The organism is Pseudomonas sp. CC11G (genome assembly GCF_056174845.1).
Genome location: NZ_JBWBZC010000006.1, coordinates 228,383 through 283,283, shown reverse-complemented (window position 1 = coordinate 283,283; position 54,901 = coordinate 228,383). Strand labels below are relative to the sequence as shown.

Here is a 54,901-nt window from a genome sequence, read left to right as displayed (position 1 = left end):
GTTCATGGTTCAGCCAGTAGGCGCCAAGACCTTCGCCGACGGCCTGCGCATGGGCACCGAAATTTTCCACCACCTCAAAGCCGTGCTGAAAGCTCGCGGCCTGAGCACCTCGGTGGGTGACGAAGGTGGTTTCGCGCCGAACCTCGCTTCCAACGAAGACGCCCTGGCCGCTATCGCCGAAGCCGTTGCTAACGCTGGCTACAAGCTGGGCACCGACGTGACCCTGGCCCTGGACTGCGCTTCCAGCGAATTCTTCGAAGGCGGCAAGTACGACCTGGCCGGCGAAGGCAAAGTGTTCGATGCTGCCGGTTTTGCTGACTACCTGGCTGGCCTGACCGAGCGGTACCCGATCATCTCCATCGAAGACGGCATGGACGAATCGGACTGGGACGGCTGGAAAGTGCTGACCGATAAAATCGGCAGCAAGGTGCAACTGGTCGGCGACGACTTGTTCGTTACAAACACCAAGATCCTCAAGGAAGGCATCGACAAGTCGATCGCCAACTCCATCCTGATCAAGTTCAACCAGATCGGCACCCTGACCGAAACCCTGGAAGCCATCCAGATGGCTAAGGCCGCTGGTTACACCGCCGTGATCTCGCACCGTTCGGGCGAAACCGAAGACAGCACCATCGCCGACCTGGCTGTGGGCACTGCCGCCGGTCAGATCAAAACCGGTTCGCTGTGCCGTTCCGACCGCGTTTCCAAGTACAACCAACTGCTGCGTATCGAAGAGCAGTTGGGTGCAAAAGCACCGTACCGTGGTCGCGACGAGTTCCGCGGCTAAGCTGCCGGTGGTAAAAAGGGCACCGGAAGGTGCCCTTTTCATATGAGAAAAACCGATTTTGCGTAGCCCTTACTGGTTATTCGTCGTTCTGATCTTAGTGCTGGCAGGCCTGCAGTACCGCCTTTGGGTGGGCGAGGGTAGCTTTGCGCAGGTCACCGACTTGCAGCGGCAGATTGCCGAGCAGAAGGGCGAAAACGAAAACCTGCTGGAACGTAACCGTATCCTCGAAGCGGAAGTCAGTGAGCTGAAGAAGGGTATGGAAACCGTCGAAGAGCGTGCCCGTCATGAACTGGGCATGGTCAAAGACGGCGAAACCCTCTATCAGTTGAACGAATGACGACTCCCGTTTTGCCTGCCTTCTGGGCCTTGATCCCAGCCGCAGGCGTCGGCGCCCGAATGCTCGCCGACCGGCCCAAGCAATACCTGCAACTGGCCGGCAAAACCATTCTCGAACATACCCTCGACTGCTTCCTCGACCACCCGCAATTGCGCGGTTTGGTGGTGAGCTTGTCGGTGGACGATGCCTATTGGCCAACGTTGCCGTATGCCCGCAACGAACGTATCGAGCGCGCCGATGGCGGAGCTGAGCGTGCTGATTCGGTGCTCAATGGCCTGATCCGTCTGGCTGAACTCGGCGCCGGTGAAAACGACTGGGTGCTGGTGCACGATGCGGCGCGGCCGAATTTGTCGCGGTATGACCTGGATTTGTTGTTGGCTGAGTTGGCCAACGATGAGATCGGCGGTTTGCTGGCCGTGCCGGCTCGCGACACGTTGAAGCGTGCCGGGCCTGATGGCCGGGTGCAGGAAACGGTCGATCGGTCGGTGATCTGGCAGGCGTATACGCCGCAGATGTTTCGTCTCGGTGCGCTGCATCGGGTGTTGGCGGATGCGTTGGTGTCGGGTGTGCAGATTACCGACGAAGCCTCGGCCATCGAATGGGCCGGGCAGGCGCCGCGGTTGATTGAGGGGCGGGCGGATAATTTGAAGGTGACTCGGCCAGAAGACTTGGAGTGGTTGCGGCTGCGTTGGGCCCACAAAAGCTAAGGCCCCTCACCCCCCGGCCCCTCTCCCGCAAGCGGGCGAGGGGAGCCTGATCGCGTTATCACCCTGATCGGTTATCTAGCCCCCTCTCCCGCGTGCGGGAGAGGGTTGGGGTGAGGGGCTCTTTGCCCGCGTCAACCCAAATGCGCCAACCCCGCCTTCAAATGATCCACCAACTGCCGAACCTTCGGCGACAAATGCCGTTGCTGTGGATAAAGCGCCCACACCGCCGTATTCGGCGCCTGATGCTTCTCCAGCAAGCTCACCAGCGCGCCACTGTGCAAATGCTCCTGCACGTAATAGTCCGGCAACTGACACAACCCCAACCCCTGCAACGCAGCATCCAGCACCGCCTGCCCGCTGTTGCAGCGCCAGTTGCCGTGCACCCGTTGCGACAGTTCGCGCCCATCCTGCTGAAAATCCCAGTGGTCGCTGCTGCCAATTAGGCAGTTGTGCTGGCTGAGTTCCGACAAGCTGTGCGGCCGCCCATACCGCTGCAAATAGCCCGGTGCCGCACACAGGTACATGCGCCGCGGCGCCAGACGGGTTGCCACCAGTCGTGAGTCCTGCAAACGCCCCAGGCGAATGGCCAGGTCGATGCCGTCCTGCACCAGATCGAGGGTGCGGTTGCTCAGTTCGATATCGACTTTCAGCAGCGGATGGCGGCTCATAAATTGGGTAACCAGCGGCACGATAAACCGTTCGCCGTACGCCACTGCGCAGGTCATCCGTAGCAGCCCCTTGGGTTCGCTGCCCAGGTCGCCGACCGCCCGCAATGCTTCTTCGCGAGCATCCTGTAAGCGCTGGCAATGCTGCAAAAACGTTTGCCCGGCTTCAGTAAGCGCTACGCGCCGGGTGCTGCGGTAGAACAAACGGGTTTGCAGGTTTTCTTCCAGGCGAGCGATCTGCCGGCTCACCTGGGAAGACGACAACCCCAGCCGCTGCGCCGCCGCCGTGAACTGGCCGCATTCGGCCACGGCCACAAACTCATCTAGCCCATCCCAACTGCTCATGCGCGCTCCTCCAGCAAGGCGGCGATTATCCCTCAATAGCAATAATGTTTTGCTATTTGCCGGATTATTTACGCAAACGTGGTTGGACTACACTCTGCGCCACTGTTTTAACCCGCTGGAGAGCGACCATGATCAAGTCCCGTGCTGCCGTAGCCTTTGCCCCGAACGAACCGCTGAAAATCGTCGAAGTGGATGTGGAAGCCCCGAAGGCCGGTGAAGTGCTGGTGCGCATCGTCGCCACCGGCGTTTGCCACACCGACGCCTACACCCTGTCCGGCGCGGATTCGGAAGGCGTGTTCCCCTCGATTCTTGGCCATGAAGGCGGCGGTATCGTGGAAGCCGTAGGCGAGGGCGTGACCTCGGTGAAGATCGGCGACCACGTCATTCCGCTGTACACCGCCGAATGCCGCGAGTGCAAATTCTGCAAATCCGGCAAAACCAACCTGTGCAGCTCAGTGCGCGCCACCCAGGGCAAAGGCCTGATGCCCGACGGCACCAGCCGTTTCTCCTACCAGGGTCAGCCGATTTACCACTACATGGGCTGCTCGACCTTCTCCGAATACACCGTCCTGCCGGAAGTGTCCCTGGCCGTGATTCCCAAAGAAGCGCCGCTGGAAAAAGTCTGCCTGCTGGGCTGCGGCGTCACCACCGGCATTGGCGCCGTGTTGAACACTGCGAAAGTGGAAGAGGGCGCCACCGTGGCCATCTTCGGTTTGGGCGGCATCGGCCTGGCCGCGATCATCGGCGCGAAAATGGCCAAGGCCTCGCGCATCATCGCCATCGACATCAACCCGGCCAAGTTCGACGTGGCTCGCGAGTTGGGTGCCACCGACTTCGTTAACCCGAAGGACTACGACAAGCCGATTCAAGACGTGATCATCGAGCTCACCGACGGCGGTGTGGACTACAGCTTCGAATGTGTCGGCAACGTGCAATTGATGCGCGCCGCCCTGGAATGCGCCCATAAAGGTTGGGGCGAGTCGGTGATCATCGGCGTAGCCGGTGCCGGTCAGGAAATCAGCACCCGTCCGTTCCAGCTGGTGACCGGCCGCGTCTGGCGCGGTTCGGCCTTCGGCGGCGTCAAAGGCCGCACCGAGCTGCCGAGCTATGTGGAAAAAGCGCAGAAAGGCGAAATCCCGTTGGACACCTTCATCACCCACACCATGGGCCTGGAGCAGATCAACGAGGCGTTCGACCTGATGCATGAAGGCAAGAGCATCCGCACTGTCATCCACTACTGATCCGGGGCGGGCCTTTCCATGACCCTTGAAATCGTATCGAGCAACAAAGCGTTCGGCGGCTGGCATAAACGCTACCGCCACCGCTCAAGCTCCTTGAATTGCGACATGGTGTTCGCCGTGTACCTGCCTCCGCAGGCCGAGCAGGGCGCCAAGTTGCCGGTGCTGTACTGGCTGAGCGGCCTGACCTGCACCGACGAGAACTTTATGCAGAAAGCCGGCGCCCAGCGCCTGGCCGCCGAGCTGGGCCTGATCATCGTTGCGCCGGATACCAGTCCGCGCGGCGAAGGCGTGCCGGACGATGCCAATGGCGCCTACGACTTCGGTCTGGGTGCCGGCTTCTACGTCAACGCCACTCAGGAGCCCTGGGCGCGGCATTACCGCATGTACGACTACGTGGTTTCGGAGTTGCCAGCGCTGATCGAAGCCAATTTCCCGGTCTCGGGCAAGCGCGGCATCAGCGGCCACTCCATGGGCGGCCACGGCGCGTTGATTTGCGCGCTGAAAAATCCGGGGCGTTATCAGTCGGTGTCGGCCTTTGCGCCGATTGCCAACCCGCTGAATTGCCCGTGGGGCGAGAAAGCGCTGGGCAACTACCTGGGCGCCGACCGCTCGCGCTGGCGTGAGTGGGATGCCAGTGTGCTGATCGCCGAAGCCAGCGAAAAGCTGCCGTTGCTGGTGGACCAAGGCGATCGCGATGACTTCCTTGAAGGCCAGCTGAAACCGCAGGCGCTGGAAGCGGCGGCCAAGGCGGCCGGGCATCGGCTGACCCTGCGGATGCAGCCGGGGTATGACCATAGCTATTACTTTATCGCCAGCTTTATTGATGACCACTTGCGGCATCACGCCGAGGCTCTGAAAGGCTGACGTCCCCTGGCAGGGTGTTGTGCTCGAAGCACACCCTGCAAGAGCGGCTCAGCGCAGCGGCAGATGCCGACTCAACAACGCCCGTAACGCCGCCGGCTTCACCGGCTTGGGCAAGTACTCAAGCCCCGCCGCGTGCACCTGGGCAATCAGCTCCGGCCGTCCATCGGCACTGATCACCACACCCGGCACCGGCTCGCCCAATCGTGTGCGCAGCCAGGCCATCAGTTCGGTGCCGGTTTCGCCTTCGTCCAGGTGGTAGTCCACTAGCGCCAGTTGTGGGCGGACGTCCTCGGCCAGCAAGTGCTCGCATTCCAGGCGATTGCGTGCCGTCCACACCTGACAACCCCAGCGCGACAGCAAGCTGTGCATGCCCACCAGAATGCTGTCTTCGTTGTCGATGCACAGCACGTGCGCGCCACTCAGGTGATGGCCGTTGGCGTCGCTGCCGGTGCCATTTACGGCGACTGGCGACGGTGCCTTGGCCAGCGGCACGGTCACGCTGAATACGCTGCCTTTGCCCGGCCATGAGCGCACTTCCAGCTTGTGCCCGAGCACCCGGCACAGGCCGTCGGCAATCGCCAGGCCCAGGCCCAAGCCTTTTTCGGCGCGGGTCTGGTGGCTGTCCAGGCGTTTGAATTCCTCGAAGATCACCGCGCGCTTGTCGTCGGGAATACCCGGGCCACGGTCCCACACCTCCAGACGCAAGCCTTCGTTGCAACGGCGCACGCCGAGCAGCACATGGCCGCTGGCGTAGCGGAAGGCGTTGGTGAGGAAGTTTTGCAGTACGCGGCGCAGCAGTTTGATATCGCTGTCGACGCGCAACTTGCTGCCGCGCAAATGGAAGCTCACGCCTTGTTCTTGGGCCTGCGCTTTGAACTCGGCGCCGAGGGTGTCGAACAAGGTGTTGAGTTCGAAGGCGTGACGGTCGGGCGTGATGCGGCCGTTTTCCAGGCGGGAAATATCCAGCAGGTCGCTGATCAAGTCTTCGGCTGAACGCAGCGAGCTATCCAGATGGCGGATCAGTTGCTGCGCCTCGGCCGGCAGCGCGTCTGGCTGGTGGGCGAGGGCGGCGGAGAACAGCCGCGCGGCGTTCAACGGCTGCATCAGGTCGTGGCTGACGGCAGCGAGGAAACGGGTTTTGGACTGGTTGGCGCTTTCCGCCACACCCTTGGCTTCGCTTAACGCCAGGTTCAGCTGCGACAGCTCATGGGTACGCGCCGCCACCCGTTGCTCCAGGCCTTCGTTGGCTTCTTTCAGTCCTTGCTCGGCCTCGCGGAACGCGGTGATGTCGGTGAAGCTCATTACAAAGCCGCCGCCCGGCATCGGGTTGCCGATCAGTTCGATCACCCGGCCATTGGGGAACAGTCGTTCGGACGTGTGCGCGCGCCCCTGGCGCATCCAGTACAGGCGCCGCTCTACGTGGGCATCCGCCTCGCCTGGCCCGCACAGGCCGCGCTCGGCGTTATGGCGAATGATGTCGGCAATCGGCCGGCCCACGCTGATCAAACCATCCGGGTAGTCGAACAGTTCCAAGTAGCGGTGGTTCCAGGCCACCAGGCGCAGCGAGGGGTCGACCACGCTGATGCCCTGGGTGATGTTCTCGATGGCGCCTTGCAGCAAGGTGCGGTTGAACTGCAGCACCTCGGAGGCTTCGTCGACGATGCGCACCACATCTTCGACCTGCATATCGCGACCTTCGATGGCGGCCTTTACCACCGCGCGGGTGGACGAGGCGCCGAGCACGCCGGCCAGCAGGCGTTCGGTGTGGGCAATCCAGTCGCCGTTGGCTGGCTGGTCGGGGTTGAAGCTTTTGCCCTGGCGGTAGGCGAAGCGGATAAAGCTTTGCTGCGCGCGTTCTTCGCCGACAAAGCGGCTGGCCAGGTTCAGCAGGTCATCCACCTGCACGGCGAGCTGGTTGCGGCTGCTGGGCTTGTTGCCGAATTCCTGGCTGATAAAACGCCCGGCCTGCCAGTGCTCGGCCACCCTCGTGCGGGAAAAATACGACACCCAGACAAACAACGTGCAGTTGCTGGCCAACGACAGCACCACCCCACGGGTAAGCGGGTCTACCTGAAAGCCGATGGGTTGATACAGCAGAAACTCCAGCCCCGGAAACTTCGCCAGCGACCAACCCAGGCTATGGGCCACCACCGGCACCACCAAGGTGTAGAGCCACACCAGGCAGCCGGCGGTAAGACCGGCGAATACGCCGCGGCGGTTGGCCTGCTTCCACAGCAACGCGCCGAACATGGCCGGCGCCAACTGGGTAATGGCGGCAAAGGAAATCTGCCCGATGGTCGCCAGGCTGGCGTTGGAGCCGAGCAAGCGATAGCACACGTAGGCCAGCAGCAAAATGACCACGATGCTCACGCGGCGCACCGAGAGCATCCAGTGGCGGAAGACTTCGAAGGGCCGTTCCGCATTTTGCCGGCGCAATAGCCACGGCAGCAGCATGTCGTTCGACACCATGGTCGACAGTGCCACGGCCTCGACGATCACCATGCCGGTCGCGGCGGAGGCGCCGCCGATAAACGCCAGCATCGCCAGCGCCGGGTGGGCATGGGCCAGCGGCAAGCTGATGACGAAGGAGTCGGGAATCACGCCAGCGGGCAGCAGCATCTTGCCGGCCAAGGCGATAGGGATAACGAAGAGGGCGGCCAGCGCCAGGTAGGCGGGAAACACCCAGCGCGCCAGACGGGTGTTTTTCGGCTCGATGTTTTCCACCACCGTGACGTGAAACTGCCGTGGCAGGCAGACGATGGCCATCATCGCCACACCGGTCTGTACGATCAGCGACGGCCAGTTGATGGTCTCGGCCCAGAAGCTTTCCAGCTGTGGCGCGGCGGAGGCCTGGTCGAGCAAATCGCCAAAGCCATTGAAAACGCCCCAGGTGACATAGGCGCCGACCGCCAGAAATGCCAGAAGCTTCACCAGCGATTCAAAGGCGATGGCCAGTACCATGCCGCGGTGGTGCTCGGTAGCATCGAGGTTTCGCGTGCCGAACAGAATCGAGAAGAGCGCCAATACCAGCGATACCACCAGAGCGGTGTCTTGCGAGCGGGTGCCGGTGGTGTCTTGCACATGGCCGGTGCCGATCAGCATGTTTACGCCGAGCACGATCCCTTTGAGCTGCAGAGCAATATACGGCAGTACGCCGACCAGGCAGATAAGCGCCACCACCACGGCCAGCAACTGCGATTTGCCGTAACGGGCGGCGATAAAGTCGGCGATGGAGGTGATGTTTTCCTGCTTGCTGATCATCACCATCTTCTGCAGCACCCAGGGGGCGAACAGCATCAGCAGAATGGGGCCGAGGTAAATCGGCAGAAACGCCCAGAGTTGCCCGGCGGCCTGGCCTACGCCGCCGAAGAAAGTCCAGCTGGTGCAGTACACGGCAAGCGAAAGGCTATAGACCCAGGCCTGCACATTGGGCGGCATGGGTGTGCGGCGCCGGTCGCCGTAGAAGGCGATGGCGAACATGATGGCCATGTAGCACAGGGCGACCGTGGCGATCAGCCCGCTGGACAACGACATGGATGCTCCGAAAATTCTGGGTTTTATTTGTACTGCCGGCACCTCGAGGCGGAACGCCGAGGTGCTGGTGAGTGTCGCATCAAAGTGTCATTCAGTCAGGCGCGACTAAGGTCGCACGCCCTGATTGCTACTGCCGGGAAGCCGCGCTTTTAAAGGAAGTCAGTCATGTTCAAACCCCAACTCATCACCTTGCAACGGGGTGCGTTACGCCTTGAGCCCATGCTCGATGCGGATATTCCGGCGCTGGTGACGCTGGCCGAAGCCAACCGCGACCAGCTGATTTATATGAGCGGGCCGCTGCGTCTGGATTGGTACCGCAATGCCCTGAGCCAGCAGCGCGAAGACCAGGCTCTGCCGCTGGTGGTGCGGCTGGGCGAGCGGCTGGTGGGTACCACGCGGTTTTTCGATTTTCAGCCGCCGCTGCCATCTTGCGAAATCGGCGGCACCTGGCTGGATGCCAGCCAGCACGGCACCGGCCTTAACAGCATGATCAAGTACCTGATGCTGCGTCACGCCTTCGAAAGCTGGCGCATGGTGCGCGTGCAACTGCGCACGGCCGGCAGCAACCTGCGCTCGCAAGTGGCCATCGACAAGCTCGGCGCGGTGCGCGAAGGGCTGTTGCGCAACCACCGGCGCCTGGCCGATGGGCGTCTGGACGACAGCGTGCTATATAGCCTCACCGACCGCGAATGGCCGGCGGTTAAACAGCAGTTGGAGGCGCGTTTCAGCGGGTAGCTTGGCGGGTGAGTGAACAGGCAACGTTGAGGCGCGACCGTCAGGCGTGTGCAAGATTGTTCAAGACCGCGAGCGAGGTCTGACTTACGCTAGTGGGTCAGGAGGAGCATCAATGACCCGCTCGCAGTTGTTTGTTTATGGTTTGCGCGACAGCGTGCCGATGATCGTCGGCATCGCCCCCTTTGGGATTATCTACGGCACCCTGGCCAGCGTGGCCGGCCTTAGCCTTTGGCAGGCGTTGGGCATGTCGATGTTGGTGTATGCCGGTTCCGCGCAATTTATTGCCATCAGTTTGCTGACCGCCGGCACCGGCGGCGCGGTGATTCTGTTTACCACCCTGATCGTCAACCTGCGGCATGTGCTCTATAGCGCATCGCTGCAGCCCTATATCGCCCACTTGCCGCAGACCTGGCGTGTTCCGCTGGCCTTCGGCCTGACCGACGAAACCTTCGCCGTGGTGCAGCGCCGTTATCTGGCCCATGGCGCTGGCGACCATGGCCAGTGGTACCACGCGGGCGTGGCGCTGGCCTTGTACCTGTGCTGGGTCAGCTCATCTTTGCTCGGCGTGTTGTTTGGTCAGGCCATGCCGAGCCTGGCGGGTTGGGGTCTGGACTTCGCCATGTTGGCGACCTTTATCGGCATCGTCGTGCCCCTGCTGCGTAATTTTCCGCAGGTTGCCGCCGCGCTGGTGGCCGGTGCGGTGGCGGTGGTGTGCCACGGCTTACCGTACAAGCTCGGGCTATTGGCGGCGGCGATGGCCGGGATTGTGGTGGGCGTGGTGTTGGAGCGTCGGGCGCAACCTGCACTGGCCGGGGAGGGCGTGTGATGCAGACCTGGTTACTGATTCTGGGAATGGCGCTGATCACTTTTGCCGTGCGCTACAGCCTGTTCGCCTGGCCCAATCTGCGCTTTCCGCCGTTGGTGCTGCAGGGGCTGCATTACGTGCCAACCGCCGTGTTGACCGCGATTGTGGTGCCGGGGATGTTGCTGCCCGATGGTGAGCACCTGGCGCTGCGGCTGGATAATGCCTACCTGTTGGCGGGGCTGGGGGCGATTGTGATTGCGGCCGTTACCCGGCATCTGCTTGCCACCATCGGCGGTGGATTTGTGTTGTTCTTTTTGCTGCGCTGGGTGTTCGGGCAGTTGCCGTTGTAGGGCACGTAACCGCGTCAACGTTGTGGAACACGTAATCGGCGGATACTCCTGGCGGGGTATTCGCCCTACATATTTTCGTATTTCTCTGCACAAAATCCGTTTCGCCCTGTGGCTTTGTGCCATGCACATGCAGTCCAATGCTGGACGGCCGGCGTGGCCTCATACAGGTACACAGGGATCATGACCACACACTCGCAGTTTGCCTTGCTGGGTAAAAAACGCTTTTTGCCTTTCTTCGTGACGCAATTGCTCGGCGCCTTCAACGACAACATCTTCAAGCAGTCGCTGATTCTGGCCATTCTCTTCAAGCTCACTATTTCCGGCGACCGCACGGTGCTGGTGAATCTGTGTGCGCTGTTGTTCATCCTGCCGTTCTTTTTGTTCTCGGCCCTGGGCGGCCAGTTCGGTGAGAAGTTCGACAAGCACAAGCTGATTCGCGCCATCAAGCTGGCGGAAATCTTGATCATGTCGATCGGGGCCGCCGGCTTCCTGTTGAATAACCTGACGCTGATGTTTCTCGCCCTGTTCGGCATGGGTACGCATTCGGCGCTGTTCGGTCCGGTGAAGTATTCGATTCTTCCGGCCGCGTTGCAGGAAGACGAACTGGTGGGCGGCAACGCCTTGGTGGAAATGGGCACCTTTCTGGCGATTCTGGCCGGCACCATTGGTGCCGGCGTGATGATGTCGGAGCACATTTACGCGCCGCTGGTGGCCACCGCTATCGTGGCCATCGCCGTTGCCGGTTACCTCGCCAGCCGTGGCATTCCACCCGCCGCGGCGGCGCTGCCGACGCTGGTGCTGGACTGGAATATTTTCCGCCAGTCGTGGGCCATTCTGCGCATGGGCCTCGGCCAACGCCCGGCGGTGTCGCGCTCCATTGTGGGTAACTCGTGGTTCTGGTTTCTCGGCGCCATTTATCTCACCCAGATTCCGGCCTACGCCAAAGAGTGGCTGTTTGGCGACGAGACCGTGGTCACCCTGATTCTTACCGTGTTCTCGGTGGGCATCGCCCTTGGCTCGATGCTCTGCGAGCGTCTGTCGGGCCGTAAGGTAGAGATCGGTCTGGTGCCGTTTGGCTCCATCGGTCTTACCGTCTTCGGTATTTTGCTCTGGTGGCATTCGGGCAGTTTCCCGCAGACCGCCGAGGCGCATACCTGGCTGCAAGTGCTGAGCTACGGCCAGGCATGGTGGGTGCTGGGTGACATTCTCGGCATCGGTATTTTCGGCGGCTTTTACATCGTGCCGCTGTACGCGCTGATTCAGTCGCGCACCGCCGAGAACGAGCGGGCGCGGGTGATTGCCGCCAACAACATTCTCAATGCGTTGTTTATGGTGGTGTCGGCGATTGCCTCGATTCTGTTTCTGACCGTCGCCAAGCTGAGCATTCCGCAGCTGTTCCTGGTGGTGTCGCTGATGAACATCGCGGTGAACAGCTACATCTTCAAGATCGTGCCCGAGTTCACCATGCGTTTCATGATCTGGCTGCTCAGCCATTCCATGTACCGCGTGGAGCACCGTGACCTGGAGCAGATTCCCGACGAAGGTGCGGCCGTGTTGGTGTGCAACCACGTGTCGTTTGTGGATGCGCTGCTGATTGGTGGCGCGGTGCGCCGGCCGATTCGCTTTGTCATGTACTACAAAATCTACAACTTGCCGGTGCTCAACTTTATCTTCCGCACCGCCGGCACCGTGCCGATTGCCGGGCGCAGTGAAGACCTGCTGATCTACGACCAGGCGTTCAAGAAGATTGGCGAGTACCTGAAAAACGGCGAGCTGGTGCTGATCTTCCCCGAGGGCAAGTTGACCACCGATGGTGAGATCAATGAGTTCAAGGCCGGGGTGACGCGCATTCTCGAAGAGAACCCGGTGCCGGTGATTCCGCTGGCGCTGCAGGGGTTGTGGGGCAGCTTCTTTAGCAAAGACCCGGGCAAGGGGCTGTTCCGTCGGTTGTGGTCGCGTATCACGTTGGTAGCGGGTGCGCCCCTGGCGCCGGAAGCGGCTACGCCGGCGGTGTTGCAGGCGCAGGTTGGGGAGTTACGTGGGGCTGTTAAGTAAGTTTTCGCCATTCCCCGTCGTCCCCGCGCAGGCGGGGACCCAGAATCTCGAGTCTTATCAAGCCAGGTGCACGACGCAGGATTCTGGATTCCCGCCTGCGCGGGAATGACGGAGTTGGGTTGAAGGTCAGTGACTGAGCTTGAGCCCAACCAACCCACAGATAATCAACGCCACACTGCCCAAGCGAATCAGGGTAATGGCTTCGCCAAACAGCATGATGCCGGCGATGACCGTACCCACGGCACCCACACCCGTCCAGATCGCATAGGCGGTGCCCAGCGGCAGCTCTTTCATGGCCAGGCCCAGCAAGCCCAGGCTGATCAGCATGGCGCCAACGGTAAGGGCAGTGGGGAGAGGGCGGCTGAAGCCGTCGGTGTATTTCAGGCCAACGGCCCAAGCCACTTCGAACAGGCCAGCGACAAACAGAATGATCCAGGACATACGACTACTTCCACAGAGAGTGGGGTCGTCCCCGATCTACTAGGCAGGCCCGAGGTCGTCCTCAGGCTGTGCAGTATTTTGCACAAAGCTCGCCCGAGGGCAAGCCTTGAGATTGTTTCAGGATAAGGGCTGCGCCGGTTTTTCCAGCTCGCTTGGCGCGACCACATCGTCTTGCATGCGGCGGAACCAGGTGGCCAGCAGCGCCCCGGAAATATTGTGCCAGACGCTGAACAGCGCGCTAGGCACCGCCGCCAGTGGCGAGAAATGCGCGCTGGCCAGTGCGGCTCCCAGGCCGGAGTTCTGCATGCCCACTTCCAGTGCCAGCGATTTGCGTTGCGCCAGCGGCAACTTGAAGACCTTGCCGGTGAAGTAGCCGAGCAGAAACCCGAAGCTGTTGTGCAGAATTACCACCGCCATGATCAGCAAGCCAGACTCGGCGATCTTCGCCTGACTGGCCGCCACCACGGCGCTGACGATCAGCACAATGCTGACCACCGACACCAGCGGCAGCACATCCACCGCCAGCCGCGTGCGTTCACCCAATAGCCGTTGCGCGACCACACCCAGCACGATCGGCAGCAGCACCACCTGCAAAATCGACCAGAACAGATCGGCGAATGACACCGGCAACCAAGCCGAAGCCAGCAGCCAGATCAGCGCCGGGGTCAGCAGCGGGGCGAGCAGGGTGGTGACGGCGGCGATGGCAACCGACAACGCCAGGTCGCCCTTGGCCAGCCAGGTCATCACGTTCGAGGCGGTCCCGCTTGGGCAGCAGCCGACCAGAATCACACCGACGGCAATTTCCGGCGGCAGGTGAAACAGCTGACACAGCAACCAGGCCACGCCGGGCATGATCACAAAATGGGCGACCACGCCTAACGCCACACGCCAAGGGTGGCGGGCGACCTCGGCGAAGTCGTCGAGCTTGAGGGTCAGGCCCATGCCGAACATTACGACGCCCAGCAGCGGCACGATGGCGACCTTCAGGCCGATAAACCAACTCGGCTCAAAGAACGCCACCACGGCGAACAGCAGCACCCAGTAAGCGAAGGTATTGCCAACGAATCGGCTAAGGGCTGCCAGAACGCGCATGGGTAATTCCTAGTGGTTAGATGCCTTGCGGGATTTCTTCGCCGCCGAGAGCTTCGAACAGCTGCGGCAGGAACTCGGTGAAGGTCAGCATCATCAGGGTGAAGCTGGCGTCGAGTTGGCCCAGGGCTTCGTCGCCACCGTCCTGTTCGGCCTGGTCGGTGAGCAGGTCTTCAAAGCGCAGGCGCTTGATGATGGTTTTGTCGTCGAGCACGAAGGACAGTTTGTCTTCCCAGGCCAGCGACAGTTGAGTGACGAATTTGCCAGCCGAGAGGTGCAGCTGGATTTCTTCGCTGGTCAGGTCCTGACGTTTGCAGCGCACGATGCCGCCGTCTTCCTGGGTGTCACGCAGCTCGCATTCGTCCAGCACGTGGAAGCCGGGGGCGGCGGTCTGGGTTTTGACCCATTCGGTCATGGTGGCGGTCGGCGCGACTTTTACCGACAGCGGGCGCACCGGCAGCGAGCCGATGGCTTCGCGCAGGGTGCTCAGCAAGTCTTCCGCTTTTTTCGGGCTGGCGGCGTTCACCAGAATCAGGCCCTGCTTCGGCGCGATGGCGGCGAAGGTAGAGGAACGACGGATGAAGGCGCGCGGCAGGAAGGCCTGGATGATTTCATCCTTGATCTGATCGCGTTCCTTTTTGTAGACCTTGCGCATTTGCTCGGCTTCGATTTCTTCGACCTTCTCTTTGACGGCATCGCGCACGACGCTGCCCGGCAGAATGCGGTCTTCTTTGCGTGCGGCAATCAGCATGAAATCCTGGCTGATGTGCACGAGCGGAGCATCTTCGCCTTTACCGAAGGGGGCGATAAAACCGTAGGTGGTCAGTTCCTGGCTGGCGCAGGGGCGAGCGGGTTTGGCGGCCAGTGCGGTTTCCAGTGCTTGCGCATCGAAGGGCAGATCTTGGGTGAGGCGATAGACGAGCAGGTTACGGAACCACATGAGGGGGGAACTCCAGTTTTTCGCAAAGCGCGCATTATTCCCCCCTGAGCGTCATTGGCCAACCCTACGCTAAGCCTTTGGAACGTCAGTAAAAATTATTTAAAAAAGCGCTTGCCAGGTTTGGGATCGCTACGTATCATGCGCCCCACTTCGAGAGTGAAGGGTGATTAGCTCAGCTGGGAGAGCATCTGCCTTACAAGCAGAGGGTCGGCGGTTCGATCCCGTCATCACCCACCAATCTTGAGGTTACGCGCAGCGGTAGTTCAGTCGGTTAGAATACCGGCCTGTCACGCCGGGGGTCGCGGGTTCGAGTCCCGTCCGCTGCGCCATATTTAGCTAGCTCTATAGACTGAAGTAGAGCAAGCGCTTAGAAAGCGACCTTAGGGTCGCTTTTTTCGTTTCTGTCCTGTCGATTTTCTGTTTTAAAGGCACACCCTCCCGCATCTCGGTCCAAATCTTTCCTTCTCATAGACGTCCCCTGGACTATCCCTGTTCAACGGTGACCTTCTTCTGCTGCGCAACTCCGATCGCCTTTCTCCGTGCGCGCTACGAGAAGTAATCCCGCTGGGCGCGTGCTATTGGTTAGGTCTATGTAAGCGATCGCCCAGTGGCAGGGCGTTTTTACGCCGGCACGGGGTGCCTTTCTCCGTAGCTGATGGCGCTTTCTCGCACGCCCAAGAACAGCGCGCCTGAGGCTTTTCCCCAAAGCATGTGCCAGAGCGCTAATACGCTCATTCTTCTGACATTTCGCTGACCCCTGCGCCTACAGAAAAGCCTTTTACACTTAGGAACTTATCGCGTTTTCGTGGTTCGTATCCCCGTAGCCAGTGATCCCGGCGGCCTGCTAAGCTCGCAGCTTCACTCGATTGCCCTCTTTAAGCGCACGAACAAGGAAATAGCATGAGACAACATCGTTTAGCAGCGGCTGTGGCCCTGGTTGGCCTGGTGCTCGCCGGCTGCGATTCGCAGACCAGCGTGGAGCTCAAAACCCCCGCACAAAAAGCTTCCTATGGTATCGGCTTGAACATGGGCAAAAGCCTGGCTCAAGAAGGCATGGATGATCTCGATTCCAAGGCTGTTGCTCAGGGCATCGAAGACGCTATCGGCAAGAAAGACCAGAAGCTCAAAGATGAAGAGCTGATGGAAGCCTTCGCAGCGCTGCAAAAGCGTGCTGAAGAGCGCACCGCCAAGCAGGCTGAAGAAGCTTCTGCTGCCGGCAAGAAATACCTCGAAGACAACAAGAAGCGTGAAGGTGTAGTTACCACCGCTTCGGGTCTGCAATACGAAGTCGTCACCAAGGCCGAAGGCGCTCAGCCTAAAGCTACCGACGTAGTGACCGTTCACTACGAAGGCAAGCTGACTGATGGCACCGTGTTCGACAGCTCCATCAAGCGTAACGAGCCAGTTGACCTGCCCGTTAGCGGCGTGATTCCAGGCTGGGTTGAAGCCCTGCAACTGATGCACGTTGGCGAGAAGATCAAGCTCTACATTCCGAGCGAACTGGCCTACGGTGCCCAGAGCCCGAGCCCGGCGATTCCTGCCAACTCGGTACTGGTTTTCGATCTGCAACTGCTGGCGATCAAAGATCCTGCCGCTGCTGCAGCACCGGAAGCCGAGCCTGCTCCGGCTCAGTAATACCTTCGAGCTGTACCGCAACGCCCCGTCTCGACGGGGCGTTGTCGTTTTCGGCTGATGGAAGAGCAAAACAACGAACCACGGGTTGACTGCCGGGTCTCAAATAAGCATGGGTGTTACGGTTATGCACATTTCGCGAACAACTCGCATTGACGTCAGGTGACACTCACGTACCAACTCTATATTTTTTATAACTACATGATTTTGTTTGTTTTTTTACGCTGATTAAAAAATGCCCGATCTGTAGCAAACCCCCATGGCGCGGGCTTTTGCTTCAGGGGGCGGCAAGTTGTTCACAAGGTTATCCACAGGATCGGTGGATAACCCAGCCGGCCCAGTAAGCACGCGGGCTGAGGAGGTTTATCGATGAAAACTCCATGGAATTTCGCCCGTTACCTGCCTATTGCCCAACGCTTTATTGCGCGCGGCAGATTGCCGGCATTGCTGCTGGCGGTGACGCGTAAAAGCGCGACCCAGGGCGGCCGCCTCGGTGCGGCGAAGGAAGAACTGCGAGTGTTACTGGCCTTGTGTATGGCGTGGTGGCGGGGCGAGTACCGCGGCATCAGTTCCCAGGCGTTGCTCTCGGTGGTTGCGGCGCTGCTGTATTTTGTCTCGCCCATTGATGCGATTCCCGATGCGCTGCTCGGCGTGGGGTTTGTAGATGACATCGCCGTGCTCGGTTGGCTGCTGCGCACCTGGAGTGTGGAGCTCGATGAGTTCCGCGCGTGGCTGGCTGCCCGTACGGTGGCCGAGCAGGAAGAACTGCTGCAGTTGCCATCATCGGTGCCATCAGTTGAAGGCAAATCGCCACTGTAACAACGCTGAAAAACTTGCCTCGCGCATCACGCCCCGTTCCGGTTTTGGCCTGTTAAGATGCGCGCTGACAAGGAAAGTGCTGACGCAGTCGGCACTGCTTTTCCATGGGGTAAGCGGTGATGGATGTGCAGGTAATCATGCGTGATGGCGAGGCCGAATATGCGGTGTTGCCATGGGCGGAGTATCAAGCGTTATTGCAGGCAGCAGGTCGTGCGCCTGCGCCGGTTTCGGCAGCCAGCGCACCTGCGCCAGCGGCCCCTGCAGCGTCCCGCTTCAGCGAGTTGAAAGCGCTGCGTGAAGCCAAGGGCTTGGCGATAGAAGAGCTGGCCCGCACCGTGGGTATCAGCCCGCATTATCTGGCGATGATTGAAAGCGGCGAGCGCGAGCCCGACTCGGCTATTCGCCGCGCCCTGGCCTGGAATCTGGGCGTTAGCAGTTGGGAGTCTGATACGTGAGCGTAAGCATTAGTCGCCAGCATTGGCAGGCGCTCCTGAGTGAATTGGCGCAGGCGCGTCGACAGCGTCATCTCCTGACCTACCGCGCCCTGATCGAACGCCTGGAATTACCCACCCCCGCCATGCAAACCCTGACTGCCGCCCTGGAACACCTGGCAGCTCTGGATGCACGCGCCGAATACCCGTTACGCAGCTCGCTGGTCATCAGCCAGGGCGCCAGCCGTTTGCCGCGCACCGGCTTCTTCGAGTGTGCCGTACGCCTGGGTCGTTTCAGTGGCCCCAGCGATGGCGTTGCCGCCGCTTCCTGGCACGCTTCTGAAGTGGTGCGCGTGTTCGAGTACGACTACCCGGAAGGTTCCTGAGTGGTCTACTGGCGTGTCAAAGCCCGCCTGGGCTACGCCGTTGCCCGCCGCCTGCTGCGTTGGCCTGCGCTGGTCAAGCAACCGCGTGTATGGGCCTGGATGGAAGGGCAATTCGCCCGCATGGCCGCCCTCGATGACGTCGCCGCACAAAGTTTCTACGGTCACCTGCTGGTGTTTCGCGGTCGCGGTTTTGGCGCCCGTGAAGAAGGCATTCGCCTGTTAGGCAAAGCGGCTGCGGCCGGTGATGCCAAGTCGGCGTATCAACTCGGTGTACTGAGCCTGGCGGGTGACACCCGTAACGCGCCGGATGGCATCGTTACGGCGCGCTGGTGGGCGATTGCCGCCGACGCTGGTCATCCCCTGGCAGCCCGCCGTTTAGCCGAGCTGTATGCGCAGGGCGAGCACGGCTTGGCGGCCGATCCGCAACTGGCCGAGCGTTATGCCCAGCGTGCCACCGAGCTGGGGCTATAAGTCAGGCCGAAAGCTTTTCCGTGTCGATGATATGCAAGCTGTAGCCCGGCACATTCTTGGCCTGACGTTTCGCTTCTGAGGCCAAGCCAGCCAGTTGCGCCGCATCCATCGTCGCGCAACTCGCCGGGTGCAAATGCACCACCCCCAACGACAGCGACAACAGTGGAAATTCCTCGCGCTGGCCCTTGCGGTTGTGGGACACAAAGCAGCCCGCTTCCAAGTGTTCAGCGCTGTAGAAACGCCGGCACTGGCCCTGGAAATCCTCCAGCAGATAATTCAGCCGCGCACGCCAATCTTCCGAGCCCAACACCAGTAGAAAATCGTCGCCGCCGATATGGCCGACGAAGTCGCGCGCGGGGTCGACACGCTCGCTCAGGCATTGCGCCAGGCACAGCAGAATCTCATCGCCCTTGGCGTAGCCGTAGAGGTCGTTGAAGGGTTTGAAACTGTCGATATCAACATAGCAAATCACCGCCTCGCGGGCCTGTTGCAAAAGACGCGTGAGGCACTGCTGGATCGGTACGTTACCGGGCAGCAGAGTGAGCGGATTTGCATGCCGGGCCTGCTGAATTTTCAGTTCGGTAATCAGCTTGAGCACATCGATCACCCGGCCCAAACCTTGGTAGCGACCATGGAGGGTGATGATGAAGTCTTCTTCCATCCGTTGCCGCGCGCGGCTGGTGAGCAAGCGGCTGACCTTTTGCAGACTCTGCCCCAGGTCTACGGCGAGAAAATCGTCGCTCATCAAACGGCTGATCGGCTTGCGCGCGAAGAGGTCGGTGGCAAACGGTTTGAGCAAGGCATCGGACAAGGAGTGGCGGTGCACGATGCCCACCGGCTGTTGTTCGGCGTTGAGTACCGCCAGCGAGTTGAGGTTGGCCTGGGCGCGAAACGCTTCCAGCACGGTGGCGACGGGCAGGTCTTCGCTGACCGCTGGTTGCTCATTGAGCAAGGCGCTCAGGTCGCTACCTTCTTCGGTAAGTGTCGGCGGGCTGGTTTCCAGTTTGGGCAGCAGGCTGCGGGCATCGCGCGGCGGTTTTTCCTGGGGGCGACTGAGCAGGTAACCCTGCAGCAGATCGACGCCCATTTCCGCCAGCACGGTGAGCTCTTCCACCAGTTCGATGCCCTCGGCAATCACCTGCGCGCGCGACGCTTTGGCCATTTGCAAAATGGAGCCGACGAACTCGCGCTTCACCGCATCCTGGTGAATGCCGTCGATAAAGTGCCGGTCGATCTTCACGTAATCCGGGCGCAGCTCCGACCATAACCGCAAGCTGGAATAGCCGGCGCCGAGGTCGTCAAGCGCAATGGAAAACCCCATGGCGCGGTAGTGATGCAGCGCGGTGTACAGCAGCGAGAAATCTTCAGTAGGCGATTGCTCGGTCAGTTCGATCACCACCTGGCTGGGTGGAATGCCGTAGTTCTGCAACAGCTTCAGGGTACGCCCCGGCTGGTGGCTCGGCTCCAGCAGCGAGTCGGGCGAGACGTTGAGGAACAACTTGCCTTCAAGCCTCTGTTCGCTGAACGAGCGGCAGGCGCTCTTGCGGCAGGCCTGTTCCAGTTCGCTCAGCCGGCCGGCATGGCGGGCTACGCCGAACAGATTGACGGGGGAGTGCAGGGGGCTATTCGAGGGGCCGCGGGTCAGGGCCTCATAGCCCAGAATGCGCCGCTCGGAGAGCGACACAATGGGCTGAAACAGGCTATGCAGGTCGCCGTGAGCAAGGATGTGGTCCAGCGCGCTCAACTGCTCGGTGACGGTCATTAAAGTCTCTCGATGTCCTGAAAACAAAAGGGGCTGATATCGCTATCAGCCCCGTATTTCACGACAGTTTGATGACTGCTTGATGACGCTCCGTCAGTGCTTGGCCATCGTCGAACTCAGGCCCAGGTAGTCGAGCAGAATCTGCCCGGTCTCGGACAGGTACGCATCGTCTTCTGGCTTCAGTTTGTCGTCTTCGGCCGGCAGCGCATCTTCGTCTTCTTTCTTCAGCTCCTTCAACGGCTCCTGGCCCTTGGCGGCACGGCGGGTGTTTTCCATGGCCAGTTGCTGGGTCTCGATGTCGGTATGCTGCGCGCGACGTTTGGTTTCGTTGAGGCTCACGGTGGTTTCGTGGCTCAGCTTCTGGGCCAGTTCGAGGCGCTCGCGGGTGAAGACGAAATCGGCATCTTTGGCTACGCGCGCATCGTGACGGGCCTTGAGTTCAACCAGGAACGGTTTGAACGGATCGGTCTCCGGTTTGATGGCCGGGCGGATGCTGTCCCAGGGCATGGCTTCGGGCAGGGCGCTCTCGCCGATTTCCTTGGTGTCGACCACCGCTGGGTAAGCGATGTCTGGCAGCACGCCCTGATGCTGGGTGCTCTGCCCGGAAACCCGGTAGAACTTGGCCAGGGTCAGTTTCAACTCGCCATGGTTCAGCGGTTGAATGGTTTGCACGGTGCCTTTACCGAAGGTCTGGCCGCCGAGAATCAGTGCGCGGTGGTAGTCCTGCATGGCACCGGCAAAAATCTCCGAAGCCGAAGCGGAAAGACGGTTCACCAACAACGCCATCGGGCCGCTGTAGTAAGTGCCTGGGTTTTCGTCAGCCAGTACATCGACTCGGCCGTCGCTGTTACGCACCAGTACGGTCGGGCCTTGGTTGATGAACAGGCCAGTCAGTTCGGTGGCTTCTTGCAGCGAGCCGCCGCCGTTGTTGCGCAGGTCGATGACCACGCCGTCGACTTTCTCTTTCTGCAATTCGGCCAGCAGTTTCTTCACGTCGCGGGTGGTGCTCTTGTAATCCGGGTCACCGGCGCGGAAGGCTTTGAAGTCGAGATAGAAGGCAGGAATTTCGATGACGCCGAGTTTGTATTCGCGGCCATCATGGTTGAGCTTGAGCACCGATTTTTTCGCCGCTTGCTCTTCCAGCTTCACCGCTTCACGGGTGATGGAAACGATCTTGCTGGTCTGGTCATTCGGGCCGTTGGTGGCCGGTACAACCTCAAGGCGAACCACCGAGCCTTTCGGACCACGGATCAATTTGACCACTTCGTCCAGGCGCCAGCCGATCACATCGACCATCTCGCCATCGCCTTGGGCCACGCCAACAATCTTGTCGGACGGTGCAACCTGCTTGCTCTTGTCGGCAGGGCCGGCGGGTACGAGGCGCACCACTTTGACGGTGTCGTTATCGCTCTGCAGCACCGCACCAATACCTTCGAGCGACAGGCTCATATTGATGTCGAAGTTTTCTGCGCTATCGGGCGAGAGGTAGTTGGTGTGCGGATCGTACGACTGGGCAAAGGTGTTGATATACGCCTGGAAGATATCCTCGCTGCGGGTCTGCTCCAGACGCGCCAGCTGATTCTTGTAGCGCTTGGTCAACAGCTCCTGAATTTTGTCGGGCTCTTTGCCGGCGATTTTCAGGCGCAGTACTTCGTCTTTCACGCGCTTGCGCCACAGCTCGTCGAGCTCGGCAGTGTCTTTGGCCCACGGGGCTTTTTCGCGGTCGACCATCAGGCTTTCATCGGCGCTGAAGTCGATCTTGTCGATACCCTTGTTAAGGATGCCCAAGGCGAAATCGAGGCGCTGTTTCAGGCGGTCGAGGTGACGCTTGTAAATGGTGAACCCGGGGTCGAGGTCGCCACTCTTAAGAAAATCGTCGAACTGCGTGCGCCATTTATCGAACTCGGCGATGTCGCTGGCCGTGAAGTAACTGCGCGAGGGGTCGAGCAGTTTGAGGTAGCTCTCGTAGATGATCACCGAGCGCTCATCGTTGAGAGGCGGCTTGCTGTAGTGATGGCGCTTGAGCAGCTCCACCACATTCAGACTGGCGATAACCTGCTCGCGGTCTGGCTGCAAGTTGTCCCAGCTGTTGTTCGCGGTTGGCGTGGTGGCGGCACATGCCGTCAGGGGTAAGGCACTGAAACCGATCAAAAGGGCTAAGGCGGTGCTGGGAACGAAGCGCTGCATGCTGAGTCGACGCGAGGGTAGTTGATAACGCATATTAGGCCGTCTTTGAGAGCGCCGGTTCCGTTGGGCCCCGGCTGCATAATGCAAATAGCTCGATGGTTCGCACCGGGCTCAGTCCGAAGTCACTATGGAGGCACCGTGAAGGCATTGCAAGGCGTTGAAGGACGCGCTGAATGGGCAGAACGACCAAGTCTCAGCTGCGATGTGGGGCAGATCCGAATTCGCGTTGCGGCGGCCGGTCTCAATCGTGCCGATCTGCTGCAGCGTGCAGGTCTTTATCCACCGCCACCGGGTGCCAGTGATGCGCTGGGGTTGGAGTGTTCCGGCATCGTCAGTGAAGTGGGGCCCGGCAGTTCCTGGCAAGTGGGCGACCGCGTTTGCGCGTTGCTCGCCGGCGGCGGTATGGCCGAAGAAGTGGTGGTCGATGGCCGCCACGCGCTGCCGATTCCCGAGGGGTTGAGCCTGGTCGAAGGCGCCGTGATTCCCGAGGTGTATGCCACGGCCTGGCTCAATCTGTTTCAACTCGCGCAACTCAAACCGGGCGAGAAAGTCTTGCTGCATGCCGGCGCCAGCGGCGTGGGTTCGGCGGCCATTCAATTGTGCAAAGCGTTTGGCAATCCGTGCTGGGTGAGCGTGGGCTCGGCCGACCGCCTGGCCTATTGCGAAAGCCTCGGCGCCCAGGGCGGCGTACTGCGCGATACCGATCTGGAAAGCCTGCGTGATTTCGCGCCGTTCGACGTGATTCTCGACCCGGTCGGCGGCAACTATGCGGAGCTTAATCAGAAGGTGGTGGCGCTCGATGGCCGCTGGGTGAACATCGGTTTGATGGGCGGGCGTGATGCCAAATTCGATCTGGCCGCGATGCTCGGCAAGCGCGTGCAGTTCATTGGCTCGACCTTGCGCACCCGCAGCGATCAATTCAAGGCGGACTTGCTGGGTGATCTGAGCCAGCAGGTATGGCCGCTGTTCACTGAGGGTCGACTCAAACCGCAGTTGGAGCGTACCTTTGCAGCCAAGGATGTGGAGGCCGCTTTTGCTGCGCTTGCCAGCAATACTGTGTCCGGAAAGGTTGCGTTGCTGTTAGACGAATCTCTAAGTTAATCAGCAGCTTCCATTACGCGTTTGTATTGCGGATCCATGACATCGATTTACTAAACCAATCGTTGTCATGGGTTCAATCAATGTGCTCTTTCAGTCACATCGGCCTACTATCCTTCCTGTAAATTTCTTAACCCTGAAATTTCTCAACCAGAAGGACTTACTGAATGTCTCTGATCAACACCGAAGTCAAACCTTTCGCCGCCAATGCTTTTCACAACGGTAAATTCATCGAAGTGACCGAGCAGTCCCTGAAGGGCAAGTGGTCGGTACTGATCTTCATGCCGGCAGCATTCACCTTCAACTGCCCAACCGAAATCGAAGACGCTGCCAACAACTACGCCGAGTTCCAGAAAGCCGGCGCTGAAGTTTACATCGTGACCACCGACACCCACTTCTCCCACAAAGTGTGGCACGAGACTTCGCCAGCTGTTGGCAAGGCCAAGTTCCCGCTGATCGGTGACCCGACTCACCAACTGACCAACGCTTTCGGCGTGCACATCCCGGAAGAAGGTCTGGCTCTGCGCGGTACCTTCGTGATCAACCCGGAAGGTCAGATCAAGACTGTAGAAATCCACTCCAACGAGATCGCTCGTGACGTGTCGGAAACCCTGCGCAAGCTGAAAGCTGCTCAGTACACCGCTGCTCACCCAGGTGAAGTTTGCCCAGCCAAGTGGAAAGAAGGCGAGGCCACTTTGGCTCCGTCGCTCGACCTGGTCGGCAAGATCTAAGAGACAGCTCGGAGCCTGCCATCAGGCTCCCCTGTTTCACGTAAGCAGCGCTGCGGGGCATTACCTGCTCCGCACGCCCAAATGCCTGGGCGCAATCCGCTCGGGCATTTTTTTCCCTGAAATTCGTATATGGAAGGATCGCTACCATGTTGGACGCCACTCTGAAGACCCAATTGAAGGCTTACCTCGAAAAGGTTACCCAGCCATTCGAGATCGTCGCGTCCCTCGATGACAGCGACAAATCCCGCGAACTCAGCGGCCTGTTGCACGAAATCATCGGCCTGACCGATAAAATTTCCCTGCGTGAAGATGGCAGCGATGACCGCAAGCCGTCTTTCGCCCTGAACCGCCCCAACGCGAATATCAGCCTGCGTTTCGCCGGTATTCCGATGGGCCACGAATTCACCTCGCTGGTGCTGGCCCTGCTGCAAGTGGGTGGCCACCCGTCGAAGCTGGCGGCAGATGTACTTGAGCAGATCAAGAACCTGCCCGGCGAATTCAACTTTGAAACCTACTACTCGCTGTCCTGCCAGAACTGCCCGGACGTGGTCCAGGCGTTGAACCTGATGGCCGTGCTCAATCCGAACATTCGCCACGTCGCCATCGACGGCGCGCTGTTCCAGGATGAAGTCGAGAAGCGCCAGATCATGTCGGTGCCAAGCATCTACCTGAACGGCGAACTGTTCGGCCAGGGCCGTATGGATGCCGAGCAGATCCTGGCGAAAATCGACACCGGCGCTGCCACCCGTGATGCCGAGAAGTTGAACAGTAAAGAAGCATTCGACGTACTGGTAGTCGGCGGTGGCCCAGCCGGCGCTGCAGCGGCTATCTACGCCGCACGTAAAGGCATCCGTACCGGTGTCGCGGCTGAGCGCTTTGGCGGTCAGGTGCTGGACACCATGGCGATCGAGAACTTCATTTCCGTACAGGAAACCGAAGGCCCGAAACTGGCCCGTGCCCTTGAAGAGCACGTGAAGCAGTACGAAGTCGACATCATGAACCTGCAACGTGCCACGGCTCTGGTACCGGCTAAAAATCCGGGCGAGCTGCACGAAATCAAGTTCGAAAGCGGCGCCTCGCTGAAAGCCAAAACCGTGATTCTGTCCACCGGCGCCCGTTGGAGAGAAATGAACGTGCCGGGCGAGCAGGACTACCGCAACCGCGGCGTGGCCTACTGCCCGCACTGCGACGGCCCGCTGTTCAAGGGCAAACGCGTCGCCGTGATTGGTGGCGGTAACTCCGGTGTGGAAGCGGCTATCGACCTGGCGGGTATCGTCAGCCACGTTACCCTGATCGAGTTCGACAGCCAGCTGCGTGCCGATGCCGTACTGCAACGCAAACTGCACAGCCTGCCGAACGTGAAAGTGATCACCAGCGCGCTGACCAGCGAAGTGAAAGGCGACGGCCAGAAAGTGACCGGCCTGGTTTACAAAGACCGCAACTCCGACGAGTTCATCAACGTCGAGCTGGAAGGCATCTTTGTGCAGATCGGTTTGCTGCCCAACAGCGAATGGCTCAAAGGCACCATCGAGCTGTCGAACCGTGGCGAGATCATTGTGGATGCTCGTGGTGAGACGTCGCTGCCGGGGATCTTTGCTGCCGGTGACGTGACGACTGTGCCGTACAAGCAGATCGTGATTGCTGTTGGCGAAGGCGCGAAGGCTTCCTTGAGTGCCTTCGATCACCTGATTCGCACGACCTGATTGCTTCGGCGATAAACAAAAAGGGCAGCTTCGGCTGCCCTTTTTTATGCCCGTTTGTTCTACTTTCGATTAGCCCGAACAAACTCCGCCTGTGCCTGTGCCGAGGTCAATATCGAGTAACGCGTGGTGCGGGATACAGACTTGGCCAGAAACCGCTCGAACACCGGGTCAAACATCTGCCGATCAAGCCCCGGCTGTTCGGCCTGCAAATACGCCTCGCAGCACGCCCGGTAATCCGCCTCGGAAATAAAGCGCTTGATCCAGTACGTGAAGAAGTAACCCAGCAAAAAGCCCAGGCTGGCATCGCGATTGATGACGGTGTGGGCGCAGCACTCGAAATCGATCAGCTTCAACTGGCCGTCCGGCGCGATCAGGATATTTTTCGGGTGCGGGTCCATATGCACGAACCCGTCGTCGAGCATCTGCGCGAACAGGCGGAACACCTGGGGCAACAAGCTCGGCGCTTGCTCCGGCGCTTCTATCAGGCGCGCATCCACACTCTGATGGTTCTGCATAAAGCCGATCAGCAGGTATTCCTCGTGTAAAAACGGAAACCGCGCCTTGTAGCCATACGCGGCGATGCGCGGCACGTAAGCGGACTTGGCGCTCACCGCCGACAGGTTGAGGAACTCGTTGGTCAGGTCGTGCAGGCCCACGGCTTTTTTGATGCCCAGGTAGTTCTGCAGCTGTTTCTTCCAGTGGCTCAGCCGGTTGTACTTGAGCACCCATTTCGGCTCGCCGGCCAGCAGGCACACGAGGCGGGTGTCTTCTGGAGGGTCGAGGGTGATGCGGTCTTGCGGCGCGGCAAAGAAGTGCTCGATGGCCGCCGACAGCTCCACTTGCTGAGTCGGGTCGAGGTGGAAGGTGATGCCGCGAATGGTGCGCTGGGTGTAATGGCGGGTGAGACGTTTGAGGTGGCGCATGCGGCTGTCCTTATGCCTGGGCGAAAAAAGCGCGCCATAGTAAGCCAAGGAAGCGGGTTTGCAGAGATGGGAAGCGGTTACCGGTCTAATGGCAACCGCCGTATTATCAACGCCAGCTAAGGATCGGCCAGCCGGCTTTGACGGCATGCTCACGCAGCACCGGGTCGGGGTTTACTACCCGCGGCTGGCTCACTTGCGACAGCAGCGGCAAATCATTGCGCGAGTCGGAGTAGAAGTACGCGCCGTCCAGGCTTTCGCCTTCCTGTTCCAGCCACGCCTGCAAGCGGGTGACCTTGCCTTCGCGGTACGTCAGCACGCCACGGGTTTTGCCGCTGTAGTGGCCGTGCTCTTCTTCCAGATCAATCGCCAGCACTTCATCGATTTTCAACCGCGCGGCAATCGCGCTGACCAGAAAATGCGCCGAGGCGGAAATCACCAGAATCCGGTCGCCAGCCTCGCGGTGGGTGGCCAGGCAGCGGGTAGCGTCGCTGAAGAAGATCGGCTCGATCACATCCTCCACAAACGGCTCAACCACAAAGGCCACTTCCTCGGCCGTGCGCCCCACTAAGGGCGAGAGGCTGAAGGTCATATAGTCTTCCATCGCCAGTTTGCCTTCGGCGTACAGCGCCATTAGCTCGTGGTCTTTTTTCACGAACGACTCGCCGTCCACCCAGCCGATATCGGCCATGTGTTCGCTCCACAGGCTCGCGCAGTCGCCGTCGATCAGGGTGTCGTCCAGGTCGAAAATTGCCAGGGCCATTACGCCACCTCCCGGATTGCGTCGTTGTCGATGCTCAGCGTCAGGCGCTTGCCGTTGCCGTGCAAGTCGTCGGCGCTGCGGTTCAGTACATCCACCAGCAACTCCACGCCGCGGGCTTCCACGCGGTAGCGAATCACGTTGCCGAGCAAGCTGTGGCTGCGCACTTCGGCGTCGATATCACCCACCCCGAGGGAAATCGCTTCCGGGCGAATGGCCACGCGGCTCGCCACCGGGCGCAACAGCAAGCGGCTGGCGGCATCGGCGTCGAGCAGGTTGTAGTTGCCGATAAAGCCGGCGGCGAAGGCGTCGACCGGTGCGGTGTACAGGGTTTCGGCATCACCGCTCTGCACGATCTTGCCGGCGTTCATCAGGAAGATGCGGTCCGACATGGTCAGCGCTTCTTCCTGGTCGTGGGTGACGAAAATCGTGGTCAGTCCCAGGTCTTGTTGAATGCTGCGGATCTGTTCGCGCAGGTGTTTGCGAATGCGCGCATCGAGGGCCGACAGCGGCTCGTCGAGCAGCAGCAAACGCGGGCGCGTCACCAGCGAGCGGGCCAGGGCTACACGTTGGCATTGGCCGCCGGAAAGCTGGTGCGGATAACGGTCGGCAAAGGCGCCGAGCTCGACCATGTCCAGCGCTTCCTTTACGCGCTTGGCGCTGTCTTCCTTGCTGACCTTTTGCATGCGCAGGCCGAAGGCGACGTTCTGCTGCACGCTCATATTGGGGAACAGCGCATAGCTCTGGAACACCATGCCGATATCGCGCTTTTGCGGCGACAGCGGCACCAGGTCCTGGCCTTCGAGCAGAATCTGCCCGCCGTTCACTTCGGTAAGGCCGGCGATGCAACGCAGCAGCGTGGATTTGCCGCAGCCGGACGGGCCGAGCAGGGTAACGAATTCGCCCTTGCCGATTTCGCAGTTGATATCGCTGAAAATCGAGGTGGCGGCGTAGCTTTTGTGCAGCCCCTGAATGCTCAGAAAACTCATGCTTGGTCCTTGTTCAAACGGTTGGCTGCCCAGGTGAACAGCAGCACGAAAAAGAAGTAAGAAATCACCAGGGCGCTGTTGAAGTGGCCGCTGCTGTTTTTCATGTTGTTCAGGTAGACCTGCAGGGTTTCATAGCGCGTACCCACCAGCAGGTTGGCGAACACGAACTCGCCAAACAGGAAGGAGAACGAGAGAAACAGCGACACCATCAGGCCCTTGCGTAGGTTGGGCAGCACCACCAGAAAGGCGGCTTTCCAGGTGCTGGCGCCGAGCAGGTGGGCGGCGTCCATCAGGTCGGTGAGGTTGATCGCTTGCAGGTTGTTGGTGATGGCCCGGTACATAAACGGCAGCGCCACGGTGAAGTAGCAGCCGATCAGAATCCACGGCGTACCCACCATCGCCAGCGGCCCGGAGCCGTAGATTTGCAGCAGGCCCACCGACGACACCACCGGCGGCACGGCGAAGGGCAGCAGAATCAGGATGTTCATCAGGCCGTCGAGTTTCGGGAAGTGGTAATGCACCACAAACAGCAGCGGCAGAATCAGCACCACCGACAGCAGCAGCGCGCCAAAACACACCAGCAGCGATTGGCCGAAGGCGGCGAGAAAACGCGGGTCGGTCCACAGCTGGGCGTACCACTTGAGCGTCAGGCCATCGGGCAGGATGGTCGCCGACCAGCTGGTGGAAATGGAGTAGAGCAGGGTGCCGGCCAGCGGCAACAACAGAATCAGAAACAGCAGAGTGACCACCGTGCGGTGATACAGCCCGGCCGCTCGGGCTTCAACGCGCGACATGGTAGCTCCTCTTCAACAGCCATTGATGCACCACGGTAATCACCGCCATCAGCCCCACCAGCACCATCGCCAGGGCGCTGGCCAGGTTCGGGTTGAGCGAGATATCACCGGCCACCATGGCGGCAATGCGGATCGGCAACACGTTGAAGTTGCCGGTAGTCAGGGCATACACCGTGGCGTACGCGCCGAGGGCGTTGGCCAGCAGAATAATGAAGGTGCCGAGCAGTGCTGGGGTCAGCACCGGCAGGCCGATATGCCGCCAGAAATCCCAGGTGCTGGCGCCGAGCAATTCGGCCGACTCGCGCCAGTCTTCGCGCAACGCGTCGAAGGCCGGGTAGAGCAGCAGCACGCCGAGGGGAATCTGGAAGTAGGTGTAGAGCACGATCAGACCGGTTTTCGAATACAGGTTGAAGTCGTCGATGACCCCGGCCTGCTTGAGGATGATGGTGAGCGCGCCGTTAAAGCCCAGCAAAATGACGAACGCAAAGGCCAGCGGCACGCCGGCGAAGTTGCTGGTCATATTGGAAAACGCCATGACGAAGTCGCGCAGCTTGCTGTCGACTTTACGCAGCGAGTAGGCGCCGAGAATGGCGATGACGATGCCGATGACGCTCGACCAGAAAGATATTTCCAGGCTGTGCTGGATGGCCTGCAGGTAGAACTTGGAGCTGAACACTTTCGCGTAATTGCTCAAGCCCCAGCCGGCGGCACTGTCCAGGCTATTGATCGCCACCCACAACAGCGGCGCGATCTGAAAGGCAATAAAGAACACGGCAAAGGGCAGCAGGCAGAGTACGGCGAGCCATTTGCCACGGGTGACTGAACTCACTTCAACAGCTCCCGGCAGACAGGTTTGTCGTGCGGCACACCGAGCAATTCGCAGATGGTGCCGCACAGGTCGGTTTGTTTCGGTTGCGCGTAGTTATCCAGGCTGAAGGCATCGCCGAGCACGAACAGCGGCACTTCGCGTTCTTCATTGAGTGTGCCGTTGTGTGAGCGGTCGTTGTTCATGCCGTGGTCGGCAGTCACCAGCACCTGGTAACCGGCGTCGAGCCAGCGTTGCAGGTACTCGGCCAGCAGCAGGTCGGCGACCCGCGCGCTGTTGCGGTACTGCGGGCTGTCGAGCCCATGCTTGTGGCCCGCGTCGTCGATATTCATCGGGTGCACCAGCAGAAAATTCGGCGTAACCCGCACCCGCAGGCTTTCGCCATCGGCGAACAGGTGGGAGTCGGGGTAGTGGTCGGCGTAATAAAAATGCCCGTGCTGAATCGGCAGCTCGGCGGCATCGGTATGGCGGTCACGGGCAGCATTGAAGGGGCTGCGGTTATACAGCTCGCTTACCCAGTGGTACGCGGCGGCTGCGGTGGTCAAACCGCCGGCGGTGGCGTAGTGAAAAATGCTCTGCTGGTTGGACAGGCGCGAAACATCGTTATGCACGATGCCGCTTTCAATAGGGGGAATGCCGGTGAGGATGCATTCGTACAGCGGTCGCGACAGTGACGGCAGCTCGCATTCGAGCTTGTACAAGGCCGCGCGGCCTGCGCCGCAGTACGCCTGCAGATGGCCCATGGCATGTTGTGCGACGCCGTAATTGAGGCCGTCGAGTACTACCAGGATGACGTTGTGTTTCATGCACTACCTCTGGAAGTTGTTAGCCCAAAAAGAAGAAAGCGGCACGCCGCTTTCTTCTTCAAGACTAGGCCGACGAGCCTTTTATTCCATGTTGATGATCACGTTTTCCTGCCACAGGCTCGGCAGGGCCTTGGAGGTTTCTTCCCAGGCCTTGGCGTCCTTGATCGGCTGCACTTTGGCGTATTGCGCGTTCGGCAGCAGCTTGGCTTGTACGTCGGCCGGCAGGGTCAGGTGTTCAGCACGGATCGGGCGGGCGTTGCCTTTGGCCAGGTTGATCTGGCCAGCGTCGCTGAAGATGTACTCACGTGCCAGCTTGGCGGCGTTCGGGTGCTTGGCGTATTTGTTGATGATGGTGGTGTAGCCGGAGATCACCGAACCGTCGGACGGGATCAGCACTTCAAAGCGGCTTGGGTCGATCTGGTCGCGGTAGCTCAGGCCGTTGAAGTCCCAAACGATGCCCACTTCCACTTCACCTTTTTCCAGGGTCTGGATGGTGGGGTTGGACAGCGACAGGCGACCTTGCTTGGCGATTTCAGCGAACAGGTCGAGGCCCGGCTGAATATTCTTCTCGTCACCGCCTTTGGCGATGGCGGCAGCCAGTACACCGTTAACGGCTTGGGCGGCGGCGCTTACGTCACCGATGGCGACTTTGTATTTGCCTTTTTCCAGGTCAGCCCAGGATTTCGGAACATCTTTAACCAGCTTCTTGTTCACGATAAACGCGATGGAGCCGGTGTAAGCCAGGGCCCAGTGGCCGTCTTTGTCTTTGGCCCAATCCGGAATCTGTGCCCAGGTGGTTGGTTTGTAGGGTTGGGTGACACCCTGCGCGGTGGCGATGGGGCCGAAGGCCGCACCGACGTCACCGATATCGGCAGTGGCATTGTCTTTTTCAGCGGCGAACTTGGCGATTTCCTGCGCCGAGCTCATGTCGGTGTCCAGGTGCTTGAGGCCGTAGATTTTGCCCAGATCGACCCAGGTGTCTTTCCAGTTGGCCCAGCTGTCCGGCATGCCCACGCTGTTTACTTCGCCTTCAGACTTGGCGGCGGTTTCGAGGCTTTTCAGGTCGGTATCGGCGGCCATGGCGAGGTTGGCCAGAGCAATGGTCGATCCCAGGATTGAAGCTAGCAACAGGCGTTTCATTCGACGCTCCTTCGTGTTGAGGGTGTTGGTCTAGATCAGCAATAGCCAAGCCAAGTTAGCGGGGTTGGATGACAATTTTGTGTCGGACCGCTCTGGCACGCTGCCCCGTGCAGGGTTGTGGGGGAGGCGTCCAGCAAGCGTAGACCATGGTTAAGTGCTTGATTTGAAAAATATAGAAGGTGCACGGCGGTTGGCATGTAGCGTGCAAAAGCTGTGTGGTGTCATCCAATAGTCATCTAGGCTGGCTAGGGTTATTCCGTGTTTTCGGGCGTTTTCGTTGCCCGGCCTGGCCCTGAAATGGGGCTGGACTAGTCCAGATGAGGGCAATTGATGCGAGATGAGGCGCCCCGTGCCGTGACAGCGATCTGTCGGGCACTGGAAGAACAGATAGAGCATGGCCTGTTACCGGCCGGTAGTAAGCTGCCGGCCGAGCGTAAATTGAGCGAGGTGTTCGACACCACGCGCATCACTTTGCGTGAGGCGTTGGGGCAGTTGGAGGCGCAGGGGCTGATCTACCGCGAGGAGCGTCGCGGCTGGTTTGTGTCGTTGCCGCGCCTGGCCTACAACCCGCTGGTGCGCAGCCACTTCGATGCCATGGTCGGCGAGCAGGGGCGCACGCCGTCTACCGAGGTGATTGCCGCGCGGCTAATGCCGGCACCGGCGGCGATCTGCAATCTGCTTGAGTTGCCTGCGCTGTCCAGCGTTATTCAGATTCGCCGCGCGCGTCGCGTGGATGGGCGGCTGGTGCTGTATGTAGAGCACTACCTCAACCCGGCGTACTTCCCCGGCATTCTCGAGTTTGACCTGACGTTGTCGCTGACCGAGCTGTATGCCCGCCAGTACGACATTCACTACGGCCGGGTGCGCTTCGATATGGTGCCCACCGCGTTGCACCTGGAAGCGGCGGCGGCCTTGAAGGTGTCAGTGGGCAGCCCGGCGCTGTGCATCACCCGGGTGAACCGCGACCAGCATGGGCGGTTGATCGATTGCGATATCGAGTGTTGGCGGCATGATGCGATTCATGTGAGCGTTGAGGTGCCGGAATAACGCACCGTCATTCCCGCGTAGGCGGGAATCCAGACTTGTGCGCCTTGCACAGCACTTCGCTCAATCCAGAATTCTGGGTCCCGCCTACGGGGGGGCGACGGAGGGGAGTTTTATCCCCGGCCTGGCTGCCATTGCGGATAAGCCGGAATCCCCTGCGCGTTCAACCATTCCTTGTCGAACTCGGTCCAGATATGTTGCTGCGGCCGCTTGCCCGGATCTTCATCCAGCGTCGCGACCCGCACAATCACATGGGGCTGCGCCGCCGATCGGCAATCAGGTGGCTGCCGCACAACGGGCAGAAGCAGCGGAATTTGCCTGGCGAGGATTCGAAGCGGGCCAGCTTGTCTTCCCCACTCAGCCAACGAAAGTGCTCACGCATCACCCCGGCCGTGGTGGCGAACGCCGCCGCATGGGCTTTGCGGCAGGTGTCGCAATGGCAGTGGCTGATGGGCATTCGAGGCTGTCGACCTCGTAGGTGATGGCCTTGCATAAGCAACTGCCTAACATATGTCCCCCGAGGGTGCGATGGTCTTGTTGGGCTTCGCTGTGCTCAACCCAACCAACTTCGTGGCGTAGGTTGGGTTGAGCGCAGCGAAGCCCAACGGCGGTGTCTGCCGTTAGAACAACTCAGTGCCGTAAAACGCCGTCAGCACCTTCACCAGGTGCTCCAGGTCGTGGCTGCCGGCCAACTCGCGAATCGAGTGCATGGCAAACGTCGGCAAGCCGATGTCCACGGTGCGCACACCCAACTGGCTGGAAATGATCGGGCCGATCGTCGAGCCACAGCCCATATCGCTGCGCACCACAAAGCTTGCACCGGCACTTCCTCGGCCAGGCAAAGGTGGCGGAAGAAACCGGCGGTTTCGCTGCTGGTGGCGTAGCGCTGGTTGCTGTTGACCTTGATCACCGGGCCGGCATTGAGTTTCGGGCCGTGGTTGCCGTCGTGTTTGTCGGCGTAGTTGGGGTGCACGCCGTGGGCGTTGTCGGCCGATACCAGCAAGGATTTCTGAATCACCCGGACAAAGTCTTCGTCCTGCGGAAGCACGCGGCGCAGTACTTGTTCCAGCATCGGGCCGTCGGCGCCGCAGCAGGAACTGGAGCCGACTTCCTCGTGGTCGGTGCAGATTAAAAAGCAGCTTTCATCGTCGGCGCTGTGCAGCAGGGCTTGCAGGCCGGCGAAGCACGACAGCAGGTTGTCCAGGCGCGCGCCGGCAATAAAGTCGGCGTTCAGGCCGATGACGGCGGCGTCCTGAGTGTCGTAGAAGCTCAGCTCGTAATCCAGCACGGCGTCGGCGTTCAGGCCGTGTTCGCGGCCGAGTTGGTCGGCGAGCAGGGCGCGGAAGTCGTAGCGCTCATCGCCGGCCACCTGCGCCAGAATCGGCGGTAGCTCGTTCTGTGCATTGATCGCCCAGCCCTGATTGGCCTCGCGGTTCAGGTGGATGGCGAGGTTAGGGATGATGGCAATCGGCACCAGAAAGTCGATCAGCTGGCTTTCCACCTTGCCGTCGCGGCGGAAGGTGACGCGCCCGGCCAGCGACAGGTCGCGGTCGAACCACGGGGCGAGCAGGGCGCCGCCGTACACTTCCACGCCCAGTTGCAGAAAACCGTGGCGTTGCAGCTCGGGCTGCGGTTTTACCCGCAGGCACGGGCTGTCGGTGTGCGCGCCAACCATGCGCAAGCCGCCTTCCAGCGGCGCGCGCTTGCCCAGCTTGAAGGCGATGATCGAGGAGTCGTTACGGGTGACGTAGTAGCGGCCACCGGCTTCGGTATGCCAGGTGTCGCGCTCGTTCAGGTGCACGTAACCGGCGGTTTCCAGGCGCATGGCCAGGCTGGCGGTGGCGTGGAACGGGGTCGGCGAGGCCTTGAGGAAATCGATCAGGCCTTGGTTCAATTCTTCGCGCATAGGGCACTCCAGGCGGCAATGCCGCGGAGTTTACCGTATACAGCCGCAGGCTTCAGCCGATCACCAGCTTGCCGCTGAGAAACACATCACGGCGTTCCTTGCGGCCGACCTTTTCATGCTTGGTCAACTGGTACACCGCGTCGAACCGGGCGCGATCAAACGGGCCCTGGGTGGCGATAAAGGCTTCCACCAGCTCGTCGTAATGGCGCTCGATGATGAACTTGTGAATTTCGCGGTAGTAGAAGAAGCCCATCTGGAAACCCAGCACCTCGCTGAAATACTGCGAGCGGTAGGCGAAGGCGTTTTCCAGGTCGATGGCCCGCGCTGATGTGCCGTCGGGACTGATCATCACGTTAGCGGCCCAAAGGTCCATATGAATGATGTGCTTGGCGTTCAGGCTGGCGAGTAACTCGAACGAGGTGGCTATGAACTGGCGCACGTCGTCGGGATGGCTCTTGAGCCAGTGATGGCCGTCGATATGGTCGTCCAGCAGGCCGGTCAGCAAAAACACTTCGCGGGTCAGGCCCAGGCGCGATTTGGTATGGCCAAAGCCGACCAGGGGCGCCACGCCGACACCGCGGCGGTTGGCCTCGGCGGTGTTGATCAATTCTTCGATTGGCCAGTCGTAGCGCCCGTCGCTGTGCGGTTTACGCCAGGTCACGCGCAGCTTGGCTTTGAACGTGTTGAGGGGCTGGATCTTGGCGAACAAGGCGTTGCTGCCGGCAGTAAATGGTCGGCTGTAGCGCTTGTGGTTGGCGTTTTTGCGCCCGTGAATCAGCTGCTGCAAAGCATGCAGGGCACCAGCGTCCGGCGCTTCGCGCAGAAACAGGGTGGTGTTCTGGATGTGCAGAGGGAACGGGTAGTCGAGATGAAGCTGCCGGCTGAACATAAATGCGCCAGCCTCCGTGCTGGTGTTTTGTTAGAAGGCGGCCATTATGGGGCCATCACTTCGAAACTCCGCAATGTTTTGTAACGCGCTCGACACATTTTTTGCTAGGCGCTAACCAATGCCCATTCCAGAGCGGCCGCCGCTGCGGTCAGAACGGCGCCGGGCATTCGAAGCGCAGGCGTTCGCCGGTTTTCGGCTGGGTAAAGGCCAGCATGGCGGCGTGCAGGCACAGGCGCGGATAAGCGGCCAAGGCTTGTTCGTGGGCGTACAAACCGTCACCCAGCAGCGGGTGGCCAATCGACAACATATGCACGCGCAACTGGTGCGAGCGGCCGGTGATGGGCGTGAGTTCCACGCGGGCCCAGTCGCCGCAACGCTCCAGCACTTTCCAGAACGTTAGGGCGTTGCGCCCGTGTTCGTGGTCGACCACATGGCGCGGTTTGGTCGGCGGGTCGTAGCGCAGCGGCAGGTCGATGCTGCCGCTGTCCAGTTCCGGCTGGCCCCAGCACAGGGCGATATAGGCTTTTTCGGTTTCACGGTCGTGGAACTGGCGCGACAGCTCGCGGTGGGTGTCGGCGTCGCGGGCCAGCAGAATCAGGCCAGAGGTTTCCCAGTCCAGGCGGTGCACGATGCGCGCCTCGGGATACCCGTTTTCCTGGAGGCGAGTGATCAGGCAATCCTTGTTGTCATCGGCGCGGCCGGGCACCGACAACAGCAGGGTAGGCTTGTTGACCAGCAGGATCTGTTCGTCCTGGTAGACGATTTCAACGTTCGACAGCGGCATGCTTTAAACCCACAAAAACCATTCTTTCAAAAACGACAACGGCGGCCGAAGCCGCCGTCATGCTTACCCTGGGGATCAACGATCCGGCAGGGTGATATTGAGCTCGAGAATCGAGCAGCTGCCTTGGCTTTCCAGGGCGACCTGCACTTGGTCCGAGTCGATATTGACGTACTTGCGGATCACCTCGACCAGTTCCTGCTGCAGGGCCGGCAAGTAGTCCGGCTTACTGCGCTGACCGCGCTCGTGAGCAACGATAATCTGCAGACGCTCTTTCGCAATCGACGCGGTGGTTTCTTTTTTGCGCTCGCGAAAGAAGTCGAAAATATTCATTCACGACCTCCAAACAGGCGTTGCATGAAGCCCTGCTTTTTCACATCGAGGAAACGGTGCGCGACTTCCTTGCCCAGCAGGCGGTCGACGGCATCGCTATAGGCTTGGCCAGCATCGCTCTGGTCATCGAGAATTACCGGCACGCCCTGGTTCGACGCCTTGAGTACGGCTTGCGACTCTGGGATTACGCCGAGCAGGCGAATGGCGAGGATTTCTTCAACGTCTTCGACGCCGAGCATTTCGCCTTTCAGTACGCGCTCAGGGTTGTAGCGGGTTAGCAGCAGGTGTTCTTTGATCGGCTCTTCACCCAGCTCGGCGCGGCGCGATTTGCTCGCCAGCAGGCCCAGCATACGGTCGGAGTCACGTACCGAGGACACTTCCGGGTTGGTCACGACAATGGCTTCGTCGGCGAAGTACATCGCCAGGTGCGCGCCTTTTTCGATACCGGCCGGCGAGTCGCACACGACGTATTCAAACGTGTTGCGCAGCTCGTTAATGATTTTTTCCACGCCTTCCTTGGTCAGCGCGTCTTTGTCGCGGGTCTGACTGGCAGCGAGGACGTAGAGGTTTTCCAGGCGTTTGTCTTTGATCAGGGCTTGGGTGAGGGTGGCTTCGCCGTTGACGACGTTAACGAAGTCGTAAACCACGCGGCGTTCGCAGCCCATGATGAGGTCGAGGTTACGCAGACCGACGTCGAAGTCGACGATGACAGTCTTGTGCCCACGCAGGGCGAGGCCGGTACCGATGGCGGCGCTGGTGGTGGTTTTACCGACGCCACCTTTGCCGGATGTGACTACGAGGATCTTGGCCAAGGTGATTCACCCCAAATATGAAGAAATGCGGGAATCTGACGCCAATTTGTGGCTTCCAGATGCCCTTTTTGTGTCCTGAAAAGTGGCCGCAGTATCCGTTAAAGCCGGGTGATGTTCAACACGTCACCGGTCAGGCTGACTTGCACCGCATCGCCCCACAGCGGGTCGCGGCGCAGGTCTTCGGACACCTTGTATTGCCCGGCAATCGAGAGCATTTCGGCGCCCATTTGCTGGCAGAAAATACGTGCCTTGGTGTCGCCTTTTACGCCGGCCAGAGCCCGGCCGCGCATGGGCGCGTAAACATGGATGTTGCCGTCGGCGAGAAGTTCCGCACCGGCACTGACCGGCGCCAGCACGATCAAGTCGCCGCCCTGGGCGTAGATCTGCATGCCGCCGCGTACCGGCGTATTGATGACCTTTGTAGGTTTTACCAGCGGCTCAGGCGGCTTTTCCGCCTTTCTTTTGGCCGCAATCTCTACCGGTTCTACCAGTTTTTCCCGCGCGCCGGAGGGCGGCAGCACGGGAATGTCGAGTGCTTGCGCGGCAGCGATGTCTTCTTCGCGGTTGGCGCGAATGGCCAGGGTGCGCAGACCATGGCGGCGACACAGGGCCATGAGCTCGGCCAGGTCGAGCACGCCCTCGGCGTCGGGCAACTTGTCGAGGGCCAGTACCAGCGGAATATTGCTGAAGAAATTCGGCGCCTGGGCAACCTTTTCGGCCAGTTGTTGTTCCAGGCGCTCAAGGTCATTGTGCGCAAGCTCAAGCACAGTGATGGCGAGCATGCTGCCTTTAAGCTGGAATACGGGGTCTTGGTTGAGCAGATCGGCTTGGCTCATGGGGTGCCTGATGCGCCTTACAAAAAATGGGGCTGAATGCAGAAGTGCCAGCAGCGCGCGGTGGCGCTGATTTAAGACCGGACTTATAGCGAGAACGCGGTTGGGCCGCAAGCCGCGAGCAGTGCTGTAGAATGCGCGCCTTTGTTTGATTCGGAAGCACCGATGGATCGTCCGCAGTTTCGTCGCCAATTTCTTCACCCGCGTTATTGGGCGCTCTGGCTGGGCCTGGGCCTGCTCTGGTTGCTGGTGCAGCTGCCGTATTCGGTCTTGCTCGGGCTGGGCCGTGGCCTGGGTTGGGCCATGTATCTGGGCGCCCGTTCGCGCCGCGAAATCGCCGCACGCAATCTGGAACTGTGTTTCCCGCAGATGAGCGCCGGCGAGCGTAAAAAGCTGCTGAAAGAAAACTTCGCGTCCACCGGCATCGCCTTTTTCGAAATGGCCATGAGCTGGTGGTGGCCGACCAAACGCCTGGCCCGCCTGGCGCATATCGAAGGCCTGCAATATTTGCAGGAAGCCCAAGTGCAAGGGCAGGGCGTAATCCTGATGGCTGTGCACTTCACCACCCTGGAAATCGGCGCCGCTCTGTTGGGCCAACGCCACACCATCGATGGCATGTACCGCGAACATAAAAATGCGCTGTTCGACTTCGTGCAGCGCCGTGGCCGTGAGCGCCACAACCTCGACGCCCAGGCCATCGAGCGTGAAGACGTACGCGCCATGCTCAAGGTGCTACGCGCCGGCCGGGCCATCTGGTACGCACCCGATCAGGACTACGGCGCCAAGCAAAGCGTGTTTGTGCCGCTGTTTGGCATTACCGCTGCTACCGTCACCGCCACCAGCAAGTTCGCCCGCCTGGGCCGCGCCCAGGTGATGCCGTTCACGCAGAAACGTTTGCCCAATGGCGGCGGCTACAAACTGGTGATTCACCCGCCGTTGCGCAATTTCCCCGGCGACTCCGAAGAGGAAGACTGCCTGCGGGTAAACCAGTGGGTGGAGCGAGCCATTTTGAGTTGCCCCGAGCAATACCTGTGGGCGCACCGCCGCTTCAAGACCCGGCCGCCGGGTGAGGCGAAGTTGTACAAGAAGCGCAGCTAGGCAGGCGCTTCTATACTCGCGAAAACCCCCGTAGAGAGGCTTTGATGAATCTAGCGCACGATCCAACAAAACCGGTGACTGGGCTGATTCTTTCAGGCGGCGGGGCACGAGCGGCCTATCAGGTCGGGGTGCTGGCGGCGATTGCCGATCTGCTGCCCGACACCACGCAAAATCCGTTTCCCGTCATCGTTGGCACCTCGGCCGGCGCCATCAACGCCGTGGGCCTGGCCTGCGGGGCGTTGCAGTTCAATGAGGCCATCAAGCGCCTTACCTATGTGTGGCAAAACTTCCACACCCACCAGGTGTACCGCAGCGACTTCTCCGGTGTGGTCCGCCAGGCCAGTCGTTTTTTTGGCCATAGTCTGCTCGGCCTGGGCAAACGTTCGCCGGTTGCCCTGCTCGACAGTTCCCCGTTGGGCGGCTTGCTCGCCGAACACCTGGATTTTTCCGGCATCGCCGCTGCGGTGCGTATGCGCAAATTGCGCGCGGTGGCGGTAACGGCGTTCGGGTATGACTCCGGGCAAGCCGTCACCTTCTACCAGGGTCGCGCCACCATTGACCCCTGGTTTCGCCATCGCCGCGTCGGCGTGCCGACCCGTTTGCAGCTTGAGCACTTATTGGCCAGTGCCGCGATACCGCTGATTTTTCCGCCGGTAAAAATCAACCGCGAGTTCTTCGGCGACGGCGCCATGCGCCAGTCGGCACCCATCAGCCCGGCGCTGCACCTGGGCGCCAATCGGGTGCTGGTGGTGGGCGTGAGCGGCAATGGCAACCCGGAGAATGTGCCGGTGCGCACGCGCATCGCCGGGCCGCCGAGCCTGGCGCAAGTCAGCGGCCATTTGCTGAACAGCACCTTTATCGACAGCCTGGAAAGCGACATCGAACTGCTCGAGCGGATGAACCAGATGTGCCGGTTGTTGCCCTCTGATTTGCCGGCGAAAAGCACGGCGATCAAACCGGTCGAGGTGCTGGTGATTGCCCCGAGCAAACCGCTGGACCGCATCGCCGCGCGCCATTGGCATGAGCTGCCGCGCACGCTGCGTATGTTCTTGCGCGGGCCGGGGGCGAAAAAAGCCGGTGGGGCAGGGGTGTTGAGTTACCTGCTGTTCGAGTCGGGGTACTGCAATGAGCTGATCGAGCTGGGGTATCAGGACGCGATGGCGAAGAAAGCGGAGTTGGTGTGCTTTCTGGGGTTGGAGCCGCAGGTGGCGGCGTCGCTGTGACGTTCGGTTTGCACGCGAACGCCCTTGGGACCGCGGTACAGCGCCCGACCCCGTAGGAGCGAGCTCGCTCGCGAACCCTGGAAACTCCGGTCGAGAATGTCGTTTGCAGGGTTCGCCAGCAAGCTGGCTCCTACGGGATAGGAAGGGGGTTAGGCCAGCACACCGTCACGCCAACGTTCCATCACGCCAATGTCCCATCACGAAAATCGCGCAACGCCTGCTCCACTTCCTCGCGGGTATTCATCACAAACGGCCCGTACTGCACGATTGGCTCGCCCAATGGCTTGCCGGCCACCAGCAGCACATTGGCTCCCTGTTCGCTGCTGAGCTGCAGAGCGCCCTGATCCGACAGGCGCACCAACCGCCCAGCCTCGACCTCGCGGCCATCAATCTGCAGGCTGCCGTCATACACATACAACATCACCCGATGCCCTTCCGGCAGGCGCGGCGCCACGCTATGGCCAGCGCCCAGGCGCAAATCGAACAGGTGCGGCTCGGTGTGCGGGCGCTGTACGGCGCCGACTTGCTGCACGTCACCGTCATTGAACTGACCGGCAATCACCACCACCTCGACGCCTTGCGCGGTGTGAATGTGCGGAATCTCGTCGGCCGGAATATCGCGGTAGCCAGGCTCGCCCAGCTTGTCTTTGCCGGGCAGGTTCAGCCACAGCTGAAAGCCGCGCATCGTGCCTTCTTCCTGCTCGGGCATTTCGCTGTGGATGATGCCGCGCGCAGCGGTCATCCATTGCACGCCGCCGTTGCCGAGCAGGCCGACATTGCCCAAGTGGTCTTCATGGCGCATGCGCCCTTCGAGCATATAGGTGATGGTTTCAAAGCCGCGGTGCGGGTGCGGCGGGAAGCCGGCGATGTAGTCGTCCGGGTTGACCGAGCCGAATTCGTCGAGCATCAGAAAGGGGTCGAAACGCTCTACGCCCATGCCGCCGAACACGCGGTTGAGGCGCACGCCGGCGCCGTCGGAGGCGGGCTGGCCGGGTTGGATGCTGAGGACGGTGCGGTTCATGGCGAGAGGCTCCATTCAGGTGATGGTGCCATGGTAATGGGTTTGAATGAATTGATTGGTGCGAATTAAGCGTTATATCTATCGAAGCCTTCGATGTTGTTCGGCGGAGCCCGTCGCCCCCGCGAAGGCGGGGGCCCAGGTTCGGTACTTTGTTGGGCGAAGTTACTCCCGAAATTCTGGATTCCCGCCTGCGCGGGAATGAAGGAGTCGGGGCGGGTTTATGCGGTCGACGTTACTCAGCAACCTGCAACTTGCGCGCCTCGGTGTACACGTAGCGCACTTTCTCGTATTCGAACGGCGAGTTGGTCTGGCCGTAGCGGAAGGTGGTCACGTAGCGGCGGTCGATGGAGCGCAGCAGGAACAGTTCGGGGTGGTCCTGGCTGACTTCGGCGACGTTGAGGAAGTTGATCTGGTTTTCGGCAGTGAAGTCCACCACCAGGCCACCGGTGTCGCGCAGGTTCGAGGGGCCGAGAATCGGCAGCATGATGTACGGGCCGGCCGGTACGCCGTAGAAGCCCAGGGTCTGGCCGAAGTCTTCGGACTGCTTGGGCAGGCCCATCATGGTCGCCGGGTCCCACAGGCCAACGATGCCGATGGTGGTGTTCAGCAGCAGGCGGCCGGTGGTTTCCATCGAGCGTTGGCCTTTGAGCTGCAACAGGCTGTTGAGCAGGTTGGGGATATCGCCCAGATTGCTGAAGAAGTTGCTAACGCCGCTGCGCACGAACTGCGGGGTGATATAGCGGTAGCCGTCTACCACCGGCAGAAACACCCACTCATCGAAGCGGTAGTTGAAGTGGTAGATGCGGCGGTTTACCGATTCCAGCGGGTCGTACACGTTGAGCGCGTCGAGGGTCGAGCGTTCGAATTCGTGCTGGTCCAGGCCCGGGTTGAATTTCAGCGCTTTTAGCGGCTCGGTGAAGCCGTCCGGTTCGGCAGCCACACCCGGCGCGGAAACCGGTTCGGCGGCGTGCGAGGTACCGCAAGCGAGCAGCATGGCGAGCAGCAAGGATGTCTTAGTCATGGAGCAGCTCCAGCATGGCGGCGGTGTTTACGCGGTAGTTGAGGTTGCCGCAGTGCCCGCCATGCGGGTACACGGTCAGACGATCGCCCAACGTTCTGCGTAAAAAGCCCAAATCGCCAGGGCCGAGAATTACGTCGTCCTTGTTGTGCATCGCCACGATCTTGTCGCTGGTTTTCATGTAGTCCTCAAGCGCGTACAGACTCACCTGGTCGATCAGCTGCAGCAGGCTGCCGCCGTCGGTGCGCGCGCGCCACATGGGAATCAGCTGTTCGCGGATATAGCAGTCGAAGTCGCATTGCAGGGCTTTGCGGAAATACGGGGTCAGGCTGGTGCCTTCGCTAATCGGCGTTTCCGGCGGGGTGATCAGGCCGCGGCGGTTGATCAGGTCCGAGGTGAACGCGATATCGGCCGAGGAAAAGCGGAACGAGGTGCCAATCAGCATCGCCAGTTGTTCATCGGACAGGTGCTGCTTGGACTGCTGCAGGTCGTAGAGCATCGCATCGTTGATATCGATGTAGCCCTTCTGCTGGAAGTAGCGGGTGAGTTTGCTCAGCACCGTGTCATAGAAGGTGCTGCTGTTGGAGATGCCCTTCACCTCGGTCTGCACCAGGCGGTCGAGGTTGGTGATGGAGGTGTAGAGGTTCACCGGCGGGTTGAGCAACAACACTTTCTTGAAGTTGAAGCTGCGCCGGGTTTCATCCAGCTTGCTGACGAACGCTGCGTTCAGGGCGCCAAGGCTGTAGCCGGTGAGGTAGAAGTTGGTGACTTCCACTTCCGGGTGCTGGGCGCGCACGGCCTGCATCACGCGGTACAGGTCGTCGGCATCTTCAGTGCTGACGCCCGGCGTGGCGTGGCGCGAAGCGGCGGTCATAAAGTCGTAGCTGGTGGGCGAAGACAACTGCACCACGTGGTAACCGGCTCCGTAGAACACCTTCTTCAGGTTTTCCGCCAGGGTGCTGGAGTAGTGCGCGCCGGTGCCGGCGATGATGAAAATCAGCGGCGCCGGGCCTTTCTGTTTGGCCATGCGATAACGCAGGGTTCTTACCGGCCAGAAGTTGTCCGGAATTTCCAGTTCCCGCTCGGGGTGCAGGTTGAGGTTGTAGTCGGCCTGATCGATATCCCGGTCTTCCGGCACCGCAGCACGCAGCTCCGGCGGCGTCGTGGCGATGGTCGCCTCGAACGGGTTAGTTAGGGGAAAACCATAACTGGCCTCGTCAATGTCGGCGGCCGACAACAACGGGCTCAGGCATATACCAGCCATAAGCGCGGCAAAACGTAAGAGGCGCGGCATCGCAAATCCCTTTAGAAGATAATGTGCAGAGTTGATCCGGCGTTATGACAACGGCTGTGCTGGTATAGCACAGCAATATTTATTCGGCTTGTTTCCCGAGCTCAGCCAGTGCGGCACCGCTCAAACGGTAGGTGGTCCAGTCGTCTTGCGCCCGCGCGCCGAGGCGGCGATAAAAGCCCAGCGCCGGCTCGTTCCAGTCCAGAACCGACCACTCCAAACGCCCGCAACCGCGCTCCAGCGCCAACTGTGCCAGACGCGCCAGCAAGGCTTTACCCAGGCCCGCACTGCGCGCGTGTTCGCGTACGTAGAGGTCTTCCAGATAAATGCCTGGCTTGCCTAAAAAGGTGGAGAAGTTCGGGAAGAACAGCGCAAAGCCCTGGGCCTCGCCATCCAGTTCGCCAATCAAAACTTCGGCGAAGGGGCGCGGGCCGAACAGGTTGGCGGTCAGGTCTTCTGGCGTGGCCACGGCCTGATCGCTGAGTTTTTCGTACACCGCCAGTTCATGGATCAGGCTCAGAATCAGGCCGACGTCTTCAGGTGTGGCGTTGCGCAGTTGAATACGGGACATACGGGCTCCTTGGATGGCGGAATGAACGGAGCTTGCAGGCTCTGCGCGCGCGCGGCAACAGGGTGCGACACAATCGGTGCTCCAGGCTTGATGTTTCGTGCTCTGAGGCTTGCATACCGTGCTTGGGCGTTTATCCTGAGCGCCGATTTATTTACCGGAGAAACCCATGTCCCGTCGTTTGCCCCTGATCGCCTTGCTGATCGTTCTGGCCCTGTGGCTGGCCGCTGCCTACGGGCTGCGTTTTGCCCTGATGGAAGACAGCCAGTGGGTCGGTATCTGCGCTGACCAGGCGCAGCGCTGGGAATGCCAGGTGCGTAATGGCCTGGGCCTGCTGATTCACTTCCGCATTATTGCTACGGCAGGTCTGGTCGGCGCGCTGTTGGCGTTCTTTGTGCCCGGCCGTGCCGGCTGGTGGTTGGCGGTGGCGGCGTTGGTATTCGCCTTGCCGGCCCTGGTGCTGTACAGCGCTAGCCTGGCGGTGTTTGCCGTGGTGATTGCGGCGTTGCGGTTGGTGCGGGCGCCACGTTTGACCTGAAAGCTATCGAGGCTAAATCGGATGGCCGTCCCCCTCTCCCACAAGGGACCGAGATCTCATGTGGGAGAGGCTTTAGCCTCGATGCTTTTGATCTTGCAGGCAAAAAAATGGGGCTCATCTGAGCCCCATTTTTTTTGCCTGCGTATCGGCCCTTAGTTGGCCCTGACCCGCAAACTGCGCCACAGCGCCGCCACCATCACCACACTCACCGCGGCCCAACCCAGCGCCTGCCAGTTATCCAGCGTCTCCTGATACAGCTGCGGCAGGATGCCGGCGCCGACGATCAGGGTCAGCAGGGCAATCTCGCGACGTGGGCCGGCCACCGGGCGACACACGTACACCAGCGCCGGCAGCACCAGCACCATGCTCGGGAAGCAGCGGTAGCGCGGGTCGAACACCAGGCCCAGCATCAGCACCGCCGCCGCAAAGCCACTGGCGGCCAACCACCAGCCGGCACGGGCTTGCAGCCAGCTATAGAGGTTGCCGCGCCAGCCGGCTTTGCTCGACAGCGCCAGCGCGCCGTGGGCCAGCACCACCAGGTTGAGGCCGACGAGGAACGCTGCCCACGCCCACTCACCGATATAGCGGCTATTCACCCGCGCCATCTCGCCCCACAGGGCAATACAGCACGCGCCAACGGCAGCCAGTAGCGGCAGCACCAAGGCCGAACGGGTGGAGCTCGGGCGACCGGCCAGCAGCAAGGTCGCGAGGAAAATCACGCCGCTGACGCTCAGCCACAACGTCCAGTTGGCAAAGTTGGAAACCGGCCCGGCCAGCACGCCTTTGTCCTGGCGGTCGGCATCGAACAGGCCCCAGTAGCCGCCCATGGCGCCTTCGCTGACGCGCTTCCACGGTTGGTCGAAGGCTTCGATCAGGTTGTAGTGCCAGCCGTTCTGTTCAGCCATGGCGACAAAACCACGGATAAATTTGGCTTCGTTGACGCGGCTCGGCACGGCGGTTTCGCGCTGACGGCCTTCGCTCGGCCAGCCGGTTTCACCAATAAAGATGTCTTTGGGGGCGAACTTGGTGCCGAACACCTGACGAATCTCGGCCACGTGGGCCAGGGCTTCGTCGATGCCGGTAGGGTCATCTTCCCAGTACGGCAGCAGGTGAATGGTAAGGAAGTCTACTGCCGGCGCCACTTCCGGGTGCTTGAGCCAGAACTCCCACACATCGGCGTAGGTCACCGGCTGCTTGATCTGCGATTTCACCTCGGTGATCAGCTTGGCCAGTTGCGCGCCAGTGACTTCCTTACGCAGCAAGGTTTCGTTGCCGACGATCACCGACTCCACTACGTCGGCGTTCTCGTTGGCCGATTTGATCAGCGCGTCGACTTCTTTCTTGGTGTCCACCGGGTTGCCGTTCACCCAGGCGCCGAGCATCAGTTTCAGGCCATGCTTGCGCGCCAGTTCCGGCATGGCTTCCAGGCCGGTCATGGAGTAGGTGCGAATGCAGTGGAAGCGCGTAGCCAGCAGGGCCAGGTCGGCATCCATACGTTCCGGGCGCAGGGCGAACGGCGTGTCGAACGGCGACTGGTCCTTGTCGAACGGCGTATAGGACGCGCACTGCAATTTGTGCGTGGGCGTGGCGGCATCGGGCAGCACCAATGGTTTACCCAGGCCATACCAGAGGCCGCCAATGGCGAACATGGCGAGCAGGCAGGCAAACACATAGGGCAGGGCAGGAAAACGAGCAGTAGCAGGCATAGTTAGGCGCGTCTGGGAGCAAAGCCGCGCAGTTTACCTGCATTCCCCTCACTTAGCGTAGAGCCGCCGTTGGCGTGTGTTAGCGCATATGAATGCATGCCGCAAACCGGTACTTGAATGCCCGTTCAATGAACAATTTCAAGGGCTCCAAGCGCCCGTTGTCGGCCCTGGATATCTGCCTTGTCGTTGCTGAATCAATGATGTCGTTTCTTGGCAGTGTTCATGTCGTTCTCGGAGCAGGTGCCATCACCCGTTGGGTCGATTATCGAAGCGTCGGCACACGACTGACTCAGGGCGTGGGCCAGGCGATCACGCACCAGGCACCGCTACTAGATAGACCAAACACAGACACCACCACCTGCCACTCGGCAGCAGCCGAGCCACTTTTTCGGGGAACAGACTTATGAGCAAAATGCGTCGGTTATTGGGTTTGGGTGCGGGTATCGCACTGGCACTGAGCACCGGTTTGGCAGGTGCGGCAGATAAACCCACGCTGAAGATCGGCTACGTGGATGGCTGGTCCGACAGCGTCGCCACCACCCACGTCGCAGCGGAAATCATCAAGGAAAAACTCGGCTACGACGTGCAACTGATGCCCGTTGCCACCGGCATCATGTGGCAAGGCGTGGCCAAAGGTCAGCTCGATGCCATGTTGTCGGCCTGGCTGCCGGTGACCCACGGTGCCTACTACGAAAAAATGAAGGACCAGGTGGTTGATCTGGGCCCCAACTTCAACGACGCCAAAATCGGCCTGATCGTGCCCGAGTACGTCAAAGCGAAAACCATCGGTGATCTGCAAGCCGAGAAAGCCGACTTCGGCGGTCGCATCGTGGGTATCGATGCCGGTTCAGGCGTGATGCTGAAAACTGACCAGGCCATCAAGGACTACGGTCTGGACTACAAACTGCTGGCCAGCTCCGGTAGCGCCATGACCGCGGAACTGGCCCGTGCCATCCGTTCCGAGAAGCCCATTGCGGTGACTGGCTGGATTCCGCACTGGATGTTCGCCAAATACAAACTGCGTTTCCTGGAAGACCCGAAAGGCGTGTATGGCGCCGCTGAACACGTAGACAGCATCGCCAACCCAGGCCTGGAAGCCAAAGCCCCGACCGTGGTGGCATTCCTGAAGAAATTCACCTGGACCCCGGATGAAATCGGCGGCGTGATGCTGGCGGTAGAAGAGGGCGCCAAGCCCGCTGAAGCTGCCAAGAAGTGGGTGGCTGAGCACCCGGATCGCGTGAATGAGTGGTTGAAATAAGTCGGTTGGTTGAAGACAAAGCCGCTCATTGAGCGGCTTTGTTGTTTTTGCAGAAGACTTTTTTGGATTGAGACGATGGTCTCGAATAAGACTAAGGTCGTCTGTCGTTTGGCTAGCGGACAACTAGAGTTAAACCTCACCAGCAACTCGTGCTGCGGAGGATAAAAATAAAATGAACGACAGCATCTACGAGCGGATTGAACAAAGTCCGCGTTTCAAAGAATTGGTGTCCAAGCGTCAGCGCTTCGCCTGGACACTCTCGGCCATCATGCTCGGCCTCTATGTGGCCTTCATCCTGATCATTGCCTTTGACCCGAGCTTGTTCGGTACGCCGATCAGCGAAGGCTCGCCTACTACCTGGGGCATTCCAGCCGGTATCGGTCTGATCCTTTCCGCCTTTGTGCTCACCGGTATCTACGTGTACCGCGCCAACGGCGAGTTCGATGACCTGAACCAGGCCATTCTGGACGAGGTGAAACAATGATCGCCCGTTTTCTCGCCGCGTGCGGCCTGCTCGCCTTTGCCCAGGGCTCCTGGGCTGCCGACGCCATTACCGGCGCAGTAGAGCGCCAACCCATTAACGTCTCGGCCATCGTCATGTTCGTGGCGTTTGTCGGTGCCACGTTGTTCATCACCTACTGGGCGTCGAAGAAAAACAACTCCACCGCCGACCACTACGCCGCGGGCGGCAAAATCACTGGTTTCCAGAACGGCCTGGCGATTGCTGGCGACTACATGTCGGCGGCCTCGTTCCTGGGTATTTCCGCGCTGGTGTACACCTCCGGTTATGACGGCTTGATCTACTCCATCGGCTTCCTCGTTGGCTGGCCGATCATTCTGTTCCTGATCGCCGAGCGCCTGCGCAACCTGGGCAAATACACCTTTGCCGACGTGGCTTCGTATCGCCTCAAGCAGAAAGAAATTCGCACCCTGTCGGCCAGCGGTTCGCTGGTGGTGGTGGCGTTTTATCTGATCGCGCAGATGGTGGGTGCGGGCAAACTGATTCAGCTGCTGTTCGGTCTGGACTACCACGTTGCGGTGATTCTGGTCGGCATTCTGATGGTGCTGTACGTGCTGTTCGGCGGCATGTTGGCCACCACCTGGGTGCAAATCATCAAAGCCGTGCTGCTGCTCTCGGGCGCTTCGTTCATGGCGCTGATGGTGATGAAAAGCGTCAACTTCGACTTCGGCACGCTGTTCTCCGAAGCCGTGAAAGTGCACGCCAAAGGGCAAGCCATCATGAGCCCGGGTGCGTTGGTGAGTGATCCGGTTTCGGCGATCTCGCTGGGCTTGGCGCTGATGTTCGGCACCGCCGGCCTGCCGCATATCCTGATGCGCTTCTTCACCGTGAGCGATGCCAAGGAAGCCCGTAAAAGCGTGTTCTACGCCACCGGCTTTATCGGCTACTTCTACATCCTGACCTTCATCATCGGCTTCGGCGCGATCCTGTTGGTCAGCACCAACCCGGCGTTCAAAGATGCAGCGGGCGCTCTGTTGGGTGGTAACAACATGGCCGCAGTGCACCTGGCTAACGCCGTGGGCGGCAGCTTGTTCCTGGGCTTTATCTCGGCCGTGGCCTTCGCCACCATTCTGGCCGTAGTGGCTGGTTTGACCCTGGCGGGCGCATCGGCGGTGTCGCACGACATCTATGCCAGCGTGATCAAGGGCGGCAAAGCCAACGAGAAAGATGAACTGCGCGTATCGAAGATCACCACCATTGCCCTGGGCGTACTCGCCATCGGCCTGGGGATTCTCTTCGAGAAACAGAACATCGCCTTTATGGTCGGCCTGGCGTTCTCCATCGCCGCCAGCTGCAACTTCCCGGTGCTGTTCCTTTCCATGTACTGGAAAAACCTCACCACCCGTGGCGCCATGATTGGTGGCTGGCTGGGCCTGTTGACCGCTGTCGGTCTGATGATTCTCGGCCCAACCATCTGGGTACAGGTACTGGGCAACGCCAAAGCGATCTTCCCGTACGAATACCCGGCGCTGTTCTCGATGTTCGTGGCGTTTGCCGGTATCTGGTTCTTCTCGATTACCGACAAATCCACCTCGGCCGCTGAAGAACGTGGGCGCTTCCTGCCGCAGTTCGTCCGCTCGCAGACTGGCCTGGGTGCCAGTGGTGCAGCGGCTCACTGATCGATAAAGCTCTGAGTGTTTTGGGCAGCCTTCGGGCTGCCTTTTTTTATTCTCGGCCACTGTCATTGCACCTCCAAACGTCATTCCAGCGAAGGCTGGAATCCAGAATGCTGCGGCGAACCTCGTCCGGCACAAGAATCTGGATTCCAGCCTTCGCTGGAATGACGGAGTTGGAGGGATGGTGCTGTGAAGGCAATAAAAAAGCCCCGCACGAAGCGGGGCTTTTTATTACTTGCGAGGAACTAGATCCTGCCAAGCAACGCCAAAATGATCACGATGATCAGAATGGTGCCCAGAATGCCTGACGGGCCATAGCCCCAGCTTCTGGAGTGCGGATACAGCGGCAGGCCGCCGACCAGGAGAAGAATAAGTACGACGATCAGAATTGTGCTGAGGCCCATGGTGTGGATTCCTTGTTCTAGACCATAAAGTGCAACTTCCTTCAGAGGCCGCAGAACCGCTGCGCTTGCCTCGTCTACTTATTACGACTTACGTGGCTTTCCAAAAATTCAGGTTATTTCTGCGCAGAAGGCGGAGGAGGGGTAATGCTGTATCGCGTAGGCGCTGATGCCGTGGTGTCGGTGCACCTGTTATTTATCCTGTTTGTGCTGTTCGGCGGGCTGCTGGTGCTGCGCTGGCGGTGGCTGGCGGCGTTGCATTTACCAGCCGTGACCTGGGGTGCAATGGTGGAGTTTCTTCACCTGTATTGCCCGCTGACGCCGCTGGAAAACCGGCTGCGCCAGGCGGCCGGGCAACAGGGGTATGACGGCGGCTTTATCGAGCATTACCTCATTCCACTCATCTACCCGCGCGGCCTTACCGCCGACATGCAGTTGGTTTTTGGCAGCGTGGTGCTGGTGCTCAACGTCACGGTCTACGTCATCGTGATCCGGCGCTTTTTACGCGCGCCAAAAGCCCAGCCATGAGCGCGGTTTGCTTGGCTTATTCAGAAGCCTAATGGTGCGTGGGAGTGGTGGAGGCCTTCGCTACACTGAGGTCACTCACCCCTGACCCCTATAAGAAAAGGCAGCCTCACTATGCAAAATCGCATCATGATCACCGGCGCGGGTTCTGGCTTGGGCCGCGAAATCGCGTTGCGTTGGGCGCGCGAAGGCTGGCAATTGGCGCTGTCCGATGTCAGCGAGCCGGGCCTGGCCGAAACCCTCAAGCTGGTGCGTGAAGCCGGCGGCGACGGCTTTACCCTGCGTTGCGACGTGCGCGACTACAGCCAACTCACCGCCCTGGCGCAAGCTTGCGAAACCAAATTCGGCGGCGTCGACATTATCGTCAACAACGCCGGCGTGGCTTCCGGTGGCTTCTTCAGCGACCTGTCGCTGGAAGACTGGGACTGGCAGATCTCCATCAACCTGATGGGCGTGGTCAAAGGCTGCAAAGCCTTCCTGCCGCTACTGGAACGCAGCAAAGGCAAAATCATCAACATCGCCTCCATGGCCGCGTTGATGCAGGGCCCGGCGATGAGCAACTACAACGTGGCCAAGGCCGGCGTAGTCGCGCTGTCGGAAAGCCTGCTGGCCGAACTCAAGCAACAGGAAATCGGCGTACACGTGGTGTGCCCATCGTTCTTCCAGACCAACCTCATGGACTCCTTCCGTGGCCCGACCCCGGCCATGAAAGCCCAGGTTGGCAAGTTGCTGGAAAGCAGCCCGATCAGCGCCGCCGATATTGCCGACTACATCTACACCTCGGTCGCCAACAACGAGTTCATGATTCTGCCCCACGAGCAAGGCCGTATGGCTTGGGCGCTGAAGCAGAAGAACCCGGAAATTCTGTACAACGAAATGGCCGTGATGGCTGAGAAAATGCGCGCCAAGGGCAAATAAGCCCCCTTCGCGTAAAACTTGTCTGGCTGGTCAATTTATTTGCCAGTCAGACTTGTTAGTCACCGCCGTTGAATAGTAGGGTTGCTGGCCCGGCCTGCCTGGTCGTCGCTACGTTGACTACTCTCGTGAAACCCATCTCTCGGGGCTTACTGTTTGTTGCCCTGGTGCTGGCCGCTATCAATTTGCGCCCTGGCATCACCTCCCTCGCTCCCCTGATCGAACAGATCGCCAACGAACTGAACCTGAGCCGTGGCCTGATCGCGCTGACCACCGCCTTGCCCGTGTTGTGCATGGGCCTGCTCGCGCCCATGGCGCCGCGCCTGGCTGTGCGGTTTGGGCTGGAGCGGACCATTCTTGGCTGCATGGCATTGATCGGCAGTGCGCTGGTGGTGCGCCTGGCCAGTCATAACGCCGTGGTGCTGATTGGCAGCGCGGTGTTTGTCGGCGCGGGGATTGCGGTGGCGGGGCCGCTGTTGTCCGGGTTTATCAAGCGCCACTTTGTCGGCAAGGTCGGCCGTGTGGTGGCCTGGTATTCCCTGAGCATGACCATCGGCGGCGCCGGCGGTGCGGTGCTCACCGGGCCGCTGACCGGCCTGTTGGGCGAGCGCTGGCATTGGGGCCTGGCCATCTGGGCGATTCCGGCCCTACTGGCGATGCTGCTGTGGCTCTGGGTGCCGAATAAACATGAAGACCCCGCCGAAGTGGGCAGCGGTGGCGGCTTGCCCTGGCGTGAGCCGCGAGCCTGGATCATCACCGGCTTCTTCGCCATTCAGGCCGGCCTTTTTTACACCCTCACCACCTGGCTGACCGCGCGTTACCACGAAGTGGGTTTCGACGCGTCGCTGAGCAACACCCTGTTCAGCTCGTACATGATGGTCGGCCTGCCCAGCGCTTTCATTCTGCCGTGGCTGGCGCAGCGTTATGACAACCGCGCCCAGTTGCTGCTGATCTGCGCCGTTAGCTCCAGCGTGTCGCTGGGCATGATCGCCTTTTTGCCCCAGGTGCTCCCGCAGGTGTGGGCCGTGCTGCTGGGGTTCGCCCTCAGTGGCTCGTTCGCGCTATCGCTGGTGCTGCCGATGTATGAAGTGAACACGCCGCTGGCGGTCAGCCGCTGGACCGCGATGATGCTGTGCGCCGGCTACAGCATTAGCAGCTTTACGCCGATCCTCACTGGGCTGGTGCGTGACCTGACGGGCAGCTATCAGGTGCCGTTTATTGTTCTTACCGGCCTGGCTGCAAGCATGATCGTGCTGGCTTGGTTGCTCCAGCCTCGAAACAAGCAGGTCGCCTCCCAGTAACAAATTGCCGCACCAGCCCGCACCCCGCGCGGGCTGTGGGCTTTATGACCGTGGCGTGACGGTTTTTCTCTGCTAGCGTTACCAACCAGCAGTTTTCAGATTTTCACGCAGCGGTTATCTGGCATAATCGCGCCCCCTTTCGACCTGAACAGAAAACCACATGTTCGATCTTTTCAGCGGGCTGGAACCCTGGGTAATCATCAGCCTGGTGCTGGCTCTGGCGTTCGTCCTGTTCTTCGAGTTCATCAACGGCTTCCATGACACCGCTAACGCGGTGGCTACCGTGATCTACACCAAAGCCATGCCGCCACACCTGGCGGTGATGCTCTCCGGTGTATTCAACTTCCTCGGTGTGTTGCTCGGCGGCGTCGGCGTGGCGTATGCCATCGTGCACTTGCTGCCGGTAGAGCTGCTGATCAACGTAAACACCGGCCACGGTCTGGCCATGGTGTTCTCGCTGCTCGCCGCCGCCATCACCTGGAACCTGGGCACCTGGTACTTCGGTATTCCGGCTTCCAGCTCCCACACCCTGATCGGCTCCATTCTCGGTGTGGGTCTGGCCAACGCATTGATCAGCGATATTCCGCTGGCCGACGGCGTTAACTGGCAGAAAGCGATTGATATCGGCATGTCGCTGATCGCCTCGCCGATTGCCGGTTTCGTGGTTGCCGCACTGGTGCTGATGGGCCTGAAATGGTGGCGTCCGCTGTCCAAGATGCACAAGACTCCGGACCAGCGCCGCAAGATCGACGACAAGAAACACCCGCCGTTCTGGAATCGCCTGGTGTTGGTGCTGTCGGCCATGGGCGTGAGCTTTGTTCACGGCTCCAACGACGGCCAGAAAGGCATCGGTCTGATCATGCTGGTACTGATCGGCATCGTGCCCGCGCAGTTCGTGCTGGACCTGAACAGCACCACCTACCAGATCGAACGCACCCGCGACGCCACCATTCA

Annotated in this window: 53 protein-coding genes, 2 tRNA genes and 2 pseudogenes (2 of these 57 cut by a window edge); 30 read left to right on the top strand and 27 right to left on the bottom strand. The window is 60.4% G+C overall.

Translation table 11 applies throughout. The features are described 5' to 3' along the window. The 3 genes in view from eno to ispD are tightly spaced (at most 58 nt apart) and all read left to right on the top strand, a layout consistent with a single transcriptional unit that may run on beyond the window. Window positions 1–787, top strand: partial view of a phosphopyruvate hydratase gene (gene eno / locus AC0V2S_RS11265; RefSeq protein WP_475509815.1) — the 3' portion only. 503 nt of this gene lie to the left of the window's left edge; 787 of the gene's 1,290 nt are visible here — the last part of the coding sequence; the start codon falls outside the window, past its left edge; the stop codon is at window positions 785–787. A gap of 58 nt (window positions 788–845) precedes the next feature. Further along, window positions 846–1,124, top strand: a complete 279-nt coding sequence (ftsB, locus tag AC0V2S_RS11260) for a cell division protein FtsB (protein ID WP_108095924.1) — start codon at window positions 846–848, stop codon at window positions 1,122–1,124. Then, window positions 1,121–1,831, top strand: a complete 711-nt coding sequence (gene ispD / locus AC0V2S_RS11255; protein ID WP_475509814.1) for a 2-C-methyl-D-erythritol 4-phosphate cytidylyltransferase — start codon at window positions 1,121–1,123, stop codon at window positions 1,829–1,831. Before ftsB ends, ispD begins: the two co-directional genes overlap by 4 nt. 131 nt (window positions 1,832–1,962) lie before the next feature. Here ispD and AC0V2S_RS11250 read toward each other — a convergent pair whose 3' ends face one another. Then, window positions 1,963–2,841, bottom strand: coding sequence for a LysR substrate-binding domain-containing protein (locus tag AC0V2S_RS11250; protein ID WP_475509813.1), 879 nt, complete (start codon window positions 2,839–2,841; stop codon window positions 1,963–1,965). Window positions 2,842–2,969: 128 nt separating this feature from the next. Between AC0V2S_RS11250 and AC0V2S_RS11245 the strand changes: the two genes are divergently transcribed. Beyond that, window positions 2,970–4,082 (top strand): S-(hydroxymethyl)glutathione dehydrogenase/class III alcohol dehydrogenase, encoded by a 1,113-nt coding sequence (locus AC0V2S_RS11245; RefSeq protein ID WP_108095921.1) that lies wholly within the window; start codon window positions 2,970–2,972, stop codon window positions 4,080–4,082. Window positions 4,083–4,100: 18 nt separating this feature from the next. Then, entirely contained in the window at window positions 4,101–4,946 is an 846-nt protein-coding gene (fghA, locus tag AC0V2S_RS11240; RefSeq protein WP_475509812.1) for an S-formylglutathione hydrolase, read from the top strand. 48 nt (window positions 4,947–4,994) lie between these two features. Here fghA and AC0V2S_RS11235 read toward each other — a convergent pair whose 3' ends face one another. Continuing rightward, a complete protein-coding gene (locus tag AC0V2S_RS11235; protein WP_475509811.1) occupies window positions 4,995–8,480 on the bottom strand; it encodes a hybrid sensor histidine kinase/response regulator in 3,486 nt (1,161 codons plus the stop codon). A 165-nt stretch (window positions 8,481–8,645) separates the two neighbouring features. Here AC0V2S_RS11235 and AC0V2S_RS11230 point away from each other — a divergent pair, with 165 nt between their 5' ends. From AC0V2S_RS11230 to AC0V2S_RS11215, 4 genes are all read left to right on the top strand, one after another. Next, window positions 8,646–9,215: a GNAT family N-acetyltransferase gene (locus tag AC0V2S_RS11230; RefSeq protein WP_475509810.1), complete on the top strand. Its 570-nt coding sequence runs from the start codon at window positions 8,646–8,648 to the stop codon at window positions 9,213–9,215. Between the two features lie 112 nt (window positions 9,216–9,327). Continuing rightward, a complete protein-coding gene (locus AC0V2S_RS11225) occupies window positions 9,328–10,041 on the top strand; it encodes an AzlC family ABC transporter permease (RefSeq protein WP_475509809.1) in 714 nt (237 codons plus the stop codon). After that, window positions 10,041–10,370 (top strand): AzlD domain-containing protein, encoded by a 330-nt coding sequence (locus AC0V2S_RS11220; protein ID WP_475509808.1) that lies wholly within the window; start codon window positions 10,041–10,043, stop codon window positions 10,368–10,370. Before AC0V2S_RS11225 ends, AC0V2S_RS11220 begins: the two co-directional genes overlap by 1 nt. 180 nt (window positions 10,371–10,550) lie before the next feature. Beyond that, window positions 10,551–12,425, top strand: a complete 1,875-nt coding sequence (locus tag AC0V2S_RS11215) for an MFS transporter (RefSeq protein WP_475509807.1) — start codon at window positions 10,551–10,553, stop codon at window positions 12,423–12,425. Between the two features lie 126 nt (window positions 12,426–12,551). Here the strand turns inward: AC0V2S_RS11215 and sugE are convergent, their stop codons facing one another. The 3 genes from sugE to rdgC form a co-directional block, all read right to left on the bottom strand. Next, a complete protein-coding gene (gene sugE / locus AC0V2S_RS11210) occupies window positions 12,552–12,866 on the bottom strand; it encodes a quaternary ammonium compound efflux SMR transporter SugE (protein ID WP_475509806.1) in 315 nt (104 codons plus the stop codon). 117 nt (window positions 12,867–12,983) lie between these two features. Beyond that, window positions 12,984–13,958, bottom strand: coding sequence for a bile acid:sodium symporter family protein (locus tag AC0V2S_RS11205; RefSeq protein WP_475509805.1), 975 nt, complete (start codon window positions 13,956–13,958; stop codon window positions 12,984–12,986). Between the two features lie 16 nt (window positions 13,959–13,974). After that, window positions 13,975–14,895 carry a recombination-associated protein RdgC gene (gene rdgC, locus AC0V2S_RS11200; RefSeq protein WP_475509804.1) on the bottom strand — a complete coding sequence of 307 codons (921 nt, stop codon included), beginning with the start codon at window positions 14,893–14,895 and terminating at the stop codon, window positions 13,975–13,977. Between the two features lie 161 nt (window positions 14,896–15,056). On the opposite strand from rdgC, the gene AC0V2S_RS11195 reads away from it, so the two are divergent. The 7 genes from AC0V2S_RS11195 (at window position 15,057) to AC0V2S_RS11165 (ending at window position 18,634) form a co-directional block, all read left to right on the top strand. Next, window positions 15,057–15,132 (top strand) — tRNA-Val (locus tag AC0V2S_RS11195). A 15-nt stretch (window positions 15,133–15,147) separates the two neighbouring features. After that, window positions 15,148–15,224: transfer RNA gene (locus AC0V2S_RS11190), tRNA-Asp, on the top strand. A 571-nt stretch (window positions 15,225–15,795) separates the two neighbouring features. After that, the gene (locus AC0V2S_RS11185) at window positions 15,796–16,530 is read left to right on the top strand and encodes an FKBP-type peptidyl-prolyl cis-trans isomerase (protein ID WP_475509803.1); all 735 of its coding nucleotides are present in this window, start codon (window positions 15,796–15,798) and stop codon (window positions 16,528–16,530) included. A gap of 366 nt (window positions 16,531–16,896) precedes the next feature. Continuing rightward, a complete protein-coding gene (locus tag AC0V2S_RS11180; protein WP_475509802.1) occupies window positions 16,897–17,346 on the top strand; it encodes a YkvA family protein in 450 nt (149 codons plus the stop codon). 119 nt (window positions 17,347–17,465) lie between these two features. Then, window positions 17,466–17,801: a helix-turn-helix domain-containing protein gene (locus AC0V2S_RS11175; protein ID WP_475509801.1), complete on the top strand. Its 336-nt coding sequence runs from the start codon at window positions 17,466–17,468 to the stop codon at window positions 17,799–17,801. Continuing rightward, entirely contained in the window at window positions 17,798–18,163 is a 366-nt protein-coding gene (locus AC0V2S_RS11170) for a hypothetical protein (protein WP_475509800.1), read from the top strand. The genes AC0V2S_RS11175 and AC0V2S_RS11170 overlap by 4 nt, the downstream gene beginning before the upstream one ends. Next, entirely contained in the window at window positions 18,164–18,634 is a 471-nt protein-coding gene (locus AC0V2S_RS11165) for an SEL1-like repeat protein (protein WP_475509799.1), read from the top strand. 1 nt (window position 18,635) lies between these two features. On the opposite strand, the gene AC0V2S_RS11160 is transcribed toward AC0V2S_RS11165, so the two are convergent. Both AC0V2S_RS11160 and AC0V2S_RS11155 read right to left on the bottom strand, forming a co-directional pair. After that, window positions 18,636–20,396: a bifunctional diguanylate cyclase/phosphodiesterase gene (locus AC0V2S_RS11160; RefSeq protein WP_475509798.1), complete on the bottom strand. Its 1,761-nt coding sequence runs from the start codon at window positions 20,394–20,396 to the stop codon at window positions 18,636–18,638. Between the two features lie 93 nt (window positions 20,397–20,489). Beyond that, complete coding sequence (locus AC0V2S_RS11155) at window positions 20,490–22,583, bottom strand: carboxy terminal-processing peptidase (RefSeq protein ID WP_475509797.1); 2,094 nt, start codon at window positions 22,581–22,583, stop codon at window positions 20,490–20,492. A 138-nt stretch (window positions 22,584–22,721) separates the two neighbouring features. Between AC0V2S_RS11155 and AC0V2S_RS11150 the strand changes: the two genes are divergently transcribed. From AC0V2S_RS11150 to ahpF, 3 genes are all read left to right on the top strand, one after another. Next, window positions 22,722–23,684, top strand: coding sequence for a zinc-binding dehydrogenase (locus AC0V2S_RS11150; RefSeq protein ID WP_475509796.1), 963 nt, complete (start codon window positions 22,722–22,724; stop codon window positions 23,682–23,684). 164 nt (window positions 23,685–23,848) lie between these two features. Beyond that, window positions 23,849–24,412 carry an alkyl hydroperoxide reductase subunit C gene (gene ahpC, locus AC0V2S_RS11145; protein ID WP_475509795.1) on the top strand — a complete coding sequence of 188 codons (564 nt, stop codon included), beginning with the start codon at window positions 23,849–23,851 and terminating at the stop codon, window positions 24,410–24,412. A 146-nt stretch (window positions 24,413–24,558) separates the two neighbouring features. Continuing rightward, complete coding sequence (gene ahpF, locus AC0V2S_RS11140; RefSeq protein ID WP_475509794.1) at window positions 24,559–26,115, top strand: alkyl hydroperoxide reductase subunit F; 1,557 nt, start codon at window positions 24,559–24,561, stop codon at window positions 26,113–26,115. 59 nt (window positions 26,116–26,174) lie between these two features. Here ahpF and AC0V2S_RS11135 read toward each other — a convergent pair whose 3' ends face one another. The 7 genes from AC0V2S_RS11135 to AC0V2S_RS11105 form a co-directional block, all read right to left on the bottom strand. After that, window positions 26,175–27,038: a lipopolysaccharide kinase InaA family protein gene (locus tag AC0V2S_RS11135; RefSeq protein WP_475509793.1), complete on the bottom strand. Its 864-nt coding sequence runs from the start codon at window positions 27,036–27,038 to the stop codon at window positions 26,175–26,177. A 106-nt stretch (window positions 27,039–27,144) separates the two neighbouring features. Next, window positions 27,145–27,798: an HAD family hydrolase gene (locus tag AC0V2S_RS11130; protein ID WP_475509792.1), complete on the bottom strand. Its 654-nt coding sequence runs from the start codon at window positions 27,796–27,798 to the stop codon at window positions 27,145–27,147. Continuing rightward, window positions 27,798–28,784 (bottom strand): ABC transporter ATP-binding protein, encoded by a 987-nt coding sequence (locus tag AC0V2S_RS11125; RefSeq protein WP_475509791.1) that lies wholly within the window; start codon window positions 28,782–28,784, stop codon window positions 27,798–27,800. Before AC0V2S_RS11125 ends, AC0V2S_RS11130 begins: the two co-directional genes overlap by 1 nt. Next, on the bottom strand, window positions 28,781–29,578 hold the full coding sequence (locus tag AC0V2S_RS11120) for an ABC transporter permease (RefSeq protein WP_475509790.1): 798 nt from the start codon (window positions 29,576–29,578) through the stop codon (window positions 28,781–28,783). Before AC0V2S_RS11120 ends, AC0V2S_RS11125 begins: the two co-directional genes overlap by 4 nt. After that, window positions 29,565–30,407 carry an ABC transporter permease gene (locus AC0V2S_RS11115; protein ID WP_475509789.1) on the bottom strand — a complete coding sequence of 281 codons (843 nt, stop codon included), beginning with the start codon at window positions 30,405–30,407 and terminating at the stop codon, window positions 29,565–29,567. Before AC0V2S_RS11115 ends, AC0V2S_RS11120 begins: the two co-directional genes overlap by 14 nt. Continuing rightward, entirely contained in the window at window positions 30,404–31,210 is an 807-nt protein-coding gene (locus tag AC0V2S_RS11110; RefSeq protein WP_475509788.1) for an alkaline phosphatase family protein, read from the bottom strand. Before AC0V2S_RS11110 ends, AC0V2S_RS11115 begins: the two co-directional genes overlap by 4 nt. Before the next feature lie 81 nt (window positions 31,211–31,291). Beyond that, on the bottom strand, window positions 31,292–32,350 hold the full coding sequence (locus AC0V2S_RS11105; protein ID WP_475509787.1) for an ABC transporter substrate-binding protein: 1,059 nt from the start codon (window positions 32,348–32,350) through the stop codon (window positions 31,292–31,294). Window positions 32,351–32,680: 330 nt separating this feature from the next. Here AC0V2S_RS11105 and AC0V2S_RS11100 point away from each other — a divergent pair, with 330 nt between their 5' ends. Then, the gene (locus AC0V2S_RS11100; RefSeq protein ID WP_475509786.1) at window positions 32,681–33,397 is read left to right on the top strand and encodes a UTRA domain-containing protein; all 717 of its coding nucleotides are present in this window, start codon (window positions 32,681–32,683) and stop codon (window positions 33,395–33,397) included. 110 nt (window positions 33,398–33,507) lie between these two features. On the opposite strand, the pseudogene AC0V2S_RS11095 reads toward AC0V2S_RS11100, so the two are convergent. The 7 genes and pseudogenes from AC0V2S_RS11095 to minC form a co-directional block, all read right to left on the bottom strand. Beyond that, window positions 33,508–33,904 (bottom strand): annotated as a pseudogene (locus AC0V2S_RS11095) (GFA family protein). A gap of 110 nt (window positions 33,905–34,014) precedes the next feature. Then, window positions 34,015–35,300, bottom strand: a pseudogene (locus tag AC0V2S_RS11090) (M18 family aminopeptidase). 52 nt (window positions 35,301–35,352) lie between these two features. Then, entirely contained in the window at window positions 35,353–36,189 is an 837-nt protein-coding gene (locus tag AC0V2S_RS11085) for a protein kinase family protein (protein WP_475509785.1), read from the bottom strand. 148 nt (window positions 36,190–36,337) lie between these two features. Further along, window positions 36,338–36,973 carry an RluA family pseudouridine synthase gene (locus AC0V2S_RS11080; RefSeq protein WP_475509784.1) on the bottom strand — a complete coding sequence of 212 codons (636 nt, stop codon included), beginning with the start codon at window positions 36,971–36,973 and terminating at the stop codon, window positions 36,338–36,340. A 75-nt stretch (window positions 36,974–37,048) separates the two neighbouring features. Next, complete coding sequence (gene minE, locus AC0V2S_RS11075; protein ID WP_475509783.1) at window positions 37,049–37,303, bottom strand: cell division topological specificity factor MinE; 255 nt, start codon at window positions 37,301–37,303, stop codon at window positions 37,049–37,051. Continuing rightward, window positions 37,300–38,115: a septum site-determining protein MinD gene (gene minD / locus AC0V2S_RS11070; RefSeq protein ID WP_475509782.1), complete on the bottom strand. Its 816-nt coding sequence runs from the start codon at window positions 38,113–38,115 to the stop codon at window positions 37,300–37,302. Before minD ends, minE begins: the two co-directional genes overlap by 4 nt. A gap of 98 nt (window positions 38,116–38,213) precedes the next feature. After that, window positions 38,214–38,951, bottom strand: a complete 738-nt coding sequence (gene minC, locus AC0V2S_RS11065) for a septum site-determining protein MinC (RefSeq protein WP_475509781.1) — start codon at window positions 38,949–38,951, stop codon at window positions 38,214–38,216. 162 nt (window positions 38,952–39,113) lie between these two features. Between minC and AC0V2S_RS11060 the strand changes: the two genes are divergently transcribed. Further along, window positions 39,114–40,046 carry a lipid A biosynthesis lauroyl acyltransferase gene (locus AC0V2S_RS11060; protein WP_475509780.1) on the top strand — a complete coding sequence of 311 codons (933 nt, stop codon included), beginning with the start codon at window positions 39,114–39,116 and terminating at the stop codon, window positions 40,044–40,046. 44 nt (window positions 40,047–40,090) lie between these two features. Beyond that, window positions 40,091–41,269, top strand: a complete 1,179-nt coding sequence (locus AC0V2S_RS11055) for a patatin-like phospholipase family protein (RefSeq protein WP_475509779.1) — start codon at window positions 40,091–40,093, stop codon at window positions 41,267–41,269. Between the two features lie 181 nt (window positions 41,270–41,450). On the opposite strand, the gene AC0V2S_RS11050 is transcribed toward AC0V2S_RS11055, so the two are convergent. From AC0V2S_RS11050 to AC0V2S_RS11035, 4 genes are all read right to left on the bottom strand, one after another. Beyond that, window positions 41,451–42,290 (bottom strand): pirin family protein, encoded by an 840-nt coding sequence (locus AC0V2S_RS11050; RefSeq protein WP_475509778.1) that lies wholly within the window; start codon window positions 42,288–42,290, stop codon window positions 41,451–41,453. A 232-nt stretch (window positions 42,291–42,522) separates the two neighbouring features. Further along, on the bottom strand, window positions 42,523–43,311 hold the full coding sequence (locus AC0V2S_RS11045) for an MlaA family lipoprotein (RefSeq protein ID WP_475509777.1): 789 nt from the start codon (window positions 43,309–43,311) through the stop codon (window positions 42,523–42,525). Beyond that, a complete protein-coding gene (locus tag AC0V2S_RS11040; RefSeq protein ID WP_475509776.1) occupies window positions 43,304–44,602 on the bottom strand; it encodes an alpha/beta fold hydrolase family protein in 1,299 nt (432 codons plus the stop codon). The genes AC0V2S_RS11045 and AC0V2S_RS11040 overlap by 8 nt, the downstream gene beginning before the upstream one ends. Before the next feature lie 79 nt (window positions 44,603–44,681). Further along, window positions 44,682–45,170, bottom strand: a complete 489-nt coding sequence (locus AC0V2S_RS11035; RefSeq protein ID WP_475509775.1) for an N-acetyltransferase family protein — start codon at window positions 45,168–45,170, stop codon at window positions 44,682–44,684. Between the two features lie 166 nt (window positions 45,171–45,336). Here AC0V2S_RS11035 and AC0V2S_RS11030 point away from each other — a divergent pair, with 166 nt between their 5' ends. After that, window positions 45,337–45,705, top strand: coding sequence for a hypothetical protein (locus AC0V2S_RS11030; protein WP_475509774.1), 369 nt, complete (start codon window positions 45,337–45,339; stop codon window positions 45,703–45,705). 152 nt (window positions 45,706–45,857) lie between these two features. On the opposite strand, the gene AC0V2S_RS11025 is transcribed toward AC0V2S_RS11030, so the two are convergent. Beyond that, window positions 45,858–47,411: a glycoside hydrolase family 17 protein gene (locus tag AC0V2S_RS11025; RefSeq protein ID WP_475509773.1), complete on the bottom strand. Its 1,554-nt coding sequence runs from the start codon at window positions 47,409–47,411 to the stop codon at window positions 45,858–45,860. A gap of 403 nt (window positions 47,412–47,814) precedes the next feature. On the opposite strand from AC0V2S_RS11025, the gene AC0V2S_RS11020 reads away from it, so the two are divergent. From AC0V2S_RS11020 to AC0V2S_RS11010, 3 genes are all read left to right on the top strand, one after another. Then, entirely contained in the window at window positions 47,815–48,669 is an 855-nt protein-coding gene (locus tag AC0V2S_RS11020) for a glycine betaine ABC transporter substrate-binding protein (protein WP_475509772.1), read from the top strand. 172 nt (window positions 48,670–48,841) lie between these two features. Beyond that, window positions 48,842–49,153, top strand: coding sequence for a DUF485 domain-containing protein (locus tag AC0V2S_RS11015; protein WP_475509771.1), 312 nt, complete (start codon window positions 48,842–48,844; stop codon window positions 49,151–49,153). Next, on the top strand, window positions 49,150–50,808 hold the full coding sequence (locus tag AC0V2S_RS11010) for a cation acetate symporter (RefSeq protein ID WP_475509770.1): 1,659 nt from the start codon (window positions 49,150–49,152) through the stop codon (window positions 50,806–50,808). Before AC0V2S_RS11015 ends, AC0V2S_RS11010 begins: the two co-directional genes overlap by 4 nt. 242 nt (window positions 50,809–51,050) lie before the next feature. Here the strand turns inward: AC0V2S_RS11010 and AC0V2S_RS11005 are convergent, their stop codons facing one another. Further along, window positions 51,051–51,209: a DUF3309 family protein gene (locus AC0V2S_RS11005; protein ID WP_108095509.1), complete on the bottom strand. Its 159-nt coding sequence runs from the start codon at window positions 51,207–51,209 to the stop codon at window positions 51,051–51,053. Between the two features lie 144 nt (window positions 51,210–51,353). On the opposite strand from AC0V2S_RS11005, the gene AC0V2S_RS11000 reads away from it, so the two are divergent. The 4 genes from AC0V2S_RS11000 to AC0V2S_RS10985 all read left to right on the top strand — a co-directional run. Next, complete coding sequence (locus AC0V2S_RS11000) at window positions 51,354–51,734, top strand: DUF2784 domain-containing protein (RefSeq protein ID WP_475509769.1); 381 nt, start codon at window positions 51,354–51,356, stop codon at window positions 51,732–51,734. A gap of 111 nt (window positions 51,735–51,845) precedes the next feature. Then, window positions 51,846–52,649 carry an SDR family oxidoreductase gene (locus tag AC0V2S_RS10995; RefSeq protein WP_475509768.1) on the top strand — a complete coding sequence of 268 codons (804 nt, stop codon included), beginning with the start codon at window positions 51,846–51,848 and terminating at the stop codon, window positions 52,647–52,649. Window positions 52,650–52,774: 125 nt separating this feature from the next. Further along, window positions 52,775–53,947: an MFS transporter gene (locus tag AC0V2S_RS10990; RefSeq protein ID WP_475509767.1), complete on the top strand. Its 1,173-nt coding sequence runs from the start codon at window positions 52,775–52,777 to the stop codon at window positions 53,945–53,947. A 160-nt stretch (window positions 53,948–54,107) separates the two neighbouring features. Next, window positions 54,108–54,901, top strand: partial view of an inorganic phosphate transporter gene (locus tag AC0V2S_RS10985; protein WP_475509766.1) — the 5' portion only. The gene runs 679 nt beyond the window's last position; 794 of the gene's 1,473 nt are visible here — the first part of the coding sequence; its start codon is at window positions 54,108–54,110; its stop codon lies beyond the right edge, outside the window.

What these genes read in the sequence shown, in the direction of transcription:
- ispD (WP_475509814.1), top strand. Translation starts at nt 1,121, where the DNA reads ATGACGACTCCCGTTTTGCCTGCCTTCTGGGCCTTGATCCCAGCCGCA.
- AC0V2S_RS10995 (WP_475509768.1), top strand. Translation starts at nt 51,846, where the DNA reads ATGCAAAATCGCATCATGATCACCGGCGCGGGTTCTGGCTTGGGCCGC.
- AC0V2S_RS11005 (WP_108095509.1), bottom strand. Translation starts at nt 51,209, where the DNA reads ATGGGCCTCAGCACAATTCTGATCGTCGTACTTATTCTTCTCCTGGTC.
- AC0V2S_RS11225 (WP_475509809.1), top strand. Translation starts at nt 9,328, where the DNA reads ATGACCCGCTCGCAGTTGTTTGTTTATGGTTTGCGCGACAGCGTGCCG.
- AC0V2S_RS11010 (WP_475509770.1), top strand. Translation starts at nt 49,150, where the DNA reads ATGATCGCCCGTTTTCTCGCCGCGTGCGGCCTGCTCGCCTTTGCCCAG.
- fghA (WP_475509812.1), top strand. Translation starts at nt 4,101, where the DNA reads ATGACCCTTGAAATCGTATCGAGCAACAAAGCGTTCGGCGGCTGGCAT.
- ahpF (WP_475509794.1), top strand. Translation starts at nt 24,559, where the DNA reads ATGTTGGACGCCACTCTGAAGACCCAATTGAAGGCTTACCTCGAAAAG.
- AC0V2S_RS11035 (WP_475509775.1), bottom strand. Translation starts at nt 45,170, where the DNA reads ATGTCCCGTATTCAACTGCGCAACGCCACACCTGAAGACGTCGGCCTG.
- AC0V2S_RS11185 (WP_475509803.1), top strand. Translation starts at nt 15,796, where the DNA reads ATGAGACAACATCGTTTAGCAGCGGCTGTGGCCCTGGTTGGCCTGGTG.
- AC0V2S_RS11250 (WP_475509813.1), bottom strand. Translation starts at nt 2,841, where the DNA reads ATGAGCAGTTGGGATGGGCTAGATGAGTTTGTGGCCGTGGCCGAATGC.
- AC0V2S_RS11050 (WP_475509778.1), bottom strand. Translation starts at nt 42,290, where the DNA reads ATGAACCGCACCGTCCTCAGCATCCAACCCGGCCAGCCCGCCTCCGAC.
- AC0V2S_RS11245 (WP_108095921.1), top strand. Translation starts at nt 2,970, where the DNA reads ATGATCAAGTCCCGTGCTGCCGTAGCCTTTGCCCCGAACGAACCGCTG.
- AC0V2S_RS11015 (WP_475509771.1), top strand. Translation starts at nt 48,842, where the DNA reads ATGAACGACAGCATCTACGAGCGGATTGAACAAAGTCCGCGTTTCAAA.
- AC0V2S_RS11100 (WP_475509786.1), top strand. Translation starts at nt 32,681, where the DNA reads ATGCGAGATGAGGCGCCCCGTGCCGTGACAGCGATCTGTCGGGCACTG.
- AC0V2S_RS11120 (WP_475509790.1), bottom strand. Translation starts at nt 29,578, where the DNA reads ATGTCGCGCGTTGAAGCCCGAGCGGCCGGGCTGTATCACCGCACGGTG.
- AC0V2S_RS11230 (WP_475509810.1), top strand. Translation starts at nt 8,646, where the DNA reads ATGTTCAAACCCCAACTCATCACCTTGCAACGGGGTGCGTTACGCCTT.
- AC0V2S_RS11160 (WP_475509798.1), bottom strand. Translation starts at nt 20,396, where the DNA reads ATGACCGTCACCGAGCAGTTGAGCGCGCTGGACCACATCCTTGCTCAC.
- AC0V2S_RS11215 (WP_475509807.1), top strand. Translation starts at nt 10,551, where the DNA reads ATGACCACACACTCGCAGTTTGCCTTGCTGGGTAAAAAACGCTTTTTG.
- AC0V2S_RS11060 (WP_475509780.1), top strand. Translation starts at nt 39,114, where the DNA reads ATGGATCGTCCGCAGTTTCGTCGCCAATTTCTTCACCCGCGTTATTGG.
- rdgC (WP_475509804.1), bottom strand. Translation starts at nt 14,895, where the DNA reads ATGTGGTTCCGTAACCTGCTCGTCTATCGCCTCACCCAAGATCTGCCC.
- AC0V2S_RS11105 (WP_475509787.1), bottom strand. Translation starts at nt 32,350, where the DNA reads ATGAAACGCCTGTTGCTAGCTTCAATCCTGGGATCGACCATTGCTCTG.
- ahpC (WP_475509795.1), top strand. Translation starts at nt 23,849, where the DNA reads ATGTCTCTGATCAACACCGAAGTCAAACCTTTCGCCGCCAATGCTTTT.
- AC0V2S_RS11235 (WP_475509811.1), bottom strand. Translation starts at nt 8,480, where the DNA reads ATGTCGTTGTCCAGCGGGCTGATCGCCACGGTCGCCCTGTGCTACATG.
- AC0V2S_RS11125 (WP_475509791.1), bottom strand. Translation starts at nt 28,784, where the DNA reads ATGAGTTTTCTGAGCATTCAGGGGCTGCACAAAAGCTACGCCGCCACC.
- AC0V2S_RS11020 (WP_475509772.1), top strand. Translation starts at nt 47,815, where the DNA reads ATGAGCAAAATGCGTCGGTTATTGGGTTTGGGTGCGGGTATCGCACTG.
- AC0V2S_RS11025 (WP_475509773.1), bottom strand. Translation starts at nt 47,411, where the DNA reads ATGCCTGCTACTGCTCGTTTTCCTGCCCTGCCCTATGTGTTTGCCTGC.
- AC0V2S_RS11085 (WP_475509785.1), bottom strand. Translation starts at nt 36,189, where the DNA reads ATGTTCAGCCGGCAGCTTCATCTCGACTACCCGTTCCCTCTGCACATC.
- AC0V2S_RS11040 (WP_475509776.1), bottom strand. Translation starts at nt 44,602, where the DNA reads ATGCCGCGCCTCTTACGTTTTGCCGCGCTTATGGCTGGTATATGCCTG.
- minC (WP_475509781.1), bottom strand. Translation starts at nt 38,951, where the DNA reads ATGAGCCAAGCCGATCTGCTCAACCAAGACCCCGTATTCCAGCTTAAA.
- AC0V2S_RS11135 (WP_475509793.1), bottom strand. Translation starts at nt 27,038, where the DNA reads ATGCGCCACCTCAAACGTCTCACCCGCCATTACACCCAGCGCACCATT.
- AC0V2S_RS11000 (WP_475509769.1), top strand. Translation starts at nt 51,354, where the DNA reads ATGCTGTATCGCGTAGGCGCTGATGCCGTGGTGTCGGTGCACCTGTTA.
- AC0V2S_RS11180 (WP_475509802.1), top strand. Translation starts at nt 16,897, where the DNA reads ATGAAAACTCCATGGAATTTCGCCCGTTACCTGCCTATTGCCCAACGC.
- AC0V2S_RS11175 (WP_475509801.1), top strand. Translation starts at nt 17,466, where the DNA reads ATGGATGTGCAGGTAATCATGCGTGATGGCGAGGCCGAATATGCGGTG.
- AC0V2S_RS11045 (WP_475509777.1), bottom strand. Translation starts at nt 43,311, where the DNA reads ATGACTAAGACATCCTTGCTGCTCGCCATGCTGCTCGCTTGCGGTACC.
- minE (WP_475509783.1), bottom strand. Translation starts at nt 37,303, where the DNA reads ATGAATATTTTCGACTTCTTTCGCGAGCGCAAAAAAGAAACCACCGCG.
- AC0V2S_RS11055 (WP_475509779.1), top strand. Translation starts at nt 40,091, where the DNA reads ATGAATCTAGCGCACGATCCAACAAAACCGGTGACTGGGCTGATTCTT.
- AC0V2S_RS11130 (WP_475509792.1), bottom strand. Translation starts at nt 27,798, where the DNA reads ATGGCCCTGGCAATTTTCGACCTGGACGACACCCTGATCGACGGCGAC.
- AC0V2S_RS11220 (WP_475509808.1), top strand. Translation starts at nt 10,041, where the DNA reads ATGCAGACCTGGTTACTGATTCTGGGAATGGCGCTGATCACTTTTGCC.
- AC0V2S_RS11155 (WP_475509797.1), bottom strand. Translation starts at nt 22,583, where the DNA reads ATGCAGCGCTTCGTTCCCAGCACCGCCTTAGCCCTTTTGATCGGTTTC.
- AC0V2S_RS11030 (WP_475509774.1), top strand. Translation starts at nt 45,337, where the DNA reads ATGTCCCGTCGTTTGCCCCTGATCGCCTTGCTGATCGTTCTGGCCCTG.
- sugE (WP_475509806.1), bottom strand. Translation starts at nt 12,866, where the DNA reads ATGTCCTGGATCATTCTGTTTGTCGCTGGCCTGTTCGAAGTGGCTTGG.
- AC0V2S_RS11080 (WP_475509784.1), bottom strand. Translation starts at nt 36,973, where the DNA reads ATGCCGCTGTCGAACGTTGAAATCGTCTACCAGGACGAACAGATCCTG.
- AC0V2S_RS11110 (WP_475509788.1), bottom strand. Translation starts at nt 31,210, where the DNA reads ATGAAACACAACGTCATCCTGGTAGTACTCGACGGCCTCAATTACGGC.
- AC0V2S_RS11205 (WP_475509805.1), bottom strand. Translation starts at nt 13,958, where the DNA reads ATGCGCGTTCTGGCAGCCCTTAGCCGATTCGTTGGCAATACCTTCGCT.